At 71.9% G+C, this 57,671-nt stretch carries 44 protein-coding genes, 1 tRNA gene and 1 pseudogene (2 of these 46 only partly in view); 22 read left to right on the top strand and 24 right to left on the bottom strand.

Annotated elements, in window-relative coordinates; translation table 11 throughout:
* The 4 genes and pseudogenes from JK361_RS16340 to JK361_RS42640 all read right to left on the bottom strand — a co-directional run.
* Positions 1 to 967, bottom strand: partial view of an ADP-ribosylglycohydrolase family protein gene (locus JK361_RS16340; protein WP_201818323.1) — the 5' portion only. Its footprint begins 524 nt before the window's first position; 967 of the gene's 1,491 nt are visible here — the first part of the coding sequence; it begins with the start codon at positions 965 to 967; its stop codon lies beyond the left edge, outside the window.
* A complete protein-coding gene (locus JK361_RS16345; protein WP_201818325.1) occupies positions 955 to 2,139 on the bottom strand; it encodes an ADP-ribosylglycohydrolase family protein in 1,185 nt (394 codons plus the stop codon). Before JK361_RS16345 ends, JK361_RS16340 begins: the two co-directional genes overlap by 13 nt.
* A gap of 7 nt (positions 2,140 to 2,146) precedes the next feature.
* A complete protein-coding gene (locus JK361_RS16350; RefSeq protein ID WP_201818327.1) occupies positions 2,147 to 3,265 on the bottom strand; it encodes an ADP-ribosylglycohydrolase family protein in 1,119 nt (372 codons plus the stop codon).
* 763 nt (positions 3,266 to 4,028) lie between these two features.
* A pseudogene (locus JK361_RS42640) lies at positions 4,029 to 5,013 on the bottom strand (ADP-ribosylglycohydrolase family protein); the annotation flags it as partial.
* Positions 5,014 to 5,276: 263 nt separating this feature from the next.
* Between JK361_RS42640 and JK361_RS16360 the strand changes: the two are divergent.
* The 4 genes from JK361_RS16360 (at position 5,277) to JK361_RS16375 (ending at position 13,462) form a co-directional block, all read left to right on the top strand.
* Positions 5,277 to 6,008, top strand: a complete 732-nt coding sequence (locus JK361_RS16360) for a VIT1/CCC1 transporter family protein (protein WP_201818329.1) — start codon at positions 5,277 to 5,279, stop codon at positions 6,006 to 6,008.
* 507 nt (positions 6,009 to 6,515) lie between these two features.
* Positions 6,516 to 11,108 (top strand): glutamate synthase large subunit, encoded by a 4,593-nt coding sequence (gltB, locus tag JK361_RS16365; protein WP_201818886.1) that lies wholly within the window; start codon positions 6,516 to 6,518, stop codon positions 11,106 to 11,108.
* Positions 11,101 to 12,564, top strand: a complete 1,464-nt coding sequence (locus JK361_RS16370) for a glutamate synthase subunit beta (protein WP_201818331.1) — start codon at positions 11,101 to 11,103, stop codon at positions 12,562 to 12,564. Before gltB ends, JK361_RS16370 begins: the two co-directional genes overlap by 8 nt.
* 172 nt (positions 12,565 to 12,736) lie before the next feature.
* Complete coding sequence (locus JK361_RS16375; RefSeq protein WP_201818333.1) at positions 12,737 to 13,462, top strand: vWA domain-containing protein; 726 nt, start codon at positions 12,737 to 12,739, stop codon at positions 13,460 to 13,462.
* A 132-nt stretch (positions 13,463 to 13,594) separates the two neighbouring features.
* Here JK361_RS16375 and JK361_RS16380 read toward each other — a convergent pair whose 3' ends face one another.
* Both JK361_RS16380 and JK361_RS16385 read right to left on the bottom strand, forming a co-directional pair.
* Positions 13,595 to 14,548 carry an acyl-CoA dehydrogenase family protein gene (locus JK361_RS16380; RefSeq protein ID WP_201818335.1) on the bottom strand — a complete coding sequence of 318 codons (954 nt, stop codon included), beginning with the start codon at positions 14,546 to 14,548 and terminating at the stop codon, positions 13,595 to 13,597.
* Positions 14,548 to 15,687 (bottom strand): acyl-CoA dehydrogenase family protein, encoded by a 1,140-nt coding sequence (locus tag JK361_RS16385; protein ID WP_201818888.1) that lies wholly within the window; start codon positions 15,685 to 15,687, stop codon positions 14,548 to 14,550. Before JK361_RS16385 ends, JK361_RS16380 begins: the two co-directional genes overlap by 1 nt.
* Before the next feature lie 52 nt (positions 15,688 to 15,739).
* On the opposite strand from JK361_RS16385, the gene JK361_RS16390 reads away from it, so the two are divergent.
* The 3 genes from JK361_RS16390 to JK361_RS16400 are packed head-to-tail and all read left to right on the top strand — an operon-like array spanning position 15,740 to position 18,344.
* Positions 15,740 to 16,525 (top strand): SDR family oxidoreductase, encoded by a 786-nt coding sequence (locus tag JK361_RS16390; RefSeq protein WP_201818337.1) that lies wholly within the window; start codon positions 15,740 to 15,742, stop codon positions 16,523 to 16,525.
* Between the two features lie 26 nt (positions 16,526 to 16,551).
* Positions 16,552 to 17,163, top strand: a complete 612-nt coding sequence (locus JK361_RS16395) for a TetR/AcrR family transcriptional regulator (RefSeq protein ID WP_201818339.1) — start codon at positions 16,552 to 16,554, stop codon at positions 17,161 to 17,163.
* A gap of 23 nt (positions 17,164 to 17,186) precedes the next feature.
* On the top strand, positions 17,187 to 18,344 hold the full coding sequence (locus JK361_RS16400; RefSeq protein WP_201818341.1) for an acetyl-CoA C-acetyltransferase: 1,158 nt from the start codon (positions 17,187 to 17,189) through the stop codon (positions 18,342 to 18,344).
* A gap of 53 nt (positions 18,345 to 18,397) precedes the next feature.
* Here the strand turns inward: JK361_RS16400 and JK361_RS16405 are convergent, their stop codons facing one another.
* Genes JK361_RS16405 through JK361_RS16420 form a run of 4 tightly spaced genes read right to left on the bottom strand, consistent with a single transcriptional unit; the run spans position 18,398 to position 21,797 of the window.
* Positions 18,398 to 19,465: an NAD(P)H-dependent flavin oxidoreductase gene (locus JK361_RS16405; protein ID WP_201818342.1), complete on the bottom strand. Its 1,068-nt coding sequence runs from the start codon at positions 19,463 to 19,465 to the stop codon at positions 18,398 to 18,400.
* Positions 19,465 to 20,205, bottom strand: coding sequence for a CoA-transferase subunit beta (locus JK361_RS16410; protein ID WP_201818343.1), 741 nt, complete (start codon positions 20,203 to 20,205; stop codon positions 19,465 to 19,467). Before JK361_RS16410 ends, JK361_RS16405 begins: the two co-directional genes overlap by 1 nt.
* Positions 20,202 to 21,053 (bottom strand): CoA transferase subunit A, encoded by an 852-nt coding sequence (locus JK361_RS16415; RefSeq protein WP_201818344.1) that lies wholly within the window; start codon positions 21,051 to 21,053, stop codon positions 20,202 to 20,204. The genes JK361_RS16410 and JK361_RS16415 overlap by 4 nt, the downstream gene beginning before the upstream one ends.
* A complete protein-coding gene (locus JK361_RS16420; protein ID WP_201818345.1) occupies positions 21,054 to 21,797 on the bottom strand; it encodes an enoyl-CoA hydratase family protein in 744 nt (247 codons plus the stop codon).
* 85 nt (positions 21,798 to 21,882) lie between these two features.
* On the opposite strand from JK361_RS16420, the gene JK361_RS16425 reads away from it, so the two are divergent.
* Both JK361_RS16425 and JK361_RS16430 read left to right on the top strand, forming a co-directional pair.
* A complete protein-coding gene (locus tag JK361_RS16425) occupies positions 21,883 to 22,659 on the top strand; it encodes an SDR family oxidoreductase (RefSeq protein ID WP_307787263.1) in 777 nt (258 codons plus the stop codon).
* 1 nt (position 22,660) lies between these two features.
* The gene (locus tag JK361_RS16430; RefSeq protein ID WP_201818346.1) at positions 22,661 to 23,566 is read left to right on the top strand and encodes an SDR family oxidoreductase; all 906 of its coding nucleotides are present in this window, start codon (positions 22,661 to 22,663) and stop codon (positions 23,564 to 23,566) included.
* 213 nt (positions 23,567 to 23,779) lie between these two features.
* Here the strand turns inward: JK361_RS16430 and JK361_RS16435 are convergent, their stop codons facing one another.
* On the bottom strand, positions 23,780 to 24,661 hold the full coding sequence (locus JK361_RS16435) for a hypothetical protein (protein WP_201818348.1): 882 nt from the start codon (positions 24,659 to 24,661) through the stop codon (positions 23,780 to 23,782).
* A 58-nt stretch (positions 24,662 to 24,719) separates the two neighbouring features.
* Positions 24,720 to 26,474 carry a glycoside hydrolase family 35 protein gene (locus tag JK361_RS16440; protein WP_201818356.1) on the bottom strand — a complete coding sequence of 585 codons (1,755 nt, stop codon included), beginning with the start codon at positions 26,472 to 26,474 and terminating at the stop codon, positions 24,720 to 24,722.
* Between the two features lie 112 nt (positions 26,475 to 26,586).
* Between JK361_RS16440 and JK361_RS16445 the strand changes: the two genes are divergently transcribed.
* From JK361_RS16445 to JK361_RS16465, 5 genes are all read left to right on the top strand, one after another.
* Positions 26,587 to 27,477, top strand: a complete 891-nt coding sequence (locus JK361_RS16445) for a helix-turn-helix domain-containing protein (protein ID WP_201818358.1) — start codon at positions 26,587 to 26,589, stop codon at positions 27,475 to 27,477.
* A gap of 34 nt (positions 27,478 to 27,511) precedes the next feature.
* Positions 27,512 to 27,862: a chorismate mutase gene (locus JK361_RS16450; protein WP_201818360.1), complete on the top strand. Its 351-nt coding sequence runs from the start codon at positions 27,512 to 27,514 to the stop codon at positions 27,860 to 27,862.
* Between the two features lie 119 nt (positions 27,863 to 27,981).
* The gene (gene pepN / locus JK361_RS16455) at positions 27,982 to 30,483 is read left to right on the top strand and encodes an aminopeptidase N (protein ID WP_201818367.1); all 2,502 of its coding nucleotides are present in this window, start codon (positions 27,982 to 27,984) and stop codon (positions 30,481 to 30,483) included.
* A gap of 541 nt (positions 30,484 to 31,024) precedes the next feature.
* Positions 31,025 to 32,401, top strand: a complete 1,377-nt coding sequence (locus JK361_RS16460) for a pyridoxal phosphate-dependent decarboxylase family protein (protein ID WP_201818369.1) — start codon at positions 31,025 to 31,027, stop codon at positions 32,399 to 32,401.
* Positions 32,398 to 33,810 (top strand): lysine N(6)-hydroxylase/L-ornithine N(5)-oxygenase family protein, encoded by a 1,413-nt coding sequence (locus tag JK361_RS16465; protein WP_201818371.1) that lies wholly within the window; start codon positions 32,398 to 32,400, stop codon positions 33,808 to 33,810. Before JK361_RS16460 ends, JK361_RS16465 begins: the two co-directional genes overlap by 4 nt.
* A 189-nt stretch (positions 33,811 to 33,999) precedes the next feature.
* Here the strand turns inward: JK361_RS16465 and JK361_RS16470 are convergent, their stop codons facing one another.
* Positions 34,000 to 35,805, bottom strand: a complete 1,806-nt coding sequence (locus JK361_RS16470; RefSeq protein WP_201818373.1) for a bifunctional metallophosphatase/5'-nucleotidase — start codon at positions 35,803 to 35,805, stop codon at positions 34,000 to 34,002.
* 218 nt (positions 35,806 to 36,023) lie between these two features.
* Here JK361_RS16470 and pyk point away from each other — a divergent pair, with 218 nt between their 5' ends.
* Positions 36,024 to 37,460, top strand: a complete 1,437-nt coding sequence (gene pyk / locus JK361_RS16475; protein ID WP_201818375.1) for a pyruvate kinase — start codon at positions 36,024 to 36,026, stop codon at positions 37,458 to 37,460.
* Positions 37,461 to 37,474: 14 nt separating this feature from the next.
* On the opposite strand, the gene JK361_RS16480 is transcribed toward pyk, so the two are convergent.
* Together JK361_RS16480 and JK361_RS16485 are read right to left on the bottom strand one after the other, a co-directional pair.
* Positions 37,475 to 38,263, bottom strand: coding sequence for a helix-turn-helix domain-containing protein (locus JK361_RS16480; RefSeq protein ID WP_201818377.1), 789 nt, complete (start codon positions 38,261 to 38,263; stop codon positions 37,475 to 37,477).
* A gap of 81 nt (positions 38,264 to 38,344) precedes the next feature.
* Positions 38,345 to 38,428: transfer RNA gene (locus tag JK361_RS16485), tRNA-Leu, on the bottom strand.
* Between the two features lie 95 nt (positions 38,429 to 38,523).
* Here JK361_RS16485 and JK361_RS16490 point away from each other — a divergent pair.
* A complete protein-coding gene (locus tag JK361_RS16490; protein WP_201818379.1) occupies positions 38,524 to 39,180 on the top strand; it encodes an ANTAR domain-containing response regulator in 657 nt (218 codons plus the stop codon).
* 106 nt (positions 39,181 to 39,286) lie between these two features.
* Here JK361_RS16490 and JK361_RS16495 read toward each other — a convergent pair whose 3' ends face one another.
* From JK361_RS16495 to JK361_RS16530, 8 genes are all read right to left on the bottom strand, one after another.
* A complete protein-coding gene (locus JK361_RS16495) occupies positions 39,287 to 40,003 on the bottom strand; it encodes an ABC transporter ATP-binding protein (protein WP_201818381.1) in 717 nt (238 codons plus the stop codon).
* Positions 40,000 to 41,049, bottom strand: coding sequence for an ABC transporter ATP-binding protein (locus JK361_RS16500; protein ID WP_201818389.1), 1,050 nt, complete (start codon positions 41,047 to 41,049; stop codon positions 40,000 to 40,002). Before JK361_RS16500 ends, JK361_RS16495 begins: the two co-directional genes overlap by 4 nt.
* A 5-nt stretch (positions 41,050 to 41,054) precedes the next feature.
* Entirely contained in the window at positions 41,055 to 42,881 is a 1,827-nt protein-coding gene (locus JK361_RS16505; protein WP_201818390.1) for a branched-chain amino acid ABC transporter permease, read from the bottom strand.
* A 5-nt stretch (positions 42,882 to 42,886) separates the two neighbouring features.
* Complete coding sequence (locus JK361_RS16510; protein WP_201818392.1) at positions 42,887 to 43,816, bottom strand: branched-chain amino acid ABC transporter permease; 930 nt, start codon at positions 43,814 to 43,816, stop codon at positions 42,887 to 42,889.
* Positions 43,817 to 43,927: 111 nt separating this feature from the next.
* Positions 43,928 to 45,160, bottom strand: a complete 1,233-nt coding sequence (locus JK361_RS16515) for a branched-chain amino acid ABC transporter substrate-binding protein (RefSeq protein ID WP_201818395.1) — start codon at positions 45,158 to 45,160, stop codon at positions 43,928 to 43,930.
* 289 nt (positions 45,161 to 45,449) lie between these two features.
* On the bottom strand, positions 45,450 to 46,085 hold the full coding sequence (locus JK361_RS16520) for a Tat pathway signal sequence domain protein (protein WP_201818396.1): 636 nt from the start codon (positions 46,083 to 46,085) through the stop codon (positions 45,450 to 45,452).
* A 239-nt stretch (positions 46,086 to 46,324) separates the two neighbouring features.
* Positions 46,325 to 46,816: a hotdog fold thioesterase gene (locus JK361_RS16525; RefSeq protein ID WP_201818397.1), complete on the bottom strand. Its 492-nt coding sequence runs from the start codon at positions 46,814 to 46,816 to the stop codon at positions 46,325 to 46,327.
* A gap of 48 nt (positions 46,817 to 46,864) precedes the next feature.
* A complete protein-coding gene (locus tag JK361_RS16530) occupies positions 46,865 to 49,177 on the bottom strand; it encodes an FdhF/YdeP family oxidoreductase (protein WP_201818403.1) in 2,313 nt (770 codons plus the stop codon).
* 254 nt (positions 49,178 to 49,431) lie between these two features.
* Here JK361_RS16530 and polA point away from each other — a divergent pair, with 254 nt between their 5' ends.
* Positions 49,432 to 52,158, top strand: a complete 2,727-nt coding sequence (gene polA, locus JK361_RS16535; RefSeq protein WP_201818404.1) for a DNA polymerase I — start codon at positions 49,432 to 49,434, stop codon at positions 52,156 to 52,158.
* A 359-nt stretch (positions 52,159 to 52,517) separates the two neighbouring features.
* The gene (locus JK361_RS16540; RefSeq protein WP_201818405.1) at positions 52,518 to 52,928 is read left to right on the top strand and encodes a hypothetical protein; all 411 of its coding nucleotides are present in this window, start codon (positions 52,518 to 52,520) and stop codon (positions 52,926 to 52,928) included.
* On the opposite strand, the gene JK361_RS16545 is transcribed toward JK361_RS16540, so the two are convergent.
* Positions 52,837 to 53,706 (bottom strand): DUF4184 family protein, encoded by an 870-nt coding sequence (locus JK361_RS16545; protein WP_201818407.1) that lies wholly within the window; start codon positions 53,704 to 53,706, stop codon positions 52,837 to 52,839. The genes JK361_RS16540 and JK361_RS16545 overlap by 92 nt on opposite strands.
* 318 nt (positions 53,707 to 54,024) lie before the next feature.
* On the opposite strand from JK361_RS16545, the gene JK361_RS16550 reads away from it, so the two are divergent.
* From JK361_RS16550 to pgfA, 4 genes are all read left to right on the top strand, one after another.
* On the top strand, positions 54,025 to 55,806 hold the full coding sequence (locus JK361_RS16550; protein WP_201818409.1) for a lytic transglycosylase domain-containing protein: 1,782 nt from the start codon (positions 54,025 to 54,027) through the stop codon (positions 55,804 to 55,806).
* Positions 55,807 to 56,088: 282 nt separating this feature from the next.
* A complete protein-coding gene (locus tag JK361_RS16555) occupies positions 56,089 to 57,291 on the top strand; it encodes an IS110 family RNA-guided transposase (protein ID WP_201818411.1) in 1,203 nt (400 codons plus the stop codon).
* Between the two features lie 199 nt (positions 57,292 to 57,490).
* Complete coding sequence (locus JK361_RS16560; RefSeq protein ID WP_201818413.1) at positions 57,491 to 57,625, top strand: SPW_0924 family protein; 135 nt, start codon at positions 57,491 to 57,493, stop codon at positions 57,623 to 57,625.
* A gap of 28 nt (positions 57,626 to 57,653) precedes the next feature.
* On the top strand, positions 57,654 to 57,671 hold the beginning of the coding sequence (gene pgfA, locus JK361_RS16565) for a cell envelope lipid trafficking protein PgfA (RefSeq protein ID WP_201818415.1). Its footprint extends 975 nt past the window's final position; 18 of the gene's 993 nt are visible here — the first part of the coding sequence; the start codon lies at positions 57,654 to 57,656; its stop codon lies beyond the right edge, outside the window.

The raw sequence follows: 57,671 nt of genomic DNA on the forward strand, positions 1-57,671 counted from the left end.
CCGCGTCGCGGTACGCCTGTTCGGCGGCGGCGGCCGGGTCACCGGGATTGCTCCAGCCGTGCATGTCGGCACGGATCAGGGCGCCGATCCACTCGCGGAACGGGTTGCGGTGGCGGGCCGTGTGCGGGGGTTCGATACCGGCCAGGAGATTGCGGTGGGCGAGGCGCTCGGCGGTGAAGGTGCGGCCGGGCGGAAGCTCTTCGAGCCAGAGCCGGGCCACGTCGTCGGTGGTGAAGTCCCGTCCGTGGCGCTGGAGCAGGAGGAGATTGAGCAGGGGGTAGTTCAGGTCGTCGTCCTCGGGCATGCCGTCGATGTTCTCGGCCAGGGAGGTGGTGGCCGAGCGGCGGTTCCAGGGGTGGGCGGCCAGGAGGTCCTCCGGGACTCCCCTGGCGGTGAAGTAGGTGCTGAGGGGCCAGTTCCCGGTCGCCCCGGCGAGGGCGCGGATGCCGTCGAGGGGGAGCTTCTCGACCGGCTTCCCGAGCAGGCACCCGATGGCCCGGCCCAGCCAGGCGGCCTCCAGTGCCGCGAGGCGGCCGCCCGAAGGGGCCCGGGACGGGACGGCGGGCGGCTCCGGAGTGGCGGGGGTGCCTTGCCGCTCGGAGGGAGCCGGGAACGCGGGACGTGGGTCTGCCGTCCACTGCCCGGAACCGTCCGGCGGCGGCTCCCCGCGGCCCGCCGGGGGCGTCGGCCAGTCCGGACACTGGGACCTGATGCGGGCCAGGTCCGTCGGCTCGTCCTCGGCCAGCGCGCTCGGCAGGTCGGCCAGTTCGTCGAGCAGGTCCTCCGCCAGGAGACGCAGGTAGCGCGAGACGCCGCGCGCGGACGCGCCCGCCCGCTCCGGCGCGTCGGGGCCGCCCGCCGCCCGCCAGCGCGCCTCGACCGCCGACGGCTCGCGCCCGTCCAGGCGGGCCTGGCGCAGTTCGTGGCCCAGCAGATCCTCCGGCTGGACCCAGGTCAGACGGAGCACGGCCGGCCTCCGAGCGTGCGGAACGCCTGCTCATGGGCGCGCCGGCGGTGGACGTCCCGGTCGAAGATCTCGCACGTGACCTCGGTGAGCACCCGGGCGGGCGCCCACAGGTCCAGGCGGCTGGCGTCCGCGACCGTCTTCGCCCACTCCTCGGGGACGGGCGAGCCGAGCGCGCCCGCGAGGGCGCCGGCCATCGTGGCGATCGAGTCGCAGTCGCGGCCGTAGTTGACCGAGCCGAGCACGGCGTGCCGGTAGTCGCCGCCGGAGACCAGCAACATGCCCAGGGCCACCGGGAGTTCCTCGATGGAGTGGAGGCGGGAGGGGCGGCGGGCGGCCAGGGAGGGCGTGCGGTAGTCCGGGCCGACGGAGTCGTACGGGGCCACCGCCGCGCGCAGCGGGCCGAGCGCCGACTCGAAGTCCCGGTGCCGGGCGGCGACTTCGCAGACCTGCTCGATCGCGGTGCGGGTGCCGTCCTTGGCCAGGGACAGACACGCGGTCACCACCGTGTCCGGGGTGGCGCCGGGCGCGGCCGCCGCGGCCACCGCCGCGGCGAAGACACCGGCCGCCTCCCTGCCGTACGACGACTGGTGCGCGCCGGCGACGTCCAGCGCCTCGGCGTACGCGGCGGCCGGTCCGGCCGCGTTGACCAGGCCGACCGGGGCCATGTACATAGCGGCGCCGCAGTTGACGATGTTGCCGACGCCCGCCTCCCGGGGGTCGGCGTGACCGTAGGCCAGCCGGGTCACCAGCCACTTCTCGGCGAGGAAGAGGCGGTGCAGCGGCAGGGCCTCGGCCTCCAGCTCCGGGATCCAGCGGGGGGTGTTCATCAGGTCCGGCACCAGGTGCTCGGCGACCGCGTACGCGTCGAGGTGGTCGCGGACGCGGTCGTACACCCGGATCAGAGCGTGCGTCATCAGGGTGTCGTCGGTGACGTGGCCGTCGCCCTTGTGGTACGGCGCGATGGGGCGGGCGGTGCGCCAGGCGTCGCCGTGCCAGGGGCCGACGATCCCGCGGACGCGGCCGCCGTGGCGCTCGGCGATCTGGTCGGGGGAGTAGCCCTCGACCGGGCCGCCGAGGGCGTCGCCGACAGCGGCTCCGACCAGGGCGCCGGTGATGCGGTCGGCGAGACCGCTCGGCCCCGGACCGCTGCTTTCTTCTTTTTTGGGCGTCATGCCCGAATCATCCTCCTGGGCGGGCCGGTTGTGCGGCTTCCAGGAGTCCGGCGAGTTCCACCAGGTCGGTGCCGGTGAGGCGGGGCAGGGTGCAGCCGGGCAGGATGCGGCAGGCGTCCCGCCAGGTCTCCGGGACGGCCGCCCCGCCGCCGAGGGCGCCGGTGAGTGCGCCCACGAGGGCGGGGGCGGAGTCGGCGACCCGGGACAGGCAGGCGGCGGCCGGTACGGCCTCGGCGATACGGCCCCCGGCGGCGGTGGCCAGGGCGAGCGCGACGGGGACGGTCTCGGCGGCGGCGATGCCGTAGCTGTAGACGTGGTCGACGATCTGGTGTTCGAGGAGTGGGATCAGGGCGAAGGCGGAGGCGCTGTCCCCGGCCAGCGCGAGTGCGTGCCGGGTGTTGCGGCCGATCTCCGTGTCCGCCGGGAGTTCGGCGAGCGCGGCGGTGACGCAGGCGTCCGTGTCCGCGTCGGCGAGGGCGAGCGAGAGGGCCGCCGCCATGGCACGGGCGCCGTGCACCCCGTCGCCGTCCTGGGTGTAGCGGGCGTCGAACTCGGCGAGTGCGGCGGCCTGTTGCGGGTCGCCAGGGTGGGCGACGGCGAGGACGCAGGCGCGGACGCAGGCCGCGTCGTCGAAGTAGTGCGGGTTGTCGTGGCCGGTGGCGGGCGGGCGCAGGCCGGTGGCGAGGTTGCCGAGGCCGGCGCGGACGGAGATGCGGGCGCGCAGGGGGAGTACGGCGGACTCGATCTCGGGCGCGCGGTCCGCGGCGGCGGCGACTTCCGCGGCCACGGCGGTCCAGGTGAGGTCGATGGCGGCGCGGGTGCGGCGCTCCCGGCCGAGGTCGCCGAGGACGTCGGCGTCGCCGGCCCGCAGGACCGCCTCCGCGGCGAACACCGCCCATTCGGCGTCGTCGGAGGGGCCGAGGCGGAGGGGCTCGGGAGGCTGGTTGAGGGCGATCGGCACCGGCAGGGTGGTGGTGGCGTTCTGCTCGGCGAAGGTGTCCAGTTCGCGGGTGAGGCGGCGGGTCCACTCGGGCATACGGGCGGCGCGGTGCCGGGCGGCGGGCCAGCCGGCGGCGTCTCCCGCGGCGAGGCCGAGGAGGAGGCCCTCGATACGGCGCGCCGTCATGACCGGCCCTCGCCGTCCGCCTGTCCGGCATTCCCGGCACCCACCAGGGGACTACGGTCCCGTCCGGGCCCCTCGCCCCGGTCCTCCGCCCCCTCCTCGACCGAGGACGACGGGCTCCCCGGGGGAAGGGGTGGTACGGGCTCGGGGGCTTGGGGGGCGAGTGGCGGGGGTGGGACCGGTTCGGTGGTTCGGCTGCCGGGAGGGGGAGTCGTGGGCCGGGCGGGGGCCGGTGGGGGTGGGAGGGGAGTGGCCGGCCGGTGCGCTGCCGCCGGGAGTGCGTTTCGCGCCGTGTCCGACAGCAGCCCGGCCAGCACCACCACGTCGGCCTCGAGCGCCAGAGCCTCTCCGGCAGCCCCTGCCATGGGGATCATCTCTGCCACGGCGGCAATCTCCGCCACCGGCGGAACCGTCCCCGCGTCGGCGACAGACGCCGCCGGCGCGATCACCTCTGTACCGACGGGCGCTGCCATGAGCAGCGCGTCCGCCTCCGCGACGACCGCCGCCACAGGCACCGCCTTCGCATCCGTGGCAGGCGCGATCGGAACGGCTTCCGCCGGCTCGACACTCCCTGCTCCCCCGAACACCGCTGCCTGCGCGACAGCCGCTGCTTCCCCCACCACCCGTGCTTCTCCGATGGCGCCCGCCGTCCCGGCCACCTGTGCTTCTCCGATGGCGCCCGCCGTCCCGGCCACCCCCGCTTCCTCGGCCACCCGCACCCCTCTTGCCGGCACCGTGTCCGCCGCCTCCCCGTCTTCCCAGTTCACCAGCAGGTCCGCCACCTCCAGGACGTGGTGGCCCGCCATGGACGGCAGGCAGCGGCCCCGGACGGGACCGATCGCCGCCGCCCAGTCCGGGGGGATCGCGGAGAGCCCCTGGGTCGCGCCGGACAGGGCGCCCGCCACCGCCGCCGTCGTGTCCGCGTCGCGGCCCATGTTGACGGCCGTCAGCACCGCCTCCCGGAAGTCGCCGTCGGCCGCCGCGTACGCGCCGAACGCGAGGGCGACCGCTTCCGGCGCCAGGTCGGTCCACGGGTAGCCGCCGATGACGACCGCGGAGCGGACCGCACGCTCGCCGAGATGGGCCACCGCCACCGCGCGCCGCAGGGACCGGGCCGTCCAGGAGTCGTCCGGGACGACCGCGAGGGCGGCGGCGATCACCACCGGAACGGAGGCGCCGGTCATCGCCGCCGCCACCCCGGCCGCGACGGCCTGACCGCCGTAGATGCCCTCGCCCTCGTGGCTGACCGAGCCGTCGACGGCCACCAGCCGGGCCGCCTCGGCGGGGCGCCCGGCGGCGAACACGCCGAACGGAGCCGCCCGCATCGCCAGGCCGTCGCTCCAGGCGTGCCGGTGCTGGGCCGAGATGGGCGCGGCAAGACCCCGGCGCAGGTTCTCCAGGGTGCCGCGCTCGCTGAAGCCCGCCCCGCGGAAGGGGCCTTCGGCCCGGTCGGCGATCCACTCGTGCCAGGCCGCCTCCACATGCGCCGGGGTGAGCGCCGAGCCGTGCCGGGCCAGCAGCAGTCCGGAGAAGATCGCGTACTCGGTGTCGTCCGTGCCGCACGGCCGGTCGGTGACGTAGCCCGTGATGCGGCCCCAGCGGGCACGGATCTCGGAGGGTCTGAGGTTCTCCGCGGGCGCCCCCAGCGCGTCGCCCACGGCCAGACCGAGCAGCGCACCGCGGGCCCGCTCGCGCGGTCCGGCGGCGTCCCCGGGCACCGGGACCGGGGGAGTGCAGGCGATCGATGCCATGGGCGGCCTCCTTCGGCGGGGTCGCACGGGACCCCTTTGCGGATGTGTCCCACGGGAGGTGCCCCGGCGAGCCCGGAGCGCAGCTCTGTCACCCGCTCGGCATCTGAGCTATCAATCGCACATATGAGCGCCAAAAGTTAAAGGTGCTGGTTAGCCCAGCCTTTCCTTGCTGGCGAAGGGGGAATGAAGGGCGTAGGTTCTGTGTTGTCGAAAAGTAGAACTCGTCCAAAGTTAGCTTTGGCTAAGCTTTCCTGGGGGTCCGCATGGCCATCATCGAGACCGAGGCCGCGCTGCACGTGGCGCACCGCGACAACCACACGCACCGCGACGTCAACGGCGGCTGGCTGCGCCCCGCCGTCTTCGGTGCGATGGACGGTCTGGTCTCCAACCTCGCCCTGATGACGGGCGTGGCGGGCGGTTCGGTGAGCCAGCAGACCATCGTCATCACCGGTCTCGCGGGCCTCGCGGCCGGCGCCTTCTCCATGGCCGCCGGCGAGTACACCTCGGTCGCCTCCCAGCGGGAGCTGGTCGAGGCCGAACTCGACATCGAGCGCCGCGAGCTGCGCAGGCACCCGCAGGACGAGGAGGCCGAGCTGGCCGCGCTGTACGTGGCCCGCGGGGTCGAACCGGCGCTGGCCCGGCAGGTCGCCCGGCAACTGTCGCGGGATCCCGAGCAGGCCCTGGAGATACACGCCCGCGAGGAGCTGGGCATCGACCCCGGCGACCTGCCCTCGCCGCTGGTCGCGGCCGTGTCGTCCTTCGGGTCCTTCGCCCTCGGCGCCCTGCTGCCCCTGCTGCCGTACCTGCTCGGCGCGACCGCGCTGTGGCCGGCCGTGCTGCTCGCCCTCGCCGGACTCTTCGGATGCGGCGCCGTCGTGGCCAAGGTGACCGCGCGCAGCTGGTGGTTCAGCGGTCTGCGGCAGCTCGCCCTCGGTGGTGCGGCGGCCGGTGTGACGTACGCCCTGGGCGGCCTGTTCGGAACGGCCGTAGGATAGCCGGACCGGTAGCTATGCGATGGGTCGCATAATTACCCGTTACCTGCTGGTTTCGAGTGCCCGGTCACGGGGCATGAGCCGTAAGCACTGTGGGCAATGACGCCTGCTGCACCCCTGCGGGGTGGGCGATGACGCCCTCCCCGGCCCCCTTAGGGCCGCCGGACGCCGATCCGACCGATCCTGTCCGCGCCGGTCCCCGCGTACGTCTGCCGCCCTGGCGCGGCACCCGCCGTCACCGCGGCACCGCCGTCACCGCACGGCAGCAACCCCGCCGTCACCGCACGGCAACCCCGCCGTCACCGCACGGCATCCGCCGTGACTGGACGGCACTCGCCGCGTCCGCGTGGTACCTCCGTCGCGACCGCGGCGTCCGCATGGTGGAACGGCCTATCCGGTTCCCGGGAACCGCCCCATCATGTAACCTGCACGAAATTTTGATCTCACGCAGAGGGCCAACGTCGTCCCTCGGCACTTGCCACATGCCTCATGACGACGACGGGAGAGCCGATGCGTACGCCGCGCCAGCCGTCCCAGCATTCCGCGAATGGCCAGAACTGGTCCTTCATGGATGCTCGCCCTGCTGCGCAGGGTATGTACGACCCCCGCAACGAACACGACGCGTGCGGCGTCGGTTTCGTCGCCACCCTCACCGGCGAGGCGTCCCACACCCTGGTTGAACAGGCACTCACCGTTCTGCGCAACCTGGAGCACCGTGGTGCCACCGGTTCCGAGCCCGACTCCGGCGACGGTGCGGGCCTGCTCTGTCAGGTGCCGGATGCCTTCTTCCGTGAGGTGGCCGGATTCGACCTTCCCGCGGCCGGTGCCTACGCGGTAGGCATCGCGTTCCTGCCCGAGGAGGGGACCGAGGGCGCCGTCTCATCCATCGAGACGATCGCCGGCGAAGAGGGGCTGACCGTCCTCGGCTGGCGAGAGGTCCCGGTCGCGCCGGAGCTGCTCGGTGCCACCGCCCGCTCCACCATGCCGGTCTTCCGGCAGGTCTTCGTGGGCGACGGCGTCAGCGAGGGCATCACGCTGGACCGCAAGGCGTTCGCGCTGCGCAAGCGCGCCGAGCGCGAGGCCGGTGTCTACTTCCCGTCGCTCTCCGCGCGCACGATCGTCTACAAGGGCATGCTGACCACCGGCCAGCTGGAGCCCTTCTTCCCGGACCTGTCCGACCGCCGCTTCGCCTCCGCGGTCGCGCTCGTGCACTCCCGGTTCTCCACGAACACCTTCCCGTCGTGGCCGCTCGCGCACCCGTACCGCTTCGTCGCGCACAACGGTGAGATCAACACCGTCAAGGGCAACCGCAACTGGATGCGCGCCCGCGAGTCCCAGCTGGTCTCCGACCTCTTCGGCGAGCGCAGCCTGGACCGCGTCTTCCCGGTCTGCACGCCGGACGCCTCCGACTCCGCCTCCTTCGACGAGGTGCTGGAGCTGCTGCACCTGGGCGGCCGCTCGCTGCCCCACTCCGTGCTGATGATGATCCCGGAGGCGTGGGAGAACCACGACTCCATGGACCCGGCCCGGCGCGCCTTCTACCAGTACCACTCCACGATGATGGAGCCCTGGGACGGCCCCGCCTGCGTCACCTTCACCGACGGCACCCAGGTCGGCGCCGTGCTCGACCGCAACGGTCTGCGTCCCGGCCGCTACTGGGTCACCGACGACGGCCTCGTCGTCCTCGGCTCCGAGGTCGGCGTCCTCGACATCGACCCGGCCAAGGTCGTCCGCAAGGGCCGCCTCCAGCCCGGCAAGATGTTCCTCGTCGACACCGCCGAGCACCGCATCATCGAGGACGACGAGATCAAGGCGTCCCTCGCCGCCGAGAAGCCCTACGCCGAATGGCTGGAGGCCGGCGAGATCGAGCTGAGCGACCTGCCCGAGCGCGAGCACATCATCCACACCCACGCCTCGGTCACCCGCCGCCAGCAGACCTTCGGGTACACCGAGGAGGAGCTGCGCGTCATCCTCGCCCCGATGGCCCGCGCCGGCGCCGAGCCGATCGGCTCCATGGGCACCGACAGCCCCATCGCGGCCCTGTCCGAGCGCCCGCGGCTGCTCTTCGACTACTTCACCCAGCTGTTCGCGCAGGTCACCAACCCGCCGCTGGACGCGATCCGCGAGGAACTGGTCACCTCCCTGCGCTCCTCGCTGGGCCCCGAGGGCAACCTGCTCGACCCGACGGCCGCCTCCTGCCGCTCGGTCACCCTGCCCTTCCCGGTGATCGACAACGACGAGCTGGCCAAGCTCATCCACATCAACGCCGACGGCGACATGCCCGGCTTCAAGGCCGCGACCCTGTCGGGCCTGTACCGGGTCTCCGGCGGCGGCGACTCCCTCGCCGCGCGCATCGCGGAGATCTGCGCCGAGGCCGACGCCGCCATCGAGAACGGCGCCCGCCTGATCGTCCTGTCGGACCGGCACTCCGACGCCGAGCACGCGCCGATCCCGTCGCTGCTGCTCACCGCGGCCGTCCACCACCACCTCATCCGCACCAAGCAGCGCACCCACGTGGGCCTGCTGGTCGAGGCCGGCGACGTCCGCGAGGTCCACCACGTCGCCCTGCTCATCGGGTTCGGCGCCGCCGCCGTCAACCCGTACCTGGCGATGGAGTCGGTCGAGGACCTGCTGCGCGCGGGTACCTTCCTGAGCGGCCTGGAGCCCGAGCAGGCCATCAAGAACCTGATCTACGCCCTCGGCAAGGGCGTCCTGAAGGTCATGTCCAAGATGGGCATCTCCACCGTCGCCTCCTACCGCGGCGCCCAGGTCTTCGAGGCCGTCGGCCTGGACGAGGCCTTCGTGGAGAAGTACTTCAACGGCACCGCCACCAAGATCGGCGGCGTCGGCATCGACGTCATCGCCGAGGAGGTCGCCGCCCGCCACGCCAAGGCCTACCCGGCCTCCGGCATCGCCCCGGCGCACCGCGCGCTGGAGATCGGCGGCGAGTACCAGTGGCGCCGCGAGGGCGAGCCGCACCTGTTCGACCCGGACACGGTCTTCCGCCTCCAGCACTCCACGCGCACCGGCCGGTACGACATCTTCAAGAAGTACACGTCTCGTGTGAACGAGCAGTCCGAGCGCCTGATGACGCTGCGCGGCCTGTTCGGCTTCAAGTCCGACCGCGCACCGATCTCCATCGACGAGGTCGAGTCGGCCGACGAGATCGTCAAGCGGTTCTCGACCGGCGCCATGTCGTACGGCTCCATCTCCAAGGAGGCGCACGAGACCCTCGCCATCGCCATGAACCAGCTGGGCGGCAAGTCCAACACCGGTGAGGGCGGCGAGGACCCGGACCGCCTGTACGACCCGGCCCGCCGCTCCGCCATCAAGCAGGTCGCCTCCGGCCGCTTCGGCGTGACCTCCGAGTACCTGGTCAACGCGGACGACATCCAGATCAAGATGGCCCAGGGCGCCAAGCCCGGCGAGGGCGGCCAGCTGCCCGGCCACAAGGTCTACCCGTGGGTCGCGAGGACGCGTCACTCGACGCCGGGCGTGGGCCTGATCTCCCCGCCGCCGCACCACGACATCTACTCCATCGAGGACCTGGCCCAGCTGATCCACGACCTGAAGAACGCGAACCCGCAGGCGCGGATCCACGTGAAGCTGGTCTCCGAGGTCGGCGTCGGCACGGTCGCGGCCGGTGTGTCCAAGGCGCACGCGGACGTGGTGCTGATCTCCGGCCACGACGGCGGTACGGGCGCCTCCCCGCTGACCTCCCTGAAGCACGCGGGCGGCCCCTGGGAGCTGGGCCTGGCCGAGACCCAGCAGACGCTGCTGCTCAACGGCCTGCGCGACCGGATCGTGGTCCAGACGGACGGCCAGCTGAAGACCGGCCGTGACGTGGTCATCGCCGCGCTGCTCGGTGCCGAGGAGTTCGGTTTCGCGACCGCCCCGCTCGTCGTCTCCGGCTGCGTCATGATGCGCGTCTGCCACCTGGACACCTGCCCGGTCGGCATCGCCACCCAGAACCCGACCCTGCGCGACCGCTTCTCCGGCAAGGCCGAGTACGTGGTGAACTTCTTCCGGTTCATCGCCGAAGAGGTCCGCGAGCTGCTGGCCGAGCTGGGCTTCCGCTCCATCGAGGAGGCCGTCGGCCACGCCGAGGTGCTGGACGTCGAGCGCGCGGTCGACCACTGGAAGGCGCAGGGCCTGGACCTGAAGCCGCTGTTCCACGTGCCCGACCTGCCCGAGGGCGCGGTCCGCCACCGGCTGATCGCCCAGGACCACGGCCTGGAGAAGGCCCTGGACAACGAGCTGATCAAGCTCGCCGCCGACGCCCTCGCCGCGAACGACGCGACCGAGGCCCAGCCGGTGCGCGCCCAGGTCGCCATCCGCAACATCAACCGCACGGTCGGCACCATGCTCGGCCACGAGGTGACGAAGAAGTTCGGTGGCGCGGGCCTGCCCGACGACACCATCGACATCACCTTCACCGGCTCCGCCGGCCAGTCCTTCGGCGCGTTCCTGCCGCGCGGCATCACGCTGCGCCTGGAGGGCGACGCCAACGACTACGTCGGCAAGGGCCTCTCCGGCGGCCGCGTCGTCGTCCGCCCGGACCGGGCCGCCGACCACCTCGCCGAGTACTCGACCATCGCGGGCAACACCATCGGCTACGGCGCCACCGGCGGCGAGATGTTCCTGCGCGGCCGTACCGGTGAGCGGTTCTGCGTCCGCAACTCCGGCGCGCTGGTGGTCTCCGAGGGCGTGGGCGACCACGGCTGCGAGTACATGACCGGCGGTCACGCGGTCGTCCTCGGCCCGACCGGCCGCAACTTCGCGGCGGGCATGTCCGGCGGTGTCGCCTACGTCATCGACCTCGACCGCGACAACGTCAACGCCGGCAACGTCGGCTCGGTCGAGGCGCTGGACGACACGGACAAGCAGTGGCTGCACGACGTGGTGCGCCGCCACGCCGAGGAGACCGGCTCGACCGTCGCCGAGAAGCTGCTCGCCGACTGGGACCAGGCCGTGGAGCGCTTCAGCAAGATCATCCCCAGCACGTACAAGGCAGTGCTCGCCGCCAAGGACGCCGCCGAGCGAGCCGGTCTGACCGAGACCGAGATCACCGAGAAGATGATGGAGGCGGCGATCAATGGCTGACCCGAAGGGCTTCCTGAACCACGGCCGTGAGGTCGCCAAGTCCCGTCCCGTCGACGTGCGCCTGAAGGACTGGAACGAGGTCTACGTCCCCGGCTCCCTGCTGCCCATCATCAGCAAGCAGGCCAGCCGCTGCATGGACTGCGGCATCCCGTTCTGCCACAACGGCTGTCCGCTCGGGAACCTGATCCCGGAGTGGAACGACTACGCCTACCGCGAGGACTGGGCCGCGGCCCAGGAGCGCCTGCACGCGACCAACAACTTCCCGGAGTTCACCGGCCGCCTCTGCCCGGCCCCCTGCGAGTCGGCGTGCGTGCTGGGCATCAACCAGCCGCCGGTCACCATCAAGAACGTCGAGGTCTCGATCATCGACAAGGCGTGGGAGACCGGGGACGTCGCCCCGCAGATCCCCGAGCGCCTGTCCGGCAAGACGGTCGCGGTGATCGGCTCGGGCCCGGCGGGCCTCGCCGCCGCCCAGCAGCTGACCCGGGCCGGTCACACGGTCGCCGTCTACGAGCGCGCGGACCGCATCGGAGGCCTCCTCCGCTACGGCATCCCCGAGTTCAAGATGGAGAAGCGGCACATCAACCGCCGTATCGAGCAGATGCGCGCGGAGGGCACCCGCTTCCGCACCGGCGTCGAGATCGGCCGCGACCTCAAGGCCACCGACCTGAAGAAGCGGTACGACGCGGTCGTGATCGCCGCCGGCGCCACGACCGCCCGTGACCTGCCGGTGCCGGGCCGCGAGCTCAAGGGCATCTACCAGGCCATGGAGTACCTGCCCCTGGCGAACAAGGTCCAGGAGGGCGACTACGTCACCGCCCCGGTCTCGGCCGAGGGCAAGCACGTCGTGGTCATCGGCGGCGGTGACACCGGCGCCGACTGCGTGGGCACCGCCCACCGGCAGGGCGCGGCCTCCGTCACCCAGCTGGAGATCATGCCCCGCCCGAACGACGAGCGGCACCCGACCAGCCAGCCCTGGCCGACCTTCCCGATGCTCTACAAGGTGACGAGCGCCCACGAGGAGGGCGGCGAGCGGGTCTACTCCGTCTCGACCACCCACTTCGAGGGCGACGAGGACGGCAACGTCCAGTGGCTGCACCTGTCGGAAGTCGAGTTCGTCGACGGCAAGCTGACCTCCAAGCCGGGCACCGAGCGCAAGATCCCGGCCCAGCTGGTCACCCTCGCCATGGGCTTCACCGGCACCGACCGGGAGAACGGCCTGGTCGACCAGTTCGGCCTGGACCTCGACGAACGCGGTAACATCGCCCGCGACGCCGACTTCCAGACCAACGTGCCGGGTGTGTTCGTCGCCGGTGACGCCGGCCGCGGCCAGTCCCTCATCGTGTGGGCGATCGCGGAGGGCCGCTCGGCCGCCCGCGGAGTCGACCGCCACCTGACCGGTGCCAGCGACCTGCCCGCCCCGATCCGCCCGACGGACCGCGCCCTGGCGGTCTGAGGCACCCACAAGGGACCCCGGGTCCCCCATAGACGTCCCGTACAACGGCGTGCGGAACACTGACGGCGCCTGCCCGCCTGTCCCCGACCGGACGACTGGGCAGGCGTCGTTGCATGTCCGCACGCGGGCCGTGATCACGTAGGCTCGGGCCCCGGACAGCCGAGGGGGGACCATGGCCGCGATCAGTCTGCGCAAGGTGGAGGAGACCGCGCCCGCGCTGGTGGGCGCCTACCGGTCGGCGGGGGTGTCCCTGCGCAAACACGGTCTGGACGGGCTGCGGGCGGCCGTCTACCTCGTCGTCGACTACTCGGGCTCGATGAAGCCCTACTACGGGGACGGCAGCGTGCAGGCGCTCGCCGACCGGGTGCTGGGCCTGTCGGCGCACCTGGACGACGACGGGAGCGTGCCCGTGGTGTTCTTCTCCACGGACGTCGACGCGGTCACCGACATCGCCCTCGCCGGCCACGAGGGCCGGATCGAGCGGATCGCGGCCGGGCTCGGCCACATGGGCAAGACCAGCTACCACCTGGCGATGGACGCCGTCATCGACCACTACCTGGACAGCGGCTCCACCGCCCCCGCCCTGGTCGTCTTCCAGACCGACGGCGGCCCGATCAACAAGCTCGCCGCCGAGCGCTATCTGTGCAAGGCCGCCCGGCTCCCGCTGTTCTGGCAGTTCGTCGGGTTCGGCGACCCGGGTAGCCGGCAGTTCGAGTTCCTGCGGAAACTGGACGAGCTGGCGGTGCCCGGCAAGCGGGTCGTGGACAACGCGGGGTTCTTCCACGCGGGCCGGGACCCCCGGCAGGTCTCCGACGCCGAGCTGTACGACCGGCTCGTCGGCGAGTTCCCGAGGTGGCTGTCGGCCGCGCGGGCCCAGGGGATCGTACGGCCGTCCTGACCTCGGCCCCGGCCACCGTACGAGCCTGTCCGCGGTCTGCGGGCCGGCCGGGTTCCGGGCCCGGCGGTCGCTCGTGCGGCCTGACCGGGGCTCGGCCCGCCAGTCGCTCCCGACCGGCCTGCCGGCCGCCTCCTAGAGCCCCTCCGCGAGCACCAGCTCCCGGCACTCCTCCGGCGTCCCCCACGCCGAGCGCAGCGCCCGTGCCCTGGTCAGCCACAGGGACAGGCCGTACTCCGCCGTGTACCCGATCGCCCCGTGCAGGTGCAGTGCCGTACGGGCCGTCCGGTACGCCGCCTCGCACGCCGTGAGCTTGGCTGCGGCGACGTCCGCCGGGCGCAGGGACACCGCCGCGCCGAATAGCAGGGGCCGGGCGAACTCCAGCGCCGTCCTGGCGTCGGCCAGGCGGTGCTTGACCGCCTGGAAGGAGCCGACGGGGACCCCGAACTGGGTGCGTTGCCGCACGTAGGCGACGGTGCGGTCCAGCAGGGCCAGCCCCACGCCGAGGGCCTGGGCGGCGGTGGCGAGCCGGATCCACGTGAGCGCCCGGTCGTACGGCGGGGCCGGGGTGAGGAGCTCGCCGCCGGGGGCGAGCGGGGTCAGCCGGCGGGCGGGGTCCAGCGAGCGGCGCACCGGTCCGGGGGCCTGCGTGGACAGGTACAGGCCGCCGGGGGCCGGCGACAGACGCACGGAGGCCGCGTCGCCGTCGACGGCGTGACTCCCGGGCGCGGCCACCGTGGCCAGGTCCGTCCCGGCCGCCAGACCGGGCAGGAAGCGCTCCGCCAGCGGGGGACCGCCGAGGAGGACGGCCGCCCCGACCGTCTCCGCGAGCGGACCGGGCACCGCGTGCCGTCCCAACTCGATGCACGCCACGGCGAGTTCCACCGGGCGCGGCCCCAGCCCGCCGTACTCCTCGGGTACCGCGAGGGCGAACACCCCGGCCCCGGCGATCCGCGACCACAGCGCGCGCCCGCTCGCGTGGTCGCCGCGGCTCCAGTCCCGGATCACCGCGGGGGTGTCCGCGGCGGTCAGCATCGCGTGCAGCGAGCCGGCGAAGGCGCGCTGGTCGGCGTCGAGGAGGAAGCGCATCAGCGGCGTCCCTTCGGCAGGCCGAGCAGCCGCTCGGCGACGATGTCGCGCTGGATCTCGTTCGTGCCCGCGTAGACGGGCCCGGCGAGGGAGAAGACGTACCCCTCGGCCCAGGTGCCGTCGGCCAGTTCGCCCTCCGGGCCCAGCAGGTCGAGCGCCGTCTCGTGCAGGGCGAGGTCCAGCTCGGACCAGAACAGCTTGTTCATGCTGGTCTCCGGACCGAGCCGGTCGCCGTCCAGGACCCGGGAGGCGGCGGCATAGGTGAACAGCTGGTAGGCCCGGGCCCCGATCAGGGCGTCCGCCACCCCGGCGCGGGCGTGCTCGGGCGATCCCCGGTCCCGCCACAGGTCCCGCAGCCGCGCGGCCGAGGCCAGGAAGCGGCCCGGGGCGCGCAGGGTCAGCCCGCGTTCCTCGCCGGCCGTGGACATCGCGATCCGCCAGCCCTGCCCCGGCTCGCCGATCACGTCCTCGTCCGGGACGAACACGTCGTCCAGGAACAGCTCCGCGAAGGCCGGCTTGCCGTCCAGGCGGCCGATCGGGCGGACGGTGACGCCGGGCGCCCGCAGATCGAACATCAGGTAGGTGAGCCCCTGGTGCGGCCGGGCAGTGCCCGGTTCGCTGCGGAACAGACCGAAGGCCCGGTCCGCGAAGGCCGCCCGCGACGACCAGGTCTTCTGCCCGTTGAGCAGCCAGCCGCCGTCCGTCCGCACCGCCCGGGAGGAGAGCGCGGCGAGATCCGAGCCCGCCTCCGGCTCCGACCACGCCTGCGCCCACACCACCTCGCCGGTGGCCATCGGCGGCAGCACGCGCGCGCGTTGCTCCCGCGTGCCGTACTCGAAGAGCGTCGGCGCGAGCAGGCTGATGCCGTTCTGGCCGACCCGGCCCGGCGCGCCCGCCGCCCAGTACTCCTCCTCGAACACCAGCCGGCCGAGGAGCCCGGCGTCCCGCCCGCCGTACCGCTCCGGCCAGGACACCACCGACCAGTGGTCCGCGGCCAGTTCGGCCTCCCACGCGCGGTGTGCCGCGAAGCCCTCCGCCGTCTCCAGGGACGGCAGCGGCGTGCGCGGGACGTGGGCGTCCAGCCAGGCCCGGGCCTTCCCGCGGAACTTCTCGTCGGCCGGGGAGTGGGTCAGGTCCACGGTGACGTCACCGTCCTTCCCTAACAAGTGTTTGGTAGGTTAGCGTGGTCCCATGACAGGCGTCGAGAGCCCGGCCTCCGTACCCGGGCACGGACTGCTGCGCGGGCGCACCGCCGTCGTCACCGCCGCGGCCGGCACCGGCATCGGCGGAGCCACCGCGCGCCGCTTCCTGGAAGAGGGCGCACGCGTGCTGATCAGCGACGCCCACCCGCGCCGGCTGAAGGAGCACGAGGCCGAACTGGGCCGGGAGTTCCCCGGCGCGGTCACCGCGGTGCCGTGCGACGTCACCGACGAGACCCAGGTGCGGGCGCTGTTCGAGGCGGCGGCAGCCGTGCACGGACGGCTGGACGTCGTCGTCAACAACGCCGGACTGGGCGGCACTTCGGCCCTCGTCGACATGACGGACGAACAGTGGACCCGCGTCCTGGACGTCACGCTGAACGGCACCTTCCGCTGCACCCGGGCCGCCCTGCGCGCCATGCGCGGGACCGGCGGCGGGGTGATCGTGAACAACGCCTCCGTCGTCGGCTGGCGCGCCCAGGCCGGGCAGGCCCACTACGCCGCCGCCAAGGCCGCAGTGATGGCGCTGACCCGGTGCGCGGCGATCGAGGCCGCCGCGTTCGGCGTCCGGGTCAACGCGGTCGCCCCCAGCCTCGCGATGCACCCCCACCTGGAGAAGGTCACCTCCGCCGGCCTGCTCGCCGAACTGACCGGGCGGGAGGCCTTCGGCCGGGCCGCGCAGCCCTGGGAGGTGGCCAACGTGATCGTCTTCCTCGCCTCCGGCTACTCCTCCTACATGACCGGCGAGGTCGTCGCCGTCAGCAGCCAGCACCCCTGAGGCGGGGAGCAGACCACAATGGGTGCGTGCCGACCAAGAAGAAGCCCCAGGTGACCGCGGCAGCGGCCCGGCGCGGCGAGCTCCTCAGCACCGCTGCCGAGGTATTCGCCGAGCACGGCTACAACGCCACCACCGTCCGCAGGATCGCCGACCACGCCGGGATGCTCGCGGGCAGCCTCTACTACCACTTCGACTCCAAGGAGTCGATGCTCGAGGAGATCCTGCGGACCTTCCTCGACGAGCTGTGGGACGGCTACGACACCGTCCTCGCCTCCGGACTCGGCCCCCGGCAGACGCTGGAGGCACTGGTCACGGAGTCCTTCCGGGAGATCGACCGGCACCGCGCCGCCGTCGCCATCTACCAGAAGGAGAGCAAGCAGCTCGTCGCCCAGGACCGGTTCGCCTTCCTCGCCGAGTCCCAGCGCCGGTTCGAGAAGGCGTGGCTCAGCACGCTGGAACGCGGAGTCGCCGACCGGGTCTTCCGCGCCGACCTGGACGTCCGGCTCACCTACCGGTTCGTCAGGGACACCGTGTGGGTCGCCGCCTCCTGGTACCGGCCCGGCGGCCGGCACAGCCCCGAGGAGATCGCCCGGCAGTACCTGTCGATGGTGCTGGACGGGATCGCCGTACGCGAATAACCCTTTCCTGTGAGGGAGTCGTCATGGCCGAGGCCTACATCGTCGAAGCGGTCCGCACACCCGTCGGACGGCGCGGGGGAGGACTCAGCGCGGTCCACCCGGCCGACCTGGGCGCACATGTGCTGAAAGAGCTGGTCGAGCGCTCCGGGATCGACCCGGCCGCCGTGGAGGACGTGGTCTTCGGCTGCCTGGACACGGTGGGGCCGCAGGCCGGGGACATCGCCCGCACCTGCTGGCTGGCCGCGGGCCTGCCCGAGGAGGTCCCCGGCGTGACCGTCGACCGGCAGTGCGGCTCCTCCCAGCAGGCCGTGCACTTCGCCGCGCAGGCCGTCCTGTCCGGCACCCAGGACCTGGTGGTCGCGGGCGGGGTGCAGAACATGTCCCAGGTCCCCATCGCCTTCGCCTCCCGCCGGGCCGCCGTCCCCCTCGGCCTGACCGACGGCCCCTTCCTCGGCAGCACCGGCTGGCGCGCCCGCTACGGCGACCAGCCCGTCAACCAGTTCGCCGGCGCCGAGATGATCGCCGCCCGGTGGGGCATCAGCCGGGAGGACCAGGAGGAGTTCGCCCTGCGCTCGCACCGGCGGGCGATCCGGGCGATCGACACCGGCCGCTTCGACCGCGAGACCGTCCCGCACGGCGGGGTCACCGTCGACGAAGGCCCCCGCCGGGACACCTCCCTGGAGAGGATGGCCGCACTGAAGCCCGTCCTCGACGGCGGCACCATCACCGCGGCCTGCTCCTCCCAGGTCTCCGACGGGGCCGCGGCCCTGCTGCTCGCCTCCGAGCGGGCGGTACGGGACCACGGGCTGCGCCCGCGCGCCCGCGTCCACCATCTCTGCGTGCGCGGCGAGGATCCCATCCGCATGCTCTCCGCCCCCATCCCGGCCACCGCGCACGCCCTGAAGAAGACCGGCCTGAGCCTCGACGCCATCGACCTCGTCGAGATCAACGAGGCCTTCGCGCCGGTCGTCCTCGCCTGGCTGAAGGAGACCGGCGCCGACCCCGGCAAGGTCAACGTCAACGGCGGCGCGATCGCCCTCGGCCACCCGCTCGGCGCGACCGGCGCCCGGCTGATGACGACCCTGCTGCACGAACTGGAGCGCACCGGCGGCCGGTACGGCCTCCAGACGATGTGCGAGGGCGGCGGCCAGGCCAACGTGACGATCATCGAACGGCTCTGAGCACGACCCGGCACACGCCCCCCGCACAGGCCCGCGAGCGGCACCCCGGGACCTCAGTCCGCGACCCCGGCCCCACCGCCGGCCGGCAGCGCACCGATGACCTCCGCGGCCTGCGCCATCACCCGCTCCACCAGCTCCGCGCACGACGGCAGGTCGTCGATCACCCCGGCGACCTGCCCGGCCGCCATCACCCCGAGGTCCGTACGGCCGTCCACCATCGCCGACTTCAGCAGCATCGGCGTGTTCGCGGCGAGCAGCACCTGGCTCCAGGACAACTCCTTGCCGTGCCGGAGGGCGAGGCCGTCACGGACGAGCTGCCGCCAGGTGAGCCCCGACAGCCGCCGGAAGCCGGCCGCTTCCCGGACCGCACGGCCGAGCGCCCGTACACGGCCCGACCGCTCCAGCGCGTCCACCAGCTCCGAGCGCAGCATCCGGTGCGGCAGGCCGTCCACCGCCCGGGTCACCGTGACATCCCGGACCGTCGCCGCCAGATACCTCGCCTTCACCGCGTCCGGAACCGTCGACTCGGCGGTGAGCAGGAACCGGGTGCCCATCGCCACCCCCGCCGCCCCGTACGCCAGCGCCGCCACCAGGCCCCGCCCGTCGAAGAAGCCGCCCGCCGCCACGACGGGGATCCGCACCGCGTCCACCACCTGCGGCAGCAGTACGCTCGTCGCCACCTCGCCGGTGTGCCCGCCGCCCTCGCCGCCCTGCACGACCACCGCGTCCGCACCCCAGGCCGCCACCTTCTCGGCATGCCGCCGGGCGCCGACGGACGGGATCACCACCACACCCGCCGCCTTCAGCCCGGCGATCAGCTCGGGGGAGGGGGCCAGGGCGAAGGAGGCCACCCGGACGCCCTCCTCCACCAGGATCCGCACCCGGTCGCCCGCATCGCCCGCGTCGGCCCGCAGGTTCACCCCGAACGGCGCCTCCGTACGGGACCGCACCTCCCGTATCGCGTCCCGAAGCTGGTCGAGCGTCATCGTCGCCGAGGCCAGGATGCCGAGAGCGCCGGCGTTCGCCACCGCCGAGACCAGCCGCGGTCCGGCCACCCAGCCCATCCCCGTCTGCACGACCGGATGGCGCACCCCGACCAGCCGGGTGAGCGCGGTCTCCATCAGCCCCCCGTCCCGTCCGGCACCTCGCGCGTGCGCGCCCCGTCCGGGTCCAGCACCTCACGGATCAGCCGCAGCTCCTCCGCCTCGGGCTCCCTGGTGCACGGCACCCCGTCCGGCACGGCCAGCGGGAACCCCGTCGCCTCCCGCACCTGCTCCACGCTCGCCCCCGGATGCACCGACACCAGCCGCATGGAGCGGTCGGGCGTCGCGAAGTCCAGCACCCCGAGGTCGGTGACGACCCGGACGATGCGATGGAAGCGTGCCGCGGCGCCCAGCCCGGCCGCCCGGTCGTACCCCACCCCGCACACCATGTCCACCCGCTCCACGAACACCCGCCGGGAATGCCTCGGCACCCAGTAACTCGTCGGATTGTTCAGCGTGTTCAGCGGCGCCCCGCGGACCCCCAGCAGCTGTCTGCGCGGGCGCGCCCAGTCGCCGACACAGGAGATGTTCTGGTTGCCGTACCGGTCGAGCTGGCTCGCGCCCATCATCACGTGCCGCCGCCCGCCCGCCACCAGCTCCAGGTGCTGCCGGTAGGGCAGCCAGCCCTCCGGGGTGCCGTCCGGGCGGACCAGCAGGGCCTCGCCGTCCGTCAGCAGCAGGTCCGGCGCGAAGGTGAGCCGGGCCAGCCGCGCGCCCAGCGACGGGATCAGGCCCATCGGACCGGCCAGGACCTCCCCGGCGCCGCGCCAGGCCTCGGCGCAGGCGATCACGCAGTACTCGGCGCGGGTGGCCCTCATCGCTCCCGCTCCGTCCGCCACTCCCGGACCGCCGCCCGGTAGCCGGCCTCGCCCCCGCCCAGGAAACGGCCGGCGAACTTTGGCCAGGGCGTGCCCGCGTACAGCCGCTGGAACTCCTCGTCCCTGCCGTACTCCGGTGCGCAGGACGTGAAGTGCGCGCCGCCCGGCGCCTCCACCACCCCGGTCACCGCGAGCCGCTTGAGCAGCAGCGACTGCGGGGCGGCCTCCTTCGTCAGCTCGGCGGTGTCCACGATCCGCTCGCAGGAGACGTACGCCGCGTCCGCCGCCTCGCAGAACAGGTCGTCGAAGTACGGGTCCGGGCCCAGATACTGCCCGTTGCCCAGCCGGTCGGCCCGGTTGACATGCACGAGGGCCGCGTCCAGCCGCAGCGCGGGCATGGCCGTGAGCGTCTCCCCGTCCGCGTACGGCGACGTCACCGTGCGCAGCTCCGGATTCACCCGCAGGACGTCCGAGCCCACCCCCGCCCGCACCGGCAGGAAGGGCAGACGCTGCGCCGCCGCGCGCAGCCCGCACTGGAACATCCCCTCGTCGACCTCCGTCAGCTCGAAGCCGCCGCGCTCGCGCGCCGCCCGGTAGTGCGGTTCGAGCGGGACGGAGTCCAGGGTGACGAAGGCGGTGACCAGCTTGCGGATCCGGCCCGCGGCGGCCAGCATCCCGACGTCCGGGCCGCCGTACGACACGACGGTGAGATCGCCTATGCCGGACCGCAGCAGCGCCCGGACCAGTGCCATCGGCTTGCGGCGGGAGCCCCATCCGCCGATGCCCAGGGTCATGCCGGAGGCCAGCCGGGAGACCACCTCCTCGGCGGTCATCGTCTTGTCGCCCATCTACACCCCCTCCTTCCCGAACGTGTCGCGGACCCGGTCGGCCAGTCCGCTCAGGCTGGCCTCGAAGGTGAAGCCCTGTTCGAAGCGGTAGCTGCGGCGCACGTCGACCGGATCGATGCCGTTGAGAGCGGACTTCGCCATGCGCAGCAGCCGGCCGTCCTTGGCGGCGATCAGCCGGGCCAGCTCCAGCGCGGCCACCGGCAGCCGCGCGCGCGGCACCACCCGCCAGACCGAGCCGTGCCCGTGCAGCTCGGCGGCGCTCGCCGTGCGCCCGGTGTAGTACATCGTGCGCATCAGGTGCTGCGGGACCAGCCGGGCCAGGTGGGTCGCGGCGCCCAGCGCGCCCCGGTCCAGCTCGGGCAGCCCGAAGACCGCGTCCTCGCTCGCCACCACCGCGTCCGCGTTGCCCACCAGGCCGATCCCGCCGCCCAGGCAGAAGCCCTGCACGGCCGCCACGACGGGCGTCTCGCACTCGTAGACCGCGGCGAAGGCCTCCGCGCAGCCCCGGTTGGCGCCGATCAGGGCCTCCTGGCCGGCGGCCTGTATCTCCTTGATGTCCACGCCCGCGTTGAACCCGCGCCCCTCGGCGGCCAGCACCACGCACCGGACCTCCGGGTCCCGGCCGGCCTCGCGCACGGCGTCGGCCAGGGCGAACCAGCCGCGCACCGGCAGCGCGTTGACCGGCGGCCAGTCGACGGTGACCACGGAAATCCCCTTTTCCGGGGACGAACGGGAGACACCCATGGACGCATCAGCTACCTTTCCACCAAACATTTGTTAGGTGCGAGGCTTCGAAGCTAGCAGTCGCCGCAGACAAGCGGGAGGGCCTGTGGACAACTCACTGCGCGGCAGCACCGTCGTCGTCACCGGAGGCACCCGAGGCGTGGGCGCCGGGATCGCCCGGGCCTTCGCCGAGGCGGGCGCCCGGGTCCTCGCCTGCGCCCGCCGACCCCCGGAACACCAGGTCGACGGGGTCGAGTTCACCGCCGTCGACCTGCGCGACCCGCCCGCGGTCCGGGCCTTCTTCGCCGGACTGCCCCGGCTGGACGTCCTCGTCAACAACGCCGGCGGCACCCCGTACCGGCGCCTCGCCGACGCCGACGCCGAACGCCACGCCAAGGTGATCGAACTGAACCTGATCACCCCGCTGACCGCGTCCCTCGCCGCCTACGAACACCTCAGGCACAGCAGGGGCTCGATCGTCATGGTCGGCAGCGTCAGCGGGGGCCGCCCCTCGCCCGGCTCGGCCGCCTACGGCGCGGCCAAGGCGGGCCTCGCGAACCTGGCCGCCTCCATGGCCGTGGAATGGGCACCGGAGATCCGGGTCAACACCCTCGTGGCCGGCATGGTCCACACCGGGTCGTCCCACCTCCACTACGGCGGCCCCGACGGCATCGCCGCCGTCTCCCGCACCGTCCCGCTGGGCCGGCTGGCCCTGCCCGCCGACGTCGGGGCCGCCGCCCTCTTCCTCGCCTCCGACGCCGCCGCCTACATCAGCGGGGCCAGCCTGCACGTGCACGGCGGCGGGGAACGGCCCGCCTTCCTGGACGCCGCGACCGCCGGCCCCGACGTCCCGGACGCCCCGACCGCCGGCAAGGAGGGCTGAGATGAGCGGAATCTGCACCGGCCGCGTCGTCGTCGTCACCGGGGCCGGCCGCGGGCTCGGCCGCGCCCACGCCCTCGCCTTCGCGGCCGAGGGCGCCCGCGTGGTCGTCAACGACCTCGGCGTCGCACTGGACGGCGCCCCGGCCGCGACGAGCCCGGCGGACGCCGTCGTGGCGGAGATCCGCGCCGCCGGCGGCGAGGCGGTGGCGCACGGCGGTGACATCGCCACGCCCGCCGGCGCCGCCTCCGTCGTAGCGACCGCCGTCGAGACCTACGGCCGCCTCGACACCCTGGTGAACAACGCCGGATTCCTGCGCGACCGCATGCTGGTCAACCTCGACGAGGACGACTGGGACGCGGTGATCCGGGTCCACCTCAAGGGCCACTTCCTGCCGTTGCGGCACGCCGCCGCGCACTGGCGTGCCGAAGCCAAGGCAGGGCGCGTCCCGGAGGCCCGGGTCGTGAACACCAGCAGCGGAGCCGGCCTGCTGGGCTCGCTCGGACAGGCGAACTACAGCGCCGCAAAGGCCGGGATCGTCGGCCTCACGCTCGTCGCGGCCGCAGAATTGGCCCGCTACGGCGTCCAGGTCAACGCCGTGGCACCGGCCGCCCGCACCCGCATGACGGAACGCACCTTCGCCGCGACCATGGCGGCACCCGCCGCCGGCTTCGACGCCATGGCCCCCGAGAACGTCTCCCCGCTCGTCGTCTGGCTCGGCTCCGCCGGGAGCGCGGGCGTCACCGGCCGGGTGTTCGAGGCGGAGGGCGGCCGGATCACCGTCATGGAGGGCTGGCGCCCCGGCCCCACCACCGACGGGGGCACCCGCCGGACACCGGCCGAGGCGGGGGAGGCGACACGGAAACTGCTCGCCGCGGCGGAGCCGCCGGGCCGGGTCCACGGCACGTGAACCCACGAGAACACCACCGGCCACCGCCCTGACCGCCGGCGGCCTACGTGTCGCACTCCAGGTCCGGCACGGCCCGCACCGCGCGCGTACCGGCGGCCTACGTGTCGCACTCCAGCACGGTCCGGCATGGCCCGCACCGCGCCCGTACCGGCGGCCTACGTGTCGCACTCCAGCACGGTCCGGCATGGCCCGCACCGCGCGCGTACCGGCGGCCTACGTGTCGCACTCCAGCACGGTCCGGCACAACCCGCACCGCGCCCGCACCCGCCCCCGCACCGGCACCCTGATCCGCTGGTGGCAGGTCGGGCAGGGGAAGGAGACCCTCAGCTGCCCGGCGGGATCGGGAGTGAACGTGTAGGGGGCCGACGGCGGGGCGGTGGCGGCGTGCCGGCGGTCGTGGGCGTAGCGGCGGCGGCCCGCCCACCCCGCCCCCGTCAGCGGCGGCTGCTGCCCGTCCAGCCGGGCCTGGGCCAGCCCCTTGGCGTAGGCGGTGTAGGCCTGCGGACTGGTGAACCACACCGACGGGTCCTCCCCGAAGAGCAGCGCCCGCTTGGCCAGGACGTAGCCGAACTCCTCCGGGGTGAGATAGCCGAGCTTCTGGGAGGAGACCGCGTCCTCCCGGTAGGCGTCCAGCAGCAGCCAGCCCGCGCCCAGGTAGGCCGTCGTGGTGTCCGTCAGGATCTCGTTCTGGGCCGTGGTCGGGAACGACAGGCCCAGACGGTGCAGATAGACGTGCGCCACCTCGTGGGCGAGCGCCGCCCCGATGTCCCCGCGGTGCGTGCGGAAACGGTCGTTCAGCTCCACGAAGTACTCCGGGCCCGCCGCCAGTTCGACGTTCGCCGCGTGGGTCATCTCCCGGAACCCGACGATCAACCGCGCATCCGGCAGCCGGAAGTGCCGCACGATCTCCCGGGCCACCCGCTGCGCGCCCAGATGCAGGTCGTCGGTGTCGCAGAAGGCCACGTCCGCGGGGGCCACGCTGGCCGAGAACGTCTCGATGGTGTCCCGGGACAGACGCCGGTACAGCGCGGTGACGGCGGCCCGCACCGTCTCCAGATGCGGGTAGCCGTGCTCGACCGGTCCGCCGTTCGCCACGCCCGCACCCCCAAAGACGCCGGAACCCTCCTCCACTGTAGGCGCGGCGGACCGCCCGTCACACGGGCAGCAGCCGGGGCGCCCGCCCGCCCGGGTCCGCCTCCTCCAGCTCCAGCACCCACACCTCGTTCTCGCCCTCCCGCAGCACCGGCCCGGGCACGTACAGGGACCGCTGGGGGCCCACCGACCAGTAGCGGCCCAGGCTGAAGCCGTTGACCCACACGAAGCCGCGGGTCCAGCCGGGCAGCTCCAGCCGCGCGTCCCCGGCCCCACCGACCGGGACGGTGCCCCGGTACAGCCCCGCGGCACCCCCCTCGGGCAGCGCGCCGTACGGCACCCCCGCCACGCCGCCGCGGAAGGCGTCCAGGTCCAGCCCACGCGCGCGTACCCCGTGCAGATACTGCCGCTCGTGCAGGATGCCGCCGGTGATCCCCTTGGCCTCCCCGAAGCGCGGACCGTAGTTCACCCTTCCGAGGGACTCCACCCACAACTCCACACGCGCGGGCCCCCCGACGGGCTCCTTCAGGCGGGGCTCCTCCTCGGTGAGCACCCCGGCCCGCTCGCCGTCCACGTACACCACCGCCAGGTCCCGCAGCCCCCGCAGGGACAGCGGGTACGGCTGCCGCGGCCCGGGCACGTCCACCTCGTAGCGCACCAGACCCCGCGTGACGCCCAGTTCCTCGAACGTGGGCGGCAGCGGTGCCGTCGCCTCCTCACCGCCCAGCGTCTCCAGCACGTCCCCCAGGGACGACCAGCCGTCGAGGTGCACCTGCGCCGGCCGGCCCAACCGGGCGGGCGACGGAGGCAGTGCGGGCAGGGGCCCGTCGTGACAGCCGGCCAGCACCTCGCGAAAGCGCCAGAACTTCTCCGTCGGGCGGCCGTACTCGTCCACGGGCGCGTCGTAGTCGTACGACGTCACGTCCGGCTCCAGCGGGCCCTCGTGCAGCCCGCCGCCCCGGTTGGCGCCCGCCCAGCCGCCGAAACTCGTTCCGCCGTGCGCCATGTAGAGGTTCACCGACGCCCCGCACTCCAGGATCTCCCGCAGCACCCCGGCCGCCTCCCCGGCATCCCGCACGACCTGCTCGCCGCCCCAGTGGTCGAACCAGCCGCACCAGAACTCCATGCACATCAGCGGGCCCTCACGGCGGTGCCGGCGCAGCGTGGCGAACGCCTCGCGCGCGTGGGAGCCGAAATTCACCGTGGCCAGCACCCCCGGCAGCGAGCCCCCGGTCAGCATGTGGTCCTCGGGCCCGTCCGAGGTGAACAGCGGAACCGTGATCCCCCGGGCGCGCAGCAGACCGGCCAGGTGCTCCAGATGACCGCTGTCACTGCCGTAGCTGCCGTACTCGTTCTCGACCTGCACCAGGACCACCGGACCACCGCGATCGATCTGCCGGGGCACGATCTCGTGCATCAGGTGAGTGAACCAGTGCCGCACCCGGGACAGATAACGCTCGTCACGCGTACGCACGCGCGTGCCCGGCTCACCCGTCACCCACGGCGGCAGCCCGCCGTTCTCCCACTCGGCACAGATGTAGGGACCCGGCCGCACGATCGCCCACAGACCGGCCTCCCCTGCCGCGTCCAGGAACCGGCCGAGCGCCCGCACGTCCCGGTAGCCGCCCGGCACCGGCCAGTGCCAATTCCACGGGACGTACGTCTCCACGCAGTTCAGGCCCATCGCCCGCAGCATCGCCAGCCGGTGCCGCCAGTGGCCCTCGTGCACCCGGAAGTAGTGCAGCGCCCCGGACAGCAGCCGCACCGGCCGCCCGTCCAGCAGGAAGTCCGATTCCCCCACCGTGAACTCGCTCATGCGCCAAAGCCTCACCCCTTCCGGTGACCGGCGCCATGGACGAAGATCGGCGTCGCTTGGACAAACGCACCCGGACGGAAGTCCGCCCAAGCCGACGCCGGGAGGAGCGGCGATGTACCAGACCTGGATGCGGTTCTTCAGCCCCGCCCCCGCCCACCACCGCCTCGGCCTCGTCTGCCTCGGCGTCGGCCTCCAGCACGGCACGCTGCCCACGGTCGGCCCACGCACCCTCGACCACCACGTGGCCGTCGTGATCAGCGCGGGCCGCGGCTGGCACCGGAGCGCCGACGACCGCCGCACGACCGTCACCGCACCCGCACTGCTGTGGCTCACCCCGGGCACACCCCACCACTACGCACCCGACCCGGACACCGGCTGGGACGAGGGCTTCGTCGACTTCGCCGGACCCGCCACCGGCACCTACACCGAACTCGGCTACATCCAGCCCGAGCGGCCCGTCGTCCCCCTCTCCGACGCCTCCGCACCCCGCGCGGTCATCGCCCGCATCGCCCGCGCCGCCCGCCGCGGCAACCCCCTGCTGGAAGTGGAGACCGGCGCCGCCGTCCACGAACTCCTCGTCGCCCTGCGCCGCGCCCGAGCCGACCTCGCCCCCGACGGCGACCAGGTGCTCGCGGCCCTGGCCCGGGACGCCTGCACCCCGATGAGCGTCGCCGACCACGCCGCACGGCACGGCATGACCCCCGCCGAGCTGCGCAGCGCCGTCCGCCGGGCCGCCGGGTGCAGCCCCAAGGACTATCTCCTCGGCATCCGCCTCGGCCGGGCCAAGGAACTCCTCGCCGCCACCGAACTGCCCGTCGCGGCCGTCGCCCGCCGCGTCGGCTACGACGACCCCGCCTACTTCTCCCGCCTCTTCACCCGGCGCGTGGGCCTCGCCCCCGTCCGGTTCCGCGCCCAGCAGGGCCGCACCGTCCCCGGCGGCTGGAGCGACCGCGTCCCCGACCCCGGCGATCCGCCGATGATCCAGTCACCGGACATCCCGTAGGACCCGCCCGGCCCAGCACATAGGGTTGACCCCCATGACCACCAGCAACACCGGCACCGATGCCGTGGACCCCGAGGTCCGCCAGGAACTGGATCGGCTGCGCGACAGCATCGACAACATCGACGCGGCCGTCGTCCACATGCTCGCCGAGCGCTTCAAGGCCACCCAGCAGGTCGGCCGGCTCAAGGCACTGCACCAGCTGCCGCCCGCCGACCCGACCCGCGAAGCCCGGCAGATCGAGCGACTGCGCCGCCTCGCCGAGAGCGCCAAACTCGACCCGGCGTTCGCCGAGAAGTTCCTGAACTTCATCATCGCCGAGGTCATCCGGCACCACGAGCGGATCGCCGAGGACACCCACGACGAGCGGCCGGCGCACGACGCCTGAACCAGCGGCCTGACCAGGGCACCGACGAGGGACCGGCGGAACGACGGCCAGGGGCGCGCACGAGGGACAAAAGCCACGTACCGATCCGCCCCTGTGCGCTGCCGGTCCCATCAGGCAGCATGTCCTGCATGTCCGTACTCACGCGCGACGAAGCGCAGCTCCGAGCACAGTTCCTCGACGTTCACCAGTACACGGTCGAACTGGACCTCACCACCGGTGACGAGACCTTCGACTCCCGCACCGCGATCCGGTTCACCGCCCGGTCCGACGGGGACACGTTCGTCGAACTGAAGCCCGCCGAACTGCACAGCGTCACGCTCGACGGACAGCCCCTCGACCCGGAATCGCTCAGCGAGGACCGGCTGCCACTGAAGAACCTCACCGCCGGCCGGCACGAACTGCGCGTCCACGCGGCCATGCGCTACTCGCGCACCGGCGAGGGCATGCACCGCTTCACCGACCCCAGCGACGGCGAGACGTACGTCTACACCCAGATGTTCATGGACGACGTCCAGCGGGTCTTCGCCGCCTTCGACCAGCCCGACCTCAAATCCGTCTTCGACGTCTCCGTCAAGGCCCCCGAAGGCTGGACCGTCCTCGCCAACGGCGTCACCGAACACCGCGGCGACGGCATCTGGCAGGCCGCCCCCACCCCCCTGATCTCCACCTACCTCGTCGCCGTCGCCGCCGGCCCCTGGCACTCGGTGCGCACCGAACACCGCGGCCTGCCCTTCGGCATCCACTGCCGCCGCTCCCTCGCCCCCCACCTCGACACCGACGCCGACGAAATCCTCGACGTCACGCGCGCGTGCTTCGACCGCTACCACGAGAAGTTCGAGGAACCGTACCCCTTCGACTCCTACGACCAGGCCTTCGTCCCCGAGTTCAACGCCGGCGCCATGGAGAACCCGGGCCTGGTCACCTTCCGCGACGACTTCGTCTACCGCTCCGCCGTCACCGACACCGAGCGGCAGACCCGCGCCATGGTCATCGCCCACGAGATGGCCCACATGTGGTTCGGCGACCTCGTCACCCTCAAGTGGTGGGACGACATCTGGCTGAACGAGTCCTTCGCCGAGTACATGGGCTACCAGACCACCGCCGAGGCCACCCGGTTCACCGACCCCTGGACCGAGTTCGGCGTCACCCGCAAGGCCTGGGGCTACGACGCCGACCAGCGGCCCACCACCCACCCCGTCGCCCCCGAGAACGTCGACGACACCGCCTCCGCCCTGCTCAACTTCGACGGCATCTCCTACGCCAAGGGCGCCTCCGCCCTGCGCCAGCTGGCCGCCTGGCTCGGCGAGAAGGACTTCCTCGCCGGCATCAACACCCACTTCAAGCGGCACAAGTTCGGCAACGCCACCCTCGCCGACTTCATCGACTCCCTCGCCTCGGCCACCGACCGCGACGTGCACGCCTGGGCCGACAGCTGGCTGCGCACCACCGGCGTCGACACCCTCACCCCCACCATCGCCCCCGCCGACGGCACCTGCACGCTGACCGCCGAGCACGCGGGCAGCCGCCCGCACCGCCTCAGCGTCGGCCTGTACGACCACGACGTCGCCGACGAGGGCCGGCTGGTGCTGCGCGAACGCCTCGACCTCGACGTCCCGCAGACCGCCCCGCAGCCCATCGGCAAGCGCCCCGCCCTGATCCTCCTCAACGACGGCGACATCACCTACACCAAGGTCCGCTTCGACACCACGTCCTCCGAGACGGTCCGCACCGGCCTGTCCGGCCTGCCCGACCCGCTCACCCGCGCCGTCGTCTGGAACGCCCTCAGGGACGCCGTCCGCGACGGCGAACTCCCGCCCGCCGGCTACCTGGAGGCCGCCCGCGCCCACCTGCCGCGCGAGACCGACCTGGCCGTCGCCCAAGGCGTCCTCGCCTTCGCCGCCGGCCAGCTCACCGAGCAGTACCTGGCACCGAAGGACCGGCCGGCCGCCCTGGCCACCCTCACCTCCCTCTGCCGCGACCTGCTGCGGCGCACCGAGGACGGCGACCACCCCGGCCTGCGGCTGATCGCCGTACGGCACCTGATCGGCGTGGCCGCCCACCCGGAGACCATCGCCGCCTGGCTCGCCGACGGCACGGTGCCCGGCGGGCCGGAACTCGACCCCGAACTGCGCTGGCGCATCCTCGCCCGGCTCGCCGTGCTCGGCGCCACCGACGAGGCCGCCATCGCCGCCGAGCTGTCCCGCGACCCGAGCGCCACCGGCCAGGAGGGCGCCGCCCGCTGCCGCGCCGCCCTGCCCGACCCGGAGGCCAAGCGGGCGGCCTGGGAGGCGATGTTCACCGGCGACGACCTGTCCAACTACCTCTTCACGGCCACCGCACAGGGCTTCTGGCAGCCCGAACAGGAAGAGCTGGTCCGCGAGTACGTGCCGCGCTTCTACCAGGACGCGGTCGCCCTCGCCGCCCGCCGCGGCCCCGCCATCGCCGTCGCCGCCGGCCGCTGGTGCTTCCCGGCACACGCCGTCGACACCGAGAACCTGCGGCTCGGCGAGGACTGCCTGCGCGACACCGAACTCACCCCGGCGCTGCGCCGCACCCTCGCCGACCGCCTGGACGACCTGTCCCGCGCGCTGCGGGTGCGGGGCGAGGAGAACGCGGAGTAGAACGCGGAGTAGAACGCGGAGCAGAACCGACCACGCAGGACACGGCCGGTCCCCACCGTTGAAGACGGGGGACCGGCCACCCCCCTCCGCCGCCGAGCCGCCGAGCCGCCGAGCCACCCGAGCCGCCGAGCCGCCGACGCCCGACCGAACGGCGAACGGGACCAGCGGCACCCCGGCCCGCACCGCCGGCCGCCCCACGGGTCCCGGAAGCGCCCCGGCCGAGCCCCGGTACGGCGAACGAGACCAGCGGCACCCCGGCCCGCACCGCCGGCCCACCCCACGGGCCCCGTAAGCACACCGGCCCGCACCGCCGGCCGCCCCGCGGGCCCGCGGCCACGCCCCGCCGCGGCGGACAGCGGCACACGACCGCCCCCCTCAACGGCGCCTTCCACCACGGCAGTACACACTTTCGGGTTCCGTTCACCGGCCTTACGGGACACAGGGCACCCTTCCGGTACAAGCTGGAACTCCACCCACAAGCCGGAAGCAGCCCCGGGACCCACCGGCCCGCCGCACGCTCCCGTGCCCCGGAGGAGAAGCCATGAGCGGAGGACAGGACACGAGCACGCCGCCGCTCGCCTCGGGCCCCGGCGGCCCCGACGCCCTGCGACCGCTCCTCGCCACCGTCCTCGACGCACTCACGGCCGGCACCGACGAGCGCGGCGGCCCCCTGCCCGCCGGCGGACCGCACGCCGTCACCGCACACGTCACCGACGCCCTCGGAGACGTCCTGCCCGACACCGGCGACCCGGACGCCCTGCGCACCCTCGTACACACCCTCGCCGCAGGCGCTGCCGACCCCGCCGACCCGCTCTGCGCCGCCCATCTGCACTGCCCACCACTCGCCGTGGCCACCGCCGCCGACCTCGCCGCGAGCGCCCTCAACCCCTCCCTCGACTCCTGGGACCAGGCCCCGGCCGCCTCCGCCCTCGAGGCCGCGGTCGCCCGCACCCTCGCCCGCACCGCCGGCCTCGCCGACGCCCTCGTCACCACCGGCGGCACCGAATCCAACCAGCTCGCCCTCCTACTCGCCCGCGAAACGCACGGCGCCGACGTGCGCCTCGTATGCGGCGACAGCGCCCACCACTCGCTGCCACACGCCGCCTGGCTGCTCGGCCTGCCCGACCCCGTCGTGATCCCGGCACCCCACGGCACCCTCGACCCGGCCGCCCTCGACGCGACCCTCACCGCCCTCCCCGGACCGGCACTGGTCGCCGCCACCGCCGGCACCACCGACGCCGGCCTCATCGACCCCCTCCCCGAGATCGCCGGCCTGTGCACCGCCCACGGCGCCCGGCTCCACATCGACGCCGCCTACGGCGCGGGCCTCCTCTTCAGCGACCGGCACCGCGACAAACTCGCCGGCCTCGAAGCCGCCCACACCGTCACCCTCGACCTGCACAAACTCGGCTGGCAGCCGGTCGCCGCAGGCCTCCTCGCCGTCGCCCGCCCCAGCGAACTCACCACACTCCACCAACACGCGGACTACCTGAACGCCGACGACGACACCGAAGCCGGACTCCCCGACCTCCTCGGCCGCTCCCTGCGCACCACCCGCCGCCCCGACATCCTCAAAATCGCCGTCACCCTGAAGACACTGGGCCGCAGCGGACTCGGCGCCCTCGTCGACCAGGTCTGCACCCGCGCCCGCGAGTTCGCCGCACTGATCCACGAGCACCCCGGCTTCGACCTGTACGACCGGCCCGTCATCAGCACCGTGCTGTTCCGGCCGACCGCGGCGGACGACGCCGCCGTGGCCGCCGTACGCCGACGGCTGCTGCACGAAGGCCGGGCCGTCCTCGGCCGCGCCCGGCCCGACGGCCGGCTCTGGCTCAAGGCCACCGTCCTCAACCCTCACACCCGGCCGGACGACCTGGCCCACCTGCTCAAACTCGTCGAAGGAAGCACCCCCGCATGACCCACCCGCAACGCGACGTGCCGGACTCCCCACGCGACCTCGTCGGCATCGGCATCGGCCCCTGCAACCTCTCCCTCGCCGCCCTCGCCCACCCCCTCGCCGAACTCGACGCCGTCTTCTACGAACAGCGGCCCGGCTTCGACTGGCACCCCGGACTGCTCATCGACGGCGCCACCATCCAAGTGCCCTTCCTCGCCGACCTCGTCACCCTGGTCGACCCCACCAGCCCCTGGAGCTTCCTCAGCTACCTCAGAACCCGCGGGCGGCTCTTCCCCTTCTACTTCGCCGAGCGCTTCCACATCCAACGCGCCGAGTACGACGCCTACTGCCGCTGGGTCGCCGAAGCACTCCCCGGACTCCGCTTCCGCCACCAGGTCGACGCCGTCCGCTGGAACCCCGAACGCGACGTGTTCGAAGTCGACCACACCCAGCTCGACGCCGACGGCGAAGCCGAAGCCCTCGGCCGCACCTACACCCGCAACATCGTCCTCGGCGTCGGCACCGCCCCCTACGTACCCGACCCCCTACGGCCCCTGGTGGACGCACCCGGCGTCCCCGTCGTCCACGCCGCCGACTACCTCGCCCACCGCGACTCCGTCCTCGCCGCCGGACACGTCACCGTCGTCGGCTCCGGACAGTCCGGCGCCGAGATCTTCCTCGACCTGCTCCGGCACCGCCCGCCCGGCCGGGAAAAACTGCACTGGATCGGCCGCACCGAGGCCTTCGCCCCCATGGAGTACTCCAAGCTGGGCCTGGAACACTTCACACCCGACTACACCCGCTACTTCCACGCCCTCACCGAGCCCGTCCGCGACCGACTCGTCACCGCCCAGTGGCAACTCCACAAAGGCATCGACGCCGGCACCCTCGCCGCCATCCACGACGAGCTCTACCGCCGCACCCTGCACGGCGGCTGGCCTGACGCCGTCCTCATCCCCGGAGTCCGCGTCCGCACCGCGGGCCGCATCGCCGCCACCAAGATCGAGCTGCACCTGGAACACCTCCAGCAGGACAGCCGCTCCCGGCTCACCACCGACGCCGTCGTCCTCGCCACCGGCTACCGCGAACGCCCCCTCGGCCGCCTCCTCGCCGGCCTCGACCCCTACGTCCGCCGCGACAGCAGGGAACGCCCCCGCGTCGACGAAGAGTTCCGCCTCGTCCTGGACCCCTCCGTCACCGGCTCGGTATACGTCCAGAACGCCGAACTGCACACCCACGGCGTCGGCGCCCCCGACCTGGGCCTGGCCGCCTGGCGCAGCGCCACCATCCTCAACTCCCTCACCGGAAAGGAGCCCTACCCCCTGCCCACCCGAACGGCCTTCACGACCTTCGGACTCGACGACCCGGCGGAGCGGGTGCCGTCGGCCCGACAGCCGAAGCGGCTCACGCCACTCGTCGACGGAAGATGAGCGGCCACGAACGCCTGACCGCCCGGGACACCCCACCCCTTCGACGTGGCACCGGACGCCGCCGCCGACGCGGACCCCGGCCGAACCCGACCACATCCCCGTCCGGTCCCACAACGGCGCCGGCCCGCACGTCGACGGCGCCGGCACACACCTGATCGCCGACGCCGTCCACCTGGCACTGCCCGAGCTCTAGAAGACCGGCGTGCCGTTCCGCGTGAGCTTCCAGTCCACCGACGCGAAGTCCTTCGGGTCCAGGACACCCTTGGCGGTCACCCACTCCGCGATCCGGGTGCGGATCTCCGTCGACTCCGACCACAGCTCCTTCGCGGTGGCGACGTGCGGGAAGGCACCACCGCCGTTGGCGCGGTAGTTGTTCACCGCCAGCACGAACTGCTGGGCGTCGTCCAGCGCAGCCCCGTCGAACGTGAGGTTCTTGATCCGCGACCCGGCCGGCTGGGCGATGTCGATGTCGTACGCCAGGCCCGACACATAGTCGTAGTTGTAGTCCGGGCGGTTGCCCGCATTGGTCATCTTGTCGACGTCGACCGCCGCATCGGGCGCCGTCTGGACGTAGTACTGCGCCGAGTACTCCAGATAGGCACGAACCTGTGCACCCGTCAGCAGCTTGGCGACGAGCGTGTTGTCGTACACATACAGGCTCGACAGGTCCCGGATGGTGACGTCGCCCGCCGGGATCTCGGAAGTCCGGGAGAACGGCGAAGCCTGGGCGATCACCGGCAGGGACGCGTACGCGGTGCCCGCCAGTGCGGCCTTCACCACGTCCTCCTGGACCCTGGTGATCAGGTCGATGATCGGGGCGTCCTTGTACCGCGCGTCGACAGTCGTCAGCGTCTCGGTCGCCCGGCCCACGACCTGGTTGACGTACGCCACGACCTTCGCGTGCTCGTCGGCCAGCAGCTTGGTGATCTTCGGATCGTCGGCGACGGTGTTGGAGTTGCGCAGGGACGCGGAGACCGACTCCACCTCCCAGCGGCCCTTGCCGAACACCAGCTCGATGTCGAACAGAGTGAGCCGCTCGGCGTAGCACAGCGGCTCGGAGAGCACGACGGTCCTGCCCGTCTGCTCGTTGACGACCCTCAGCTCCGGGATCTCCACGTGCGCGTGGCCGACCAGGATGGCGTCGATGCCGGGAACCCGCTTGGCCACGTTGGCCGCCGCGTTCTCCACGTAAGGCACCTGGTCGCCGTACGACGACGTCCCCGACGTACCCGAGTGCGCGGAGACGACGACCACGTCCGCGCCCATCGACTTCAGCTTCGGCACCCACTTGGCGGCCTGCTCCTCCAGGCCCGGGAACGCCAGCTTGCCCTGGACGTACGCCTTGTCCCAGATCGCGATGCCCGGATTGGTCAGACCGAGGACGGCCACCTTCACCGGCTTGGCGCCCGGCACGTGGAACGTCTTCATGAAGTACGGCGGGAAGGCGGGCCGCAGCGTCTTCGCGTCCACCGCGTTGGCGCCGAGCAGCGGGAAGTCCAGCTGGTCCTCGAACTTCCGCAGCGTCTCGATGCCGTAGTTGAACTCGTGGTTGCCGAGCGCCGCCGCGTCGTACCCGATCGCGTTCATCGCCTGCGCCATCGGGTGCACCGGGCCGCCCTTGGCGGTGATCGGGTCGACCTTGGCGTAGTAGTACGTCAGCGGAGTGCCCTGGATGGTGTCACCCGCGTCCAGCAGCAGGGTGTTGCAGTGGCCCTTCTCCTCCCGGACCTGGTTCACCAGCGTCGAGATGCGCGACAGGCCCATCGCGTTGCCCGCCTTGTCGGAGTACTCCGCGTCCTTGAAGTAGTCCCAGTTGAAGACGTGACCGTGCAGGTCGGTGGTGCCCATGACGGTCAGCGAGTACCGCTTGACGGGGTGCCCGGGCTTCCCGCCCTCCGCCGCCTCGGCCGCCGGAGCCGTCGCCCCGCCGGCGATCGCCACTCCCGCTCCGGTGGCGGCGGACTTCTTCAGGAACTTCCGGCGGTTCAACGGCATCTTCAGGTCTCCTTGGCGCAGGATCAACAACGCGCGTAGATTCTGACCTGAGCATGACCTACGGCAACAGGGCCGGAAGGTTGCGATCTGGTGACCATCGCTCATAGGAGCGGACCACCGCACAATTCAACACTTGTCAATAACCCTTTGCCTAAAGTCCGTTGAGTAGTTACATGGGCCCAATTCTCTACCCGCCGGTAAGGCATAGGCTCGGACCCATGCGCCGAGCAAAGATCGTCTGCACTCTGGGGCCCGCCACCGACTCGTACGACCAGATCAAAGCACTCGTCGAGGCCGGAATGGACATCGCCCGCTTCAACCTCAGCCACGGCACACACGCCGAGCACGAGGAGCGATACCAGCGCGTACGCAAAGCCGCGGACGAAACCGGCCGCAGCGTCGGCATCCTCGCCGACCTTCAGGGCCCGAAGATCCGACTCGGCCGCTTCACCGAAGGACCCGTACTCCTTGAACGCGGCGACACCTTCACCATCACCGTGGAGGACGGCGCGGAAGGCGACCGCCACCAGTGCGGCACCACCTACGCCGGCCTCGCCACCGACGTCACCCCCGGCGAACGCATCCTCGTCGACGACGGCAAGGTCTGCCTGGAAGTCACCGCCGTCGACGGCCCCCGCGTGCACACCCGCGTCCTCGACGGCGGCATCATCTCCGACCACAAAGGACTCAACCTCCCCGGCGTCGCCGTCTCCGTCCCCGCCCTCTCCAAGAAGGACGAGGACGACCTGCGCTGGGCGCTGCGCACCGGATTCGACGTCATCGCCCTCTCCTTCGTCCGCAGCGGCGACGACGCCAAGGACGTCCACCGCATCATGGCCGAACAGGGACGCCACCTCCCCGTCATCGCCAAGATCGAGAAACCACAGGCCGTGGCCAACCTCGACGACATCGTGGCCGCCTTCGACGGACTCATGGTCGCCCGCGGAGACCTCGGCGTGGAGATGCCGCTGGAACAGGTGCCGATCGTCCAGAAACGCGCCGTCAAACTCGCCAAACGCAACGCCAAGCCCGTCATCGTCGCCACCCAGATGCTCGACTCGATGATCGAGAACTCCCGCCCCACCCGCGCCGAGGCCTCCGACGTCGCCAACGCGGTCCTCGACGGCACGGACGCGGTGATGCTCTCCGGCGAGACCAGCGTCGGCAAACACCCCGTCGAGACCGTGCGCACCATGGCGAAGATCGTCGCCGCGGCCGAGGAGGACATGCTGGCCAAGGGACTGCCGCCGCTCACCGAACGGAACAAGCCGCGCACCCAGGGCGGCGCGGTCGCCCGGGCCGCCGCCGAGATGGGCGACTTCCTCGGCGCGAAGTTCCTGGTGGCGTTCACCCAGTCGGGCGACACCGCCCGCCGCCTCTCCCGCTACCGCTCGCCGATTCCCCTCCTGGCCTTCACCCCGGAGCCGGCCACCCGCTCCCAGCTCAGCCTCACCTGGGGCGCGGAGACCTTCCTCGGCCCGCACGTCGACTCCACCGACGCGATGGTCGACCAGGTGGACGAGCTGCTGCTGAAGTACGGCCGCTGCGAGAAGGGCGACGTCGTGGTGATCACGGCCGGCTCCCCGCCCGGCGTCTCGGGCTCGACCAACATGGTCCGCGTCCACCACATCGGCGAGGACGACAGCCCGAAGTAGAGCCTCACCGGGAGTCAGTGCTTGGGGCCTACGTGGGTGTCCATGAGGGCGACCGAGGCTTTGCGGGCGACGGAGATGTTGAACGGGTCGCTGCCCCGGGCCAAGGTCGTCCACTCGACGCCGACCGAATCCAGGGCGTCGGTGAAGAGCTTCCGGATGTCGTCGGACTTGTTGGAGAAGAAGTAGCGCGGATACTCGTACCGCTTGCGCTCACCGGCGACCAGCCGGGTCGTCCAGTTGGTGATGCGGCATCCGTCGGAGTGAATGAGGCCACGGATGAACTCCCAGGGATGGGCGTCGACGATGGCCTGCTGCCACGGCTCGAGGACGATGGCGCGCTCGTGCTTCTTGCCGGGGCCGTGCTGGGGGAAGAGGCATTCGAGATGCTTCGAGTAGACCTTCACGTTGCGACAGCCGGTCCTGCGTACCTGGCATACCGAGTTGTCAGGGAAGACGGTGCGCATGGCCAGTTCGCATTCGTCCAGAAGCCCGGGCCATGACTCGCCACATGTGACCATGAGATTGGGCACGCGATGGGCGGAGTAGTGGCTGATGTGTCCGTCGCCGAGGTAGAGGCCGAGCAGATAGCTGTAGGCAGGCTCGTCGAGGCCGCGACCATCGCAGCGTGGGCACTTGGGGTCATGCCTGCCGGGACACTCGCCGCGCTTCGCGCGATCCAGGTGCTTCCAGTAGCCGATCGTGCCGACCGGGACGCTGAGCTCGCGGGCTACATCCGCGTTCTTCGAGCCACTGCGCAGGAGGCCGAGCGCACGGGCTCGTACTTCCGTCTCGTGAACGTTCATGCGACTACTCTGTGTCACTGATCGTGTCTCGGTACGCTAAAAAGCGGAGGACCACGCGAACGTGATCCTCCGCTTCAGAAGTGCCGGGTATGGGATTCGAACCCACACGTCCTCTCGGACAGAGGTGTTTGAGACCTCCGCGTCAACCAGTTGCGCCAACCCGGCGAGGTAGCCCTGCAGGAGTGTACCGGGTCACCGGCGAGAGGCGCAGCTAGGTAGGCTCTTGTCAGCAGTACCCCTGCCCTGAACGAGGAGCCCCCGTGACCCCCGAGTCGCCCCAGCCCGTAGACGCGCCCGACGACGACAAGTCGCACGTGCCTCCGCTGACGACCCGTGTCGTCATCGCCGAGGACGAGGCACTGATCCGGCTCGACCTGAAGGAGATGCTGGAGGAGGAGGGGTACACCGTCGTCGGCGAGGCCGGGGACGGTGAGCAGGCCGTGGAGCTGGCCCGGGAGCACAAGCCCGACCTGGTGATCCTGGACGTGAAGATGCCCAAGCTCGACGGCATCTCCGCGGCCGAGAAGATCGCCGAGGAGTCCATCGCTCCGGTCCTGATGCTCACCGCCTTCTCGCAGCGTGACCTCGTCGAGCGCGCCCGGGACGCCGGTGCCATGGCCTACCTGGTCAAGCCGTTCAGCAAGAGCGACGTCGTTCCGGCGATCGAGATGGCCGTCTCCCGGTTCACCGAGCTGAAGCAGTTGGAGAAGGAGGTCGCCGACCTCACCCTGCGGCTGGAGACGCGCAAGCTGGTGGACCGCGCGAAGTCCGTCCTCCAGACGGAGTACGGCCTGACGGAGCCGGCCGCGTTCCGCTGGATCCAGAAGACCTCCATGGACCGCCGCATGTCGATGCAGCAGGTCGCCGAGGCGGTCATCGCGGACAGCGAGGAGAAGAAGGCCGCGAAGAAGGACTGAGCACCCGGGCCCGTAACGCGGCACGCCCCGCCGAAGGGGCCCGGTATGTACGACGAGGCCCGCGCCCCCGGAGAAGAGGGGCGCGGGCCTCGTCGTGCGGGTGCGGTCAGTCCTCGCCGAGGTAGGCCTTGCGGACCGACTCGTCGTGCAGCAGGTCCTGGCCCGTGCCGGACAGGACGATGTTGCCGACCTCCATGACGTGACCCTGGTCGGCCAGCGAGAGCGCCGCCTGGGCGTTCTGCTCGATGAGCAGGATCGTCATGCCCTGGGACTTCAGCTCGGCGATGGTCGCCATGATCTTCTGCATCATGATCGGTGACAGGCCCATCGACGGCTCGTCCAGCATCAGCAGCTTCGGCTGGGACATCAGCGCCCTGCCCATCGCCAGCATCTGCTGCTCGCCGCCCGAGAGGGTGCCCGCGGCCTGCTTCCGGCGTTCCCCGAGGATGGGGAAGAGGTCGTAGGCGCGCTGGATGTCCTTCTCGATGCCCGGCTTGTCGTTGCGCAGGAACGCGCCGAGGCGCAGGTTGTCCTCGATGCTCATGCGCGGGAAGATGTGCCGCCCCTCGGGGGAGTGGGCGAGGCCGAGGGAGACGACCTGGTGGGGCGGGATCTTCTTGAGCGACTTGCCGTTGAACTTGATCTGTCCGCCGACGGGCTTGAGCAGTCCGGACAGGGTGCGCAGGGTGGTGGTCTTGCCTGCGCCGTTGGTGCCGATGAGGGTGACGACCTGTCCGGCCTCGACCTTGAAGGAGATGCCCTTGACGGCCTCGATCTTGCCGTAGGCGACTCGCAGGTCCTCGACTTCGAGCAGTGCGGTCATCGGTCGTTCTCCTTGCCGGGCGCTGCGTCCGTCGTGGTTTCGGCGTCGGCCTCGGCGGTTTCGTCCGTGGTCTCGGCGTCTGCCTCGGCGGTCTGGGCCGTGGTTTCGGCCGGGGTTTCGGCGTCTGCCTCGGCCGTGGTCTCGGCGTCTGCCTCGGCGGCGGTCTCGGCCGCGGTTTCGGCGTGTGCCTCGGCGGCTTCCACCTCGGCGACCTCTTCGGCGCCGGGCGCGTTCTCGAAGGGTTCGCCGAGGTAGGCCGCGACGACGCGCTCGTCGCCCTGGACGGTCGCGCTGTCGCCCTCGACCAGCTTCTCGCCCTGTACGAGCACGGCCACGCGGTCGCACAGGTTGAAGATGAAGCGCATGTCGTGCTCGATGACGAGGACGGCGATGCCCATGTCCCGGATGGCGAAGACCAGTTCCTCGGTGGCCCGGGTCTCCTGGGGGTTCATGCCGGCCGTCGGCTCGTCGAGCAGCAGCAGGCCGGGCTCGCTGGCCAGGGCGCGGGCGATCTCCAGCTTGCGCTGTTCGCCGTAGGGGAGGTTGCGGGCGAGGTGCTCGGACTTGTGGTCCAGGCCGACGAACTGCAGCAGTTCCATGGCGCGGTCCCGGGAGGCCTTCTCGGCCTTGTGGAAGCCGGGGCCGCGGAGCACGGCCGACCAGAAGCCTTCCTTGGTGCGGGTGTGCCGGCCGACGAGCACGTTCTCCAGGACGGTCATGTTGGCGAAGAGCCGGATGTTCTGGAAGGTGCGGGCGATGCCGGCCGCGGTGACCTTGAAGGACTTGGGCGGCAGGACGTTGCCCTTGTAGCGGACTTCGCCCTCGGTGGGGATGTACAGGCCGGTGAGGCAGTTGAAGAAGGTCGTCTTGCCGGCGCCGTTGGGGCCGATGAGGCCGACGATCTCGCCGGCGTTGACGGTGAGGTCGACGCCGCGTACGGCGGTCAGGCCGCCGAAGCGCATGGTCACGCCGCGGGCGTCGAGGACGGTCTCGCCGGGGACGGCGGCGCCGGGGGTGGCGTCCTTCGTGGTGGTGTCGGTGGTCATGGTGGTCAGGCCCCCGCCTTCGTCAGGAGGGTGGGCGCTTCGGCCTCTTCGTGGAATTCGAGCTGGCGGCGCCGGTTGGGGATGAGGCCCTCGGGGCGGAATCGCATCAGCAGGATGAGTGCGAGGCCGAAGGCGAAGAGCTGGTAGTTGCCCAGGAACTGGAGCTTGTTCGGGATGAGGAAGAGCAGGGCCGCGCCGATCAGCGGACCGCTGATGGTGCCCATGCCGCCGAGGACCACCGCGGCGAGCAGGAAGGCCGAGTTGGGCGGGATGGGGCCGGCGAACAGGTACTGCTCGGGGGTCACCGTGTAGGTGACGTGGGCCTGGACCGTGCCGGCGAGGCCGGCGAGGGAGGCGCCGACGGCGAAGGCGATGAGCTTGACGCGGAAGCCGTTGATGCCCATGGCGAGTGCGGCGGTCTCGTCCTCGCGGATGGCCACCCAGGCGCGTCCGATGCGGGAGTTGCCGCTGCGGCGGAAGACCAGTACCACGACCGCGGTGATGATGAGCATCAGGAAGAAGTAGTTGGCGAACCGGCCGATGGTGAAGCCGCCGACGTCGTGCTGGTTGCCGAAGTCGAAGCCGAGGACGTCGAGGTTGGGGATCGAGGAGACGCCGTTGGAGCCGTTGGTGATGTCGGGTCCGGAGGTGCCGTCGAGGTTGTTGGCCGTGATGCGGAAGATCTCACCGAAGCCGAGGGTGACGATGGCGAGGTAGTCGCCGCGCAGCCGCAGGGTCGGGGCGCCGATGAGGACGCCGAAGACGAGCGAGGCGGCGGCGCCGACGAGGACGGCGGCCCAGAACGGGAAGTGCACGTCGAACGGCGAGCTGGGGGATCCGGAGACCAGGGCGGCCGCGTAGGCGCCGACGCCGAGGAAGGCGACGTAGCCGAGGTCGAGGAGGCCGGCGAGGCCGACGACGATGTTGAGGCCGAGGGCGACGGTGGCGAAGATCAGGATGTAGACGCCGAGGGTCGCGTACTGGTCGTCGGTCTGGGTGAAGGGGAACAGCGCCGCCGCGACGAAGGCGCCGCAGATGGTGATGTTCTGGTGGCGGGAGGCGATCTGCGAGGCGTGGGCGATGAGGCCGGCCTTGTTGAGGGCGGCGAAGCCGAAGCCCGCGGTGATCAGGAAGCCGATGAACTGCTCGTCGTACTCGGTGCCGATGCCGTAGGTGAAGACGATGAGGCCCAGTGCGAGGGACGCGACGATGATGAGGATCTCGGCGTACGAGGGGAGGGCGGGCACGGGCCGGGGCGATCCGGCGGTGAAGACGGCCTTGGTCGTCTCCCAGCCGTGTGCGGCGCTGTGCTTGAACTTCTCCCAGCCGGTGTCCTCGGGGTCGATCGGCTCGGGCTCGGGCCGCTGGAAGGGCAGGGCGAGCGCGCCGGCGAAGGCGGCGAGGCTGCTGACGGCGACGAGGAAGCCGCCGGGTTCGAGGTTGACGAGGCCGCCGAGTTTGCTGCTGATCGCGAGGACCGTGTACCAGGTGGTGGCAAAGGTGGCCAGGGTGGCGAGCTTCAGGGCGGCGTCGGGGCCGGCGGGGGTCAGCCAGCCGAGGCCTCGCAGGCCGTAGGAGGAGAGGGCGAACAGGGTGGCGAGGGCGGCGCCGACGAGGACGAGGACCTGGAGACCGCCCGGGTAGCCGTAGACGGTGAGGTCGCCGGGGAATTCGGCGGTCCACGTCCAGGCGAGGAAGGTGGAGACGATGGTCAGTACGCTGCCGCCGAGGGCGATGGCGCGGCCGGCCTTCTCGGGGAGGGGCACGAGGCCGGAGGGGGCTTCGGCCTTGCGGGCGCCGGGGGTTTCGGGTGCGGTGGTCTGTGTGGTCATCGGTCTCACGCCCTGTCCGCGACGCGCTCGCCGAGCAGACCCTGTGGCCTGAACAGCAGTACGAGGATGAGGAGTACGAAGGCCCAGACGTCGGCCCAGGACTGGCTGCCGAACTTGTCCATGCCCGGGATGTCGGAGATGTAGGCGGTGGCCAGGGTTTCGGCGACGCCGAGGACCACGCCGCCGATCATGGCGCCGTAGATGTTGCCGATGCCGCCGAGGACGGCCGCGGTGAAGGCCTTGAGGCCGAGGATGAAGCCCATGCGGAAGTTGATCTCGCCGTACTTGAGGCCGTAGGCGACGGCTCCGACGGCGGCGAACGCGGCGCCGAGGGCGAAGGCGATCACGATGATGCGGTCGGTGTTGACGCCCATGAGCTTGGCGGTGTCCGGGTCCTGGGCGGTGGCCTGCATGCCGCGCCCGGTGCGGGTCTTCATCACGAAGTAGGCGAGGATCGCCATGCTGATGGGGGCCGCGAGGACGAGGAAGATGTCGCCGGTCTGGATGGTGACGCTGCCGATTTCGAACGGGCCGCCGTCGATCTGCGGGAAGGTGCGCGCGGACTTCGCTTCGGGGTACCAGGCCCACACCGCCTGCTGGAGGGCGAGGGAGAGGCCGATGGCGGTGATCAGCGGGGCGAGGCGTGGGGCGGTGCGGAGGGGCCGGTAGGCGAACCGTTCCGCCCCCACGGCGATGGCGACCGCGACGACGATGGCGCCGATGATCATGAGTGGCAGCGCGAGCCACATGCTGGTGCCACCGGGGAGCCAGAGCCAGACGGTGAGGGCGCCGAAGGCTCCCGTCATGAATATCTCGCCGTGGGCGAAGTTGATGAGCTGGACAATGCCGTAGACCATTGTGTAGCCGATGGCGACCAGCCCGTACATGGATCCTAGTAGCAGGCCGTTGACCAGCTGCTGCGGCAGTTCGTTCACCGCATGTCCTCCGAGCGTTCGGAAAGTGCGAGGGATGTGGCCGGATGCGAGTCCGCGCGGGGCGCCGATGGAACAGCGCCCCGCGCGGCTCTTGAGTGGTTCGGGCGGGGGTCAGCCGGAGTAGGTACCGGACTTGACGGGGACCCAGGCACCGTTCTTCACGGCGTAGACGGTGAGCTGCTTGTTGGTGGCGTCACCGAACTCGTCGAAGGAGACCTTGCCGGTCACACCGTCGAAGGACACGCCCTGCATGGCCTCGGTGATCTTGGCGCGGGCGTCGGAGGGGAGCTCGCCGCCGTTGGCGTCGACGACCTTCTTGACGGCCTCGATGACCGCCCAGGCGGAGTCGTAGGCGTAGCCGCCGTAGGCGGAGTACTCCTCCTTGTAGCCGGCGGCCTTGTAGTCGGCGACGAACTGCTTGGCGGAGGGGAGGTCCTCGACCGGGGCGCCGACGGAGGTGGCGAGGTCGCCGGTGGCCTCGGAGCCGGCCAGCTTCATGAACGTGTCGTCCTTGATGCCGTCGCCGCCGACGAGCGGGATCTTGGCGCCTGCGGCCTTGATCTGCTTGCTCAGCGGGCCGGCCTGCGGGTACTCGCCGCCGTAGTAGACCACCTCGGCGCCGGAGTTCTTCACCTTGGTGGCGACCGCGGAGAAGTCCTTGGCGTCGGGGTTGATGTGCTCGGTGCCGACCACCTTGCCGCCGAGCTTCTTGAACTCGTCGGTGAAGGTCGCGGCGAGGCCGGAGCCGTAGGTCTTCTTGTCGTCGATGACGAAGACCTTCTTCTTCTTGGCCTCGTTGAAGACGTACTGGGCGGCGAACGGGCCCTGGATGGCGTCCGTGGTCGCGGTGCGGAAGTACGACTTGTACCCGCGGACCTTCTTCGTCTGCCAGTCCGGGCCCTGGGTGAGGGCCGGGCCGGTGTTGGCCGGCGAGACCTGGACCAGCTTGGCGTCGTCGAAGACCTTCTGCATCGACTCCGCGACCGAGGAGTTCAGCGGGCCGACGACGCCGAGGACCTCTTTCTCGCTGACGAACTTGGAGGCGTTCTGCTGGCCGGCGGAGGGCTGCGCCTGGTCGTCGAGGGCTTCGATCTTGAAGTTGACGCCCTTGACGAGCTTCTGCTTGTTGGCGTTGTTGGCGGCGAGGTCCGCCGAGTTCTTGATGCCGAGGCCCATGGCGGACAGGTCGCCGGTCAGAGGGACGTCGACGCCGATGACGACGGTGGTGCCGCCGCCCTCGCCCGAGTCCTTCTTGTCGCCGCTGTCGCGCGAACCGCAGGCGGTGAGGGTGAGCGCTCCCGCCGCCAGCGCGGCGGTGATGGCGATAAGCGAACGTTGACGCACGATCAGTCCTTTCCCCAGGCACAACCGCCTCCCCGTGGAAGCGGTCGAGTCGCGCGCCGCGCTGAATTGAGAATCCGAAGGCGCGGTGACTGGCCGTGACTCTAGGCGTGTGTGGGGAACGTGGAGGAGTGTCTGACCCAGGCTGTGACGCTCTTGTTATGACACGACGTAATGCACAGCGGTACTTCGTGGGCGGGAAGGCGGAATTCAGGTGGATTCGCGACGTCCGCATTCTGAGAATCCGCAGGACGTGCCATGATCCAATCAGGTGTCTCGGCTGTTTTGCTGATTACCCGGATCCGTTGCTGCAGGCGACTTCCAGGGCCTGGGAGAGGTGCCGTGCGTAGCGCGGGCCCAGGATGAAGCTCTGTACCTGCATTGCGCGCGCATTACGCAGAGTTACGTCCAGAAAAGGGAGGGCGGCGTTCCTGGGGGCTTTTCCGCATTTCGTCACGTGCATCGTTATCGTGATCTTGTGTGCCGAACCGGCCTTTGTCAGGAACGGAACTTGAGGTTCCGTCACCAATGACAGCCCTGCGTACGGCTGGGTCACACGGGTCACGGTGACGGGCGGTCCCGATGTCACGCTCAGTAGAACGGCGAAGCTGAAGCTGCGCGGCGGGGCGCCCGCCGGGGTGGTGCGGCCGTCTAGGTAGGTGACGTCCACCACCTGGACCGGGTACGGCGTCTCGGCGCGCGGCCGGTCGGGGTGTGGGGGCGGCTGCTGGGGGCGGGTCGCGTAGAGATAGCCGCCCCCTGCCAGGACAACGGCCACGGCGAGCAGGGCGAGGGTGATCCGCCGGTGGCGGCCGTACCAGGCGGCCAGGGCCGTACGCGTCCGGCCGGCCGGACGCGGCTCCTGTTGCGGGTGGCCGTCCCACGCGCGCGTGCCCTCGCCGGGCTCCAGCGGACCGATGCCGCTCATGACCGGGGGCTTCCGCCCGGGGCCCCGCGGCGACGGCACGCGGTGCCGGCCGGGTGTGCCTGACGGGTGCTCGACCCGTCTTCCGTGAAGGCGCCTTGGCGCGACTCCGGTCCGGGGTCCAGGACCCTCGCCCCCGGCGGGGGGCCTCCTCGCCGTCCCATGTGCCGAAGCTAAGGGGCGGGACGGCGAGGGGCAACGCCTCGGCGCGAGCGGGGCCCGGCTTCCGCAAAAGCGGGGGATCAGCTTCCGGTGGACTCCGCCGGGGCCGCCTCGCCCGGGCGCACGTCCCGCAGCAGGCAGGTGAGCCGCGCGGAGCAGACCCGGCGGCCCTCCTCGTCGCTGATCACGATCTCGTACGTCGCCGTCGACCGGCCCCGGTGCACCGGCGTCGCCACGCCCGTCACCAGGCCCGAGCGGACACCGCGGTGGTGCGTGCAGTTCAGGTCCACGCCGACCGCGATCTTCGAGCTGCCGCCGTGCAGCATGGAGCCGACCGAGCCCAGGGTCTCCGCCAGCACCGCGGAGGCACCGCCGTGCAGCAGGCCGTACGGCTGGGTGTTGCCCTCCACCGGCATGGTCCCGACGACCTTCTCCGGCGAGGCCTCCAGGATCTGCACCCCCATCCGTGTGCCGAGGTGACCGGCCGAGAACAGGGCGGGCAGGTCCACACCGAGCGCCGCGTACTCGTCGATGATCTCCTGCGGGAACTTCACTCGCTGCTGCTCACCCATGGGGCGTGCTCCGATCTTCGTCCACCTGTCCATTGGCTGAGCAAACGCTCAGTCGGTCGCCGATTGTTCCAGACGGCCCGCCGCGTCCCCGGCGTGGTCCTCGAGGCGTACGACGACGGACTTGCTGGCCGGGGTGTTGCTGGTGTCGGCGGTGGCGTCCAGCGGCACCAGCACGTTCGTCTCCGGGTAGTACGCCGCGGCGCACCCGCGGGCCGTCGGATACAGCACGACCCGGAAGCCGGGCGCCCGCCGCTCCACCCCGTCCCGCCACTCGCTCACCAGGTCGACGTACGCCCCCTCGGCGAATCCGAGCGACCGCGCGTCCTCGGGGTGCACGAGCACCACCCGGCGCCCGCCCGTGATGCCGCGGTAGCGGTCGTCCAGGCCGTAGATCGTGGTGTTGTACTGGTCGTGCGAGCGCAGGGTCTGGAGCAGCAGCCGGCCCTCGGGCAGCTTCGGGTACTCCACCGGCGCCGCCGTGAAGTTCGCCTTGCCCGTGGCGGTCGGGAAGCGGCGTTCGTCGCGCGGGGCGTGCGGCAACGTGAAGCCGCCGGGCCGGGCCACGCGCGCGTTGAAGTCCTCGAACCCCGGGATCACCCGCGCGATGCGGTCCCGGATCGCCGCGTAGTCCTTCTCGAACTCCTCCCACGGCACGACGCTGCGCTCGCCGAGCACCCGGCGCGCCAGACCGCAGACGATGGCCGGCTCGGACCTGAGCTGCGGGCTCGCGGGCCGCAGGCGCCCGTGCGAGGCGTGCACCATGCCCATGGAGTCCTCCACCGTCACGAACTGCTCGCCGCCGCCCTGCAGATCGCGCTCGGTGCGGCCGAGCGTCGGCAGGATCAGCGCCCGCGCGCCGGTGACGACGTGCGAGCGGTTCAGCTTGGTCGACACGTGCACGGTCAGCCGCGCGCGGCGCATCGCCGCCTCGGTGACCTCGGTGTCGGGGGAGGCGGAGACGAAGTTGCCGCCCATGGCGAAGAACACCTTCGCCTCGCCGTCGCGCAGCGCGCGGATGGCCCGTACGACGTCGAAGCCGTGCTCGCGCGGCGGCGCGAACCCGAACTCCTTCTCCAGGGCGTCCAGGAAGGCCGGGGCGGGCCGTTCGAAGATGCCCATGGTGCGGTCACCCTGGACGTTGCTGTGCCCGCGCACCGGGCACACGCCCGCCCCCGGCCGGCCGATGTTGCCGCGCAGCAGGAGGAAGTTGACCACCTCGCGGATGGTCGGGACGGAGTGCTTGTGCTGGGTGAGGCCCATGGCCCAGCAGACGATGGTCCGCTTCGATGCGAGGACCATGCCGAGGGTCTGCTCGATCTCCGCGCGCGTGAGGCCGGTCGCCGCGAGCGTCTCGTCCCAGTCGGCGGCGCGCGCGGCCGCCGCGAACTCCTCGAAGCCGTGGGTGTGTTCGCGGACGAACTCCTCGTCGACCGCGCCTTCCGTGTCCAGGATCAGCTTGTTGAGGAGCCGGAAGAGGGCCTGGTCGCCGCCGATGCGGATCTGGAGGAACAGATCGGTGAGGGCGGCGCCCTTCAGCATGCCCTTGGGGGTCTGCGGGTTCTTGAACCGCTCCAGGCCCGCCTCGGGCAGCGGATTGACGCTGACGACCTTCGCGCCGTTCGCCTTCGCCTTCTCCAGTGCGGAGAGCATGCGCGGATGGTTCGTGCCAGGGTTCTGGCCCGCGACGATGATCAGGTCGGCCTGGTACAGGTCCTCCAGCAGGACGCTTCCCTTGCCGATCCCGATGGTCTCGCTGAGCGCCGACCCGGACGACTCGTGGCACATGTTCGAGCAGTCGGGCAGGTTGTTGGTGCCCAGCTCGCGCGCGAAGAGCTGGTACAGGAACGCGGCCTCGTTGCTGGTGCGGCCCGAGGTGTAGAAGACGGCCTCGTCCGGGGAGCCGAGGGCGGCGATCTCCTCGGCGATGATGCCGAAGGCCCGCTCCCAGGAGACCGGCTCGTAGTGCGTGCCCCCCTCGGGCAGGTGCATGGGGTGCGTGAGCCGGCCCTGCTGGCCCAGCCAGTAGCCGCTGCGGCCGGAGAGGTCGGCGACGGAGTGCGCGGCGAAGAACTCGGGTGTGACCCGGCGCAGCGTGGCCTCCTCGGCGACCGCCTTGGCGCCGTTCTCGCAGAACTCCGCCGCGTGCCGGTGCTCGGGCTCCGGCCAGGCGCAACCCGGGCAGTCGAAGCCGTCCTTCTGGTTCACGCGCAGCAGCGTCAGCGCGGTGCGCTTCACCCCCATCTGCCGCTGGGCGATGCGCAGGGTGTGCCCGATGGCCGGCAGCCCCGCCGCCGCGTGCTTCGGCTCCGTGACCTGCGGCGCGTCCTGAACCGGATCACCCTTGGGCGGCTTCGTCGCCATCGCACGGTCCCCTTCGACTACGTGTGAGAAGTACGCCGACGATCCTCCCACGGGGCACCGACAGCCGTGCCGGGCGGGCGGAGCACGGACCGGGAGCACTGCTTGCGCGGATCTTGCGGGCGGCCCTGCGCGGACCTCTCGGCGTTGCCTGTGCGAGGGACTCATTGCGTTGCGTGACCGAGGCGTGTCCCGCTGTAGCCGCGACGGGAACCGTCCGGCCCGGACTGTCAGTGCGGCGTGGCAGGATCGGGGACGTGGCAGAGACAGCATCGAAGCAGACCGACAAGACCCCCGGCGGCACCCGTCCCCGGCTGATGCTCATGGACGGGCACTCGCTGGCCTACCGCGCGTTCTTCGCGCTGCCCGCGGAGAACTTCACGACCGCGACCGGCCAGCCGACGAACGCGATCTACGGCTTCGCGTCGATGCTGGCCAACACCCTGCGTGACGAGGCGCCCACGCACTTCGCGGTGGCCTTCGACGTCTCCCGCAAGACCTGGCGTTCCGAGCAGTTCACCGAGTACAAGGCGAACCGGTCCAAGACCCCGGACGAGTTCCGGGGCCAGGTCGAGCTGATCGGCGAGCTGCTCGACGCGATGCACGCGCAGCGCTTCGCCGTGGAGGGCTTCGAGGCGGACGACATCATCGCGACCCTCGCCACCCAGGCCGAGGCCGAGGGCTTCGAGGTGCTGATCGTCACCGGTGACCGCGACTCCTTCCAGCTGGTCACCGAGAACACCACCGTGCTCTACCCGACGAAGGGCGTCTCGGAGCTGACCCGGTTCACCCCACAGAAGGTTTTCGAGAAGTACGGATTGACGCCGGCGCAGTATCCGGACTTCGCGGCGCTGCGCGGAGACCCGTCCGACAACCTCCCCGGCATCCCCGGCGTCGGCGAGAAGACCGCCGCCAAGTGGATCAACCAGTTCGGCTCCTTCGCTGAGCTGGTCGAGCGGGTCGAGGAGGTCAAGGGCAAGGCCGGCCAGAACCTCCGCGACCACTTGGAGTCGGTCAAGCTCAACCGCGTCCTGACCGAGCTGGAGCGCCAGGTCGAGCTGCCGAGGTCGGTCACCGACCTGGAGCGGGCCCCGTACGACCGCAAGGCCGTCGCGATGGTCCTCGACACCCTGGAGATCCGCAACCCGTCCCTGCGGGAGCGTCTCTTCGCCGTCGACCCGGGCACGGAGGAGGCCGAGGCCGCCCCGGTCGTCGCCGACGGCGTCGAGATCGACGGCACGATCCTGCGCACCGGCGAGCTGGCCCCCTGGCTCGCCGAGCACCGCACCGGGACCCTGGGCGTCGCCACCGTCGACACCTGGGCGCTGGGCACCGGCTCGGTCGCCGAGGTCGCCCTCGCCGCCGCCGGGGGAGCGGCGGCCTGGTTCGACCCGTCCGAGCTGGACGAGGCCGACGAGAACGCGTTCGCGGCCTGGCTGGCCGACGCGGACCGCCCCAAGGTGTTCCACAACGTCAAGGGCGCCATGCGGGTCTTCGCCGAGCACGGCTGGTCCGTCGAGGGCGTCACCATGGACACCGCGCTCGCCGCCTACCTGGTCAAGCCGGGACGCCGCTCCTTCGACCTGGACGCGCTCTCCCTGGAGTACCTGCACCGCGAGCTGGCCCCCGCCGCCGCGGCCGACGGCCAGCTGGCCTTCGGCGCGGACGAGGGCGCCGAGGCCGAGGCTCTGATGGTCCAGGCCCGCGCGGTCCTCGACCTCGGCGAGGCCTTCCGGGCCCGCCTGGAGGAAGTCGGCGCCGCCGACCTCCTGCGCGACATGGAGCTGCCGACGTCCGCCCTGCTCGCCCGCATGGAGCGGCACGGCATCGCGGCCGACCGGGCGCACCTCGAAGCGATGGAACAGATGTTCGCGGGTGCGGTGCAGCAGGCCGTGAAGGAGGCGCACGCGGCGGCCGGCCACGAGTTCAACCTGGGCTCGCCCAAGCAGCTCCAGCAGGTCCTCTTCGAGGAGCTGGCCCTGCCGAAGACCAAGAAGACCAAGACCGGCTACACCACCGACGCCGACGCCCTGGCCTGGCTCGCCACCCAGACCGACAACGAACTGCCGGTGATCATGCTCCGGCACCGCGAGCAGGCGAAGCTCCGGGTCACGGTCGAGGGCCTGATCAAGACCATCGCGAGCGACGGCCGTATCCACACCACGTTCAACCAGACGGTGGCCGCGACCGGCCGGCTGTCCTCCACGGACCCGAACCTCCAGAACATCCCGGTCCGCACGGACGAGGGCCGGGCCATCCGCCGGGGCTTCGTGGTCGGGGAGGGCTTCGAGTCCCTGATGACCGCGGATTACAGCCAGATCGAACTGCGTGTCATGGCCCACCTCTCCGAGGACGAGGGCCTGATCCGGGCGTTCACCTCCGGCGAGGACCTGCACACCACGGCCGCCTCCCAGGTGTTCGGCGTCGAGCCCGGCGCGGTGGACGCGGAGATGCGCCGCAAGATCAAGGCGATGTCGTACGGCCTGGCCTACGGCCTGTCCGCGTTCGGCCTGTCCCAGCAGCTGAACATCGAGGCGGCCGAGGCCCGCGCGCTGATGGACGCGTACTTCGAGCGCTTCGGCGGGGTCCGGGACTATCTGCGCCGGGCGGTCGACGAGGCGCGGGCGACGGGCTACACGGCGACGCTCTTCGGGCGCCGCCGCTACCTGCCCGACCTCAACAGTGACAACCGCCAGCGCCGCGAGGCGGCCGAGCGCATGGCCCTCAACGCGCCCATCCAGGGCACGGCGGCGGACATCGTGAAGATCGCCATGCTCAAGGTGGGCGACGCGCTGCGGGCGGCGGACCTCAAGTCCCGCATGCTCCTCCAGGTACACGACGAAATCGTCCTGGAGATCGCCCCCGGCGAGCGGGAGGCCGCGGAGGAGATCGTCCGCCGCGAGATGGCCGCCGCCGTCGAGCTGAGGGCCCCGCTGGACGTCTCCGTGGGTGTGGGACCGGACTGGGAGTCGGCAGCGCACTAGCACGACGCGTGACGGAGGGGGCGCCGCAACGGCACGGACGCGAACACTCGCGACGTGCCGAACCCGCCGCCCCCTCCGGCACTACCCGGCCGGCCCACCGGTCTTCCGCCGCGACACCGACCAACCTTCACGGCGCATCCGGGCGATGCCGAGCCCCCATGACCGCGATGCCCACCCGCGGAGCCGAGCCCCGCCCGCGCCCCGCGACCACTGCGCATCCCGGCGGAGCCACCCGTCCCGCCGACCACGACGGCCCTTCCCCCACCCGCAGCAAACAGGCAGAACCCCCGGAGGAACCCGTCACTCTCGTGGCCCCCGCCAAAACGCCCCCCACCCCCCGCAGCCGCAACACTGCGGGCATGGGTATACGCATGCTTCACCGCCGGACGCCCGAGGCAGTAACCGGGGTCCGGGCGGTCACCGCCTCGGCGCAGGCCATGCCCGCCGCGCCGGTCCCGGCCCTCGCGGCCGACGCAAGCACCGCCCGCATCCCGGCCGACCTGGCCACGACCGTCCGCAACGTCACCAAGGATCTCCGGCGCACGCTCGCCGGCCGCCCGGGCCGCCTGCCCGACTGGGGCCAGTGGACCGATCTGGCCCGCGGCTATCTCGCCCTTACCCTCGCGCTGATCCCGAGATCCCGCCCCAGGCCCACCCTCACGGTCTTCGTCGCGTCCCTCACCGAGAGACCGGCCGCCCCCGGTCCGCACCGACCACCCCGGCGCGATCCCCGGGATCCCCAGGACCGGCGGCCGGACGCCAGACCCTGACCCCCACGGCGTACAGCAGCAGCCCCAGGACCACCCCCGCGCCCACCCCGAAACAGAGGGTGGGCAGCAGTTCCCAGGGGCTGCCGGCCGCGCCCCGCTGCTCCCGCCACCGCGCCGTCCGCTGCACCGCCCCGGCCGTCACACAGCACCCGATCACGGCGAGCGCCCACCACCGGTCCCGCCGGGACAGCACGGGCACCCCCACCGGTGCCCCGCCCGGCGCCCGCCGCAGCGCTCCCACCACGAACACCGCGATCAGCACGGCAGCCGCCACGGACGACCCGTACTGGAGCCAGGTGAACAACGGCACGCCCGCCGGCCGGGCCCGCCCGATGACCGGAACCAGCCGCGTGCCCCACCGGTCGTGGTGCGTGAACGCGTCCCACACCACATGGGTGAGCGCGCCGGCCACCGCGGAGCCGTACCACCACGCCACCGACGCGGCCCCCACGCGCGCGCGTGGCGCACCGCAGCGCAGCAGGGCGGCCGGGCGTCCCTGGCGGGCCCGCGGCAGCAGCGCGAGCAACGGCTCGCGGACCAGCAGCCACAGCCCCGCGAGGGCCCAGGCGATGAGCACGTCGACCGTGGCGACCCCGGCGAACGCGTGCGTGACCGACCCGAACTCCATCCCGCCCCGCAGCACGCCGTCCGAGTAGTACGGCATGTCGGGCGCGAAGGAGCCCGCGACGAGCACCGCGGGCACCAGCCGGCCCCGGCCGCTCCCGTCCCTGCGGATCGCGGGCAGCACGGCCGCCGCATGGCTGAGCGTGAAGGGCAACGGAGCCTCCGGAGCGTTCGACGGCCGGGACTTGGGCACCGGCGATCAGTTCCGCCCAGTATGCGCGACGCCGTTCGAGGGCATCCGCGCCGACGACAGTCGGCCAAAGGGTGAAAACCGGGCGTCAACAGGTGCCCGTCCACAGCAAGTTGTCGTAGGGTCGCCTGCGGCGCCGTGCCGGTCGCACGGTCGTACACACGTCGCACTGAAGTGAGGACGGAACAGGGGCAACCAGAACACCGGGTCAACCGTCACACCAGAGCGAGGCAGACAGAGCAGGTGACGGACGCGCGGGCGTCCACGGGAGGGGTTCACTCTATGGCGGCGCATTTCGGCAGGCGGCTGCGCAAGGGAGCGGCGACCACCGCCGTGGCCGCGGCAGCGGTCGCGGCTCTGTCCGCGTCCCAGGCTCCGGGAGCGACCGGCGAGGACACCCACGGCAGACGGGCGACGGCCGGCGCCGCCACCTCCGTACCCGGCACCGACGGCAACGCCACCGGCAACTCGCCGTACTACACGGACCTGCCGCCACTCAACAGCCCCGCCCCCAGCCCCTCGTCGAGCGCCGACAGCACCACCTCCGGCTCGGGAGGCAGGACCGAGGGCGGCATCCCCGCGACGGTCCTGGACGCCTACCAGAAGGCCGCCGCCGAACTGCGCTCCTCCAAGGCCGGCTGCAACATGCCCTGGCAGTTGCTCGCCGCCATCGGGAATGTCGAGTCGGGGCAGGCCCGCGGCGGACAGGTCGATGCCGACGGCACCACCCTGCACCGGATCCTGGGCCCGCAGCTCGACGGCAACGGCTTCGCGCTCATCCCGGACACCGACGACGGCGCGTACGACGGCAACAGCACCTACGACCAGGCCGTCGGCCCCATGCAGTTCATCCCGTCCACCTGGGCCTGGGCCGGCCGCGACGGCAACGGGGACGGCAAGAAGGACCCCAACAACGTCTACGACGCCGCGCTCGCCGCGGGCCACTACCTGTGCCGCAACGACTGGGACCTGTCCCGCGAGGCCGACCTGCACAGCGCGATCCTCAGCTACAACAACTCGCAGGACTACCTCAACCTCGTCCTGAACTGGATGGAGTACTACCGCAAGGGCACCCACTCCGTCCCCGACGGCTCCGGCGGCGTGCCCGAGCACCGCAGCGACGACGACTCCGGCCGCACCACGTCCCCGGGCCCCTCGCAGCCGCCGAGGACCAAGCCGGCCCCCAAGCCCGACAAACCCAGGCCCGACAAGCCCGCCGACGGCAACGACAAGGGTGGCGACAAGGGCGGAAACGACGGCAACGGCGGCAAGGAGACCCCGGACCCCAAGCCGCCGCGGCCGCCCGTCCCGCCGACGCCTCCGCCGACCCACACCGACCTGGTGGACCACCTGGAGGACGCGGGCACGAAGAAGCTCACGGCGATGGCCGGCGACGCCTTCACCGAGCGGATCGGCACCCGCGCCGAGACCAAGGCCGGCAAGTCCATCGCCAAGATCAGGGTCCGGTTCACCATCACCGGCGACACCGACGCCACCTTCACCGGCGGCGAGACCGTGGCCACGGTCGCCACCGACGCCAAGGGCGTCGCGCTCGCCCCGGCGCTCCAGGCCGGCGAGAAGACGGGCGACTTCAAGGTGACCGCCGCCGTCGTGGGCCGCTCGGTCAAGGGCGTCGACTACACGGCGACCGTCACCGCGCGCGCCGCCGACACCCTGGCCCGCACCAGCGACACCCCGCTGACCTGCACCCCGGGCGGCGAGTTCGCCGACCAGGTCCAGCTCAAGGCGACGTACAAGGGCGACATCGCGGACAAGGTCGAGGCCACCGCCACCCTCGTCAAGTCCGAGACCGACGCCACGGAGAACGACAAGGGCCCCTACTTCAAGGACGCCGAAGGCAAGGCCGTACACACGCTCACCGGCCTCCAGACCGACGCCAAGGGCCTGCTCACCCTGCCCAAGCTGTACGCGGACGACACCACCGGCACCTTCCTGCTCCGCATCACCACCACAGGCGGGGCGACGCTCACCGTGGAGCTGGAGGTCGCGGCTGCCACCGAAGCACCGGAGACGCCGACGCCGAGCCCGACCGCCTCCTCCTGAGGCAGCCGCGCCCGGTAGCCCCCCGTTATGTTTTCCGCGGTCCTGCAAGAGGGCCGCTGGCCTCCGGGCCCGGCATGGCTGGTCCCCCCTGTCGAACGGATGACCTGGGGGGTGGTGTCACCGGGCCCGAGAGGCGCCGTTGGAGACGCTGATGAGAGGTCCGACTACCGCCTGGCCTGGTGCAATGCCCGGCCGCTTGCGGGCGGCAGGTCTGCACAACGTGGATGCGCGCACGACGCCAACGCCCCGGCCAGCACGCACGAACCCGTTCGGGAGGACGGCTTGTACGACAGCGACGAGATAGGCGTCTTCCTGGGCCTGGACGTCGGCAAGACGAACCATCACGGGCACGGGCTCACCCCGGCCGGCAAGAAGGTCTTCGACAAGCAGCTACCCAACACCGAGCCCAAACTGCGGGAGGTCTTCACCAAGCTGAAGACCAAGTTCGGCGCCGTGCTGGTCATCGTGGACCAGCCCGCCTCGATTGGAGCCCTCCCGCTCACGGTCGCCCGGGGCACGGGTTGCCAGGTCGCCTACCTGCCCGGACTGGCCATGCGCCGGATCGCCGACCTGTATCCGGGCGAGGCGAAGACCGACGCACGCGACGCAGCCGTGATCGCCGACGCAGCGAGGACGATGCCGCACACCCTGCGCTCGCTGGAACTGACCGACGAGATCACCGCCGAACTGACCGTGCTGGTCGGCTTCGACCAGGACCTGGCGGCCGAGGCCACCCGCACCAGCAACCGGATCCGCGGCCTGCTCACCCAGTTCCACCCCAGCCTGGAACGCGTCCTCGGCCCCCGACTCGACCACCAGGCCGTCACCTGGCTGCTGGAACGCTACGGATCCCCCGCCGCCCTGCGAAAGGCCGGACGCCGCAAACTCGTCGAGGTCATACGGCCCAAGGCCCCGCGCATGGCCGCCCGGCTGATCGACGACGTCTTCGACGCCCTCGACGAACAGACCGTCGTCGTTCCCGGCACCGGCACCCTCGACATCGTCATCCCGTCGCTGGCCCGCTCTCTCGGCGCCGTCCACGAACAGCGACGGGCACTCGAAGCCCAGATCGAGGCCCTGCTGGAGGATCACCCTCTTTCCAAGGTCCTGACGTCGCTGCCCGGCGTCGGCGTCAGGACCGCCGCCACACTGCTGGTCACCGTCGGCGACGGCACCAGCTTTCCCACCGCCGCCCACCTGGCCTCTTACGCCGGCCTCGCCCCCACGACCAAGTCCTCCGGGACCTCGATCCACGGCGAACACGCACCCCGCGGCGGCAACCGGCAGCTCAAGCGGGCGATGTTCCTGTCCGCGTTCGCAGCCCTGCACGATCCCGCCTCCCGCACCTACTACGACAAATGCCGGGCCAGAGGAAAGACCCACACCCAGGCACTGCTCCGTCTGGCCCGACAACGGATCAACGTGCTGTTCGCGATGCTCCGCGACGGCGCCTTCTACGAACCCAGAACCCCACGCCTCGCTTGACGAAAGACATAGAGGCACCCCCCGGGCCGTCGCTTCCGGGTGACGCACCACGAAGGGCGCCCTCCCGCTCCGGCGGGGAGGGCGCCCTGTTCGTACGTGCACCGCTGTTCTCATCTCAACCGCCCGTTGCTACGGTGCCGGACCTGACGAACCATCAGAACCCAGTCAGGTCATCGGACCATCCGCCGGGAGGCCCCGCATGCGCGCCCTGATCGCCGCCGCGACCGGTCTCGCCCTCGCGCTCGCCCTTGTGCTCACGATCAGCGCGCTGGGCCCCTCGCCGGGCCGGACGTCCCCCAAGCCGCTGCTGACGACGGTGCCGCCGCACCCGTAGCCGCGCCCGTCCGGGAGGGAGGCCGGGAATGCGCCGCAAGGCAAGC

Source organism: Streptomyces musisoli (genome assembly GCF_016741855.1).
Classification (GTDB): Bacteria; Actinomycetota; Actinomycetes; order Streptomycetales; family Streptomycetaceae; genus Streptomyces; species Streptomyces musisoli.

Bases quoted from the DNA above. Each gene is read 5' to 3' on its own strand.
- JK361_RS16500 (WP_201818389.1), bottom strand. From the start codon at position 41,049: ATGACCACCGACACCACCACGAAGGACGCCACCCCCGGCGCCGCCGTC.
- JK361_RS16360 (WP_201818329.1), top strand. From the start codon at position 5,277: ATGGCCATCATCGAGACCGAGGCCGCGCTGCACGTGGCGCACCGCGAC.
- JK361_RS16460 (WP_201818369.1), top strand. From the start codon at position 31,025: ATGAGCGGAGGACAGGACACGAGCACGCCGCCGCTCGCCTCGGGCCCC.
- JK361_RS16445 (WP_201818358.1), top strand. From the start codon at position 26,587: ATGTACCAGACCTGGATGCGGTTCTTCAGCCCCGCCCCCGCCCACCAC.
- JK361_RS16505 (WP_201818390.1), bottom strand. From the start codon at position 42,881: ATGACCACACAGACCACCGCACCCGAAACCCCCGGCGCCCGCAAGGCC.
- JK361_RS16345 (WP_201818325.1), bottom strand. From the start codon at position 2,139: ATGACGCCCAAAAAAGAAGAAAGCAGCGGTCCGGGGCCGAGCGGTCTC.
- JK361_RS16400 (WP_201818341.1), top strand. From the start codon at position 17,187: ATGGCCGAGGCCTACATCGTCGAAGCGGTCCGCACACCCGTCGGACGG.
- gltB (WP_201818886.1), top strand. From the start codon at position 6,516: ATGCGTACGCCGCGCCAGCCGTCCCAGCATTCCGCGAATGGCCAGAAC.
- JK361_RS16495 (WP_201818381.1), bottom strand. From the start codon at position 40,003: ATGACCGCACTGCTCGAAGTCGAGGACCTGCGAGTCGCCTACGGCAAG.
- JK361_RS16465 (WP_201818371.1), top strand. From the start codon at position 32,398: ATGACCCACCCGCAACGCGACGTGCCGGACTCCCCACGCGACCTCGTC.
- JK361_RS16390 (WP_201818337.1), top strand. From the start codon at position 15,740: ATGACAGGCGTCGAGAGCCCGGCCTCCGTACCCGGGCACGGACTGCTG.
- JK361_RS16370 (WP_201818331.1), top strand. From the start codon at position 11,101: ATGGCTGACCCGAAGGGCTTCCTGAACCACGGCCGTGAGGTCGCCAAG.
- JK361_RS16530 (WP_201818403.1), bottom strand. From the start codon at position 49,177: ATGGCGACGAAGCCGCCCAAGGGTGATCCGGTTCAGGACGCGCCGCAG.
- JK361_RS16480 (WP_201818377.1), bottom strand. From the start codon at position 38,263: ATGAACGTTCACGAGACGGAAGTACGAGCCCGTGCGCTCGGCCTCCTG.
- JK361_RS16540 (WP_201818405.1), top strand. From the start codon at position 52,518: ATGGGTATACGCATGCTTCACCGCCGGACGCCCGAGGCAGTAACCGGG.
- JK361_RS16420 (WP_201818345.1), bottom strand. From the start codon at position 21,797: ATGGGTGTCTCCCGTTCGTCCCCGGAAAAGGGGATTTCCGTGGTCACC.
- pyk (WP_201818375.1), top strand. From the start codon at position 36,024: ATGCGCCGAGCAAAGATCGTCTGCACTCTGGGGCCCGCCACCGACTCG.
- JK361_RS16380 (WP_201818335.1), bottom strand. From the start codon at position 14,548: ATGCGCTTCCTCCTCGACGCCGACCAGCGCGCCTTCGCCGGCTCGCTG.
- JK361_RS16560 (WP_201818413.1), top strand. From the start codon at position 57,491: ATGCGCGCCCTGATCGCCGCCGCGACCGGTCTCGCCCTCGCGCTCGCC.
- JK361_RS16350 (WP_201818327.1), bottom strand. From the start codon at position 3,265: ATGACGGCGCGCCGTATCGAGGGCCTCCTCCTCGGCCTCGCCGCGGGA.
- JK361_RS16375 (WP_201818333.1), top strand. From the start codon at position 12,737: ATGGCCGCGATCAGTCTGCGCAAGGTGGAGGAGACCGCGCCCGCGCTG.
- JK361_RS16470 (WP_201818373.1), bottom strand. From the start codon at position 35,805: ATGCCGTTGAACCGCCGGAAGTTCCTGAAGAAGTCCGCCGCCACCGGA.
- JK361_RS16410 (WP_201818343.1), bottom strand. From the start codon at position 20,205: ATGAGGGCCACCCGCGCCGAGTACTGCGTGATCGCCTGCGCCGAGGCC.
- JK361_RS16430 (WP_201818346.1), top strand. From the start codon at position 22,661: ATGAGCGGAATCTGCACCGGCCGCGTCGTCGTCGTCACCGGGGCCGGC.
- JK361_RS16405 (WP_201818342.1), bottom strand. From the start codon at position 19,465: ATGGAGACCGCGCTCACCCGGCTGGTCGGGGTGCGCCATCCGGTCGTG.
- JK361_RS16440 (WP_201818356.1), bottom strand. From the start codon at position 26,474: ATGAGCGAGTTCACGGTGGGGGAATCGGACTTCCTGCTGGACGGGCGG.
- JK361_RS16550 (WP_201818409.1), top strand. From the start codon at position 54,025: ATGGCGGCGCATTTCGGCAGGCGGCTGCGCAAGGGAGCGGCGACCACC.
- JK361_RS16450 (WP_201818360.1), top strand. From the start codon at position 27,512: ATGACCACCAGCAACACCGGCACCGATGCCGTGGACCCCGAGGTCCGC.
- JK361_RS16525 (WP_201818397.1), bottom strand. From the start codon at position 46,816: ATGGGTGAGCAGCAGCGAGTGAAGTTCCCGCAGGAGATCATCGACGAG.
- JK361_RS16520 (WP_201818396.1), bottom strand. From the start codon at position 46,085: ATGAGCGGCATCGGTCCGCTGGAGCCCGGCGAGGGCACGCGCGCGTGG.
- pepN (WP_201818367.1), top strand. From the start codon at position 27,982: ATGTCCTGCATGTCCGTACTCACGCGCGACGAAGCGCAGCTCCGAGCA.
- JK361_RS16415 (WP_201818344.1), bottom strand. From the start codon at position 21,053: ATGGGCGACAAGACGATGACCGCCGAGGAGGTGGTCTCCCGGCTGGCC.